This window comes from Serratia sp. CY47444 (assembly GCF_052168635.1).
In the GTDB taxonomy this organism is placed as follows: domain Bacteria; phylum Pseudomonadota; class Gammaproteobacteria; order Enterobacterales; family Enterobacteriaceae; genus Serratia; species Serratia bockelmannii.
Genome location: NZ_JBJNMH010000025.1, coordinates 1 through 49616, shown reverse-complemented (window position 1 = coordinate 49616; position 49616 = coordinate 1). Strand labels below are relative to the sequence as shown.

The 49616-nt window shown below is 58.1% G+C and carries 48 protein-coding genes and 1 pseudogene; 17 read left to right on the top strand and 32 right to left on the bottom strand.

From position 1 onward, the window contains the following. Positions 1-120: 120 nt before the first annotated feature. A pseudogene (locus ACJ8IL_RS22965) lies at positions 121-516 on the top strand (hypothetical protein); the annotation flags it as partial. Positions 517-589: 73 nt separating this feature from the next. Here the strand turns inward: ACJ8IL_RS22965 and ACJ8IL_RS22960 are convergent. Then, positions 590-811, bottom strand: coding sequence for a hypothetical protein (locus tag ACJ8IL_RS22960; protein WP_072070360.1), 222 nt, complete (start codon positions 809-811; stop codon positions 590-592). A gap of 134 nt (positions 812-945) precedes the next feature. Beyond that, positions 946-1392 (bottom strand): tautomerase family protein, encoded by a 447-nt coding sequence (locus ACJ8IL_RS22955; protein WP_197811067.1) that lies wholly within the window; start codon positions 1390-1392, stop codon positions 946-948. A gap of 166 nt (positions 1393-1558) precedes the next feature. On the opposite strand from ACJ8IL_RS22955, the gene ACJ8IL_RS22950 reads away from it, so the two are divergent. After that, positions 1559-2053: a winged helix-turn-helix transcriptional regulator gene (locus ACJ8IL_RS22950; RefSeq protein ID WP_197811068.1), complete on the top strand. Its 495-nt coding sequence runs from the start codon at positions 1559-1561 to the stop codon at positions 2051-2053. Positions 2054-2060: 7 nt separating this feature from the next. Here ACJ8IL_RS22950 and ACJ8IL_RS22945 read toward each other — a convergent pair whose 3' ends face one another. Continuing rightward, positions 2061-2741, bottom strand: a complete 681-nt coding sequence (locus tag ACJ8IL_RS22945; protein WP_238476097.1) for a helix-turn-helix domain-containing protein — start codon at positions 2739-2741, stop codon at positions 2061-2063. 375 nt (positions 2742-3116) lie between these two features. Between ACJ8IL_RS22945 and ACJ8IL_RS22940 the strand changes: the two genes are divergently transcribed. Genes ACJ8IL_RS22940 through ACJ8IL_RS22915 form a run of 6 tightly spaced genes read left to right on the top strand, consistent with a single transcriptional unit; the run spans position 3117 to position 10056 of the window. After that, positions 3117-3650, top strand: coding sequence for a fimbrial protein (locus ACJ8IL_RS22940; protein WP_049209198.1), 534 nt, complete (start codon positions 3117-3119; stop codon positions 3648-3650). A gap of 59 nt (positions 3651-3709) precedes the next feature. Continuing rightward, positions 3710-4462, top strand: coding sequence for a fimbrial biogenesis chaperone (locus tag ACJ8IL_RS22935; protein WP_230490452.1), 753 nt, complete (start codon positions 3710-3712; stop codon positions 4460-4462). Positions 4463-4482: 20 nt separating this feature from the next. Further along, complete coding sequence (locus ACJ8IL_RS22930; protein ID WP_442516870.1) at positions 4483-7017, top strand: fimbria/pilus outer membrane usher protein; 2535 nt, start codon at positions 4483-4485, stop codon at positions 7015-7017. A 28-nt stretch (positions 7018-7045) separates the two neighbouring features. After that, positions 7046-8386 (top strand): fimbrial protein, encoded by a 1341-nt coding sequence (locus tag ACJ8IL_RS22925; protein WP_197811070.1) that lies wholly within the window; start codon positions 7046-7048, stop codon positions 8384-8386. Continuing rightward, entirely contained in the window at positions 8386-9138 is a 753-nt protein-coding gene (locus ACJ8IL_RS22920; RefSeq protein WP_414104695.1) for a fimbrial biogenesis chaperone, read from the top strand. The genes ACJ8IL_RS22925 and ACJ8IL_RS22920 overlap by 1 nt, the downstream gene beginning before the upstream one ends. Positions 9139-9183: 45 nt before the next feature. Then, positions 9184-10056, top strand: a complete 873-nt coding sequence (locus tag ACJ8IL_RS22915; protein ID WP_442516869.1) for a hypothetical protein — start codon at positions 9184-9186, stop codon at positions 10054-10056. Between the two features lie 140 nt (positions 10057-10196). Here ACJ8IL_RS22915 and hutU read toward each other — a convergent pair whose 3' ends face one another. From hutU to ACJ8IL_RS22880, 7 genes are all read right to left on the bottom strand, one after another. After that, the gene (hutU, locus tag ACJ8IL_RS22910) at positions 10197-11891 is read right to left on the bottom strand and encodes a urocanate hydratase (protein WP_147823380.1); all 1695 of its coding nucleotides are present in this window, start codon (positions 11889-11891) and stop codon (positions 10197-10199) included. A gap of 79 nt (positions 11892-11970) precedes the next feature. Next, a complete protein-coding gene (locus ACJ8IL_RS22905; RefSeq protein WP_147823379.1) occupies positions 11971-13383 on the bottom strand; it encodes a UbiD family decarboxylase in 1413 nt (470 codons plus the stop codon). 12 nt (positions 13384-13395) lie between these two features. Beyond that, positions 13396-14628: an MFS transporter gene (locus ACJ8IL_RS22900; RefSeq protein ID WP_049204159.1), complete on the bottom strand. Its 1233-nt coding sequence runs from the start codon at positions 14626-14628 to the stop codon at positions 13396-13398. Between the two features lie 17 nt (positions 14629-14645). Continuing rightward, positions 14646-15866, bottom strand: a complete 1221-nt coding sequence (locus ACJ8IL_RS22895; protein WP_060432891.1) for a hypothetical protein — start codon at positions 15864-15866, stop codon at positions 14646-14648. Further along, positions 15826-16914, bottom strand: coding sequence for an anthranilate phosphoribosyltransferase (gene trpD, locus ACJ8IL_RS22890; protein WP_049209208.1), 1089 nt, complete (start codon positions 16912-16914; stop codon positions 15826-15828). Before trpD ends, ACJ8IL_RS22895 begins: the two co-directional genes overlap by 41 nt. Further along, positions 16911-17525 (bottom strand): cysteine hydrolase family protein, encoded by a 615-nt coding sequence (locus ACJ8IL_RS22885; protein WP_049209209.1) that lies wholly within the window; start codon positions 17523-17525, stop codon positions 16911-16913. Before ACJ8IL_RS22885 ends, trpD begins: the two co-directional genes overlap by 4 nt. A gap of 45 nt (positions 17526-17570) precedes the next feature. After that, positions 17571-18647, bottom strand: coding sequence for an LLM class flavin-dependent oxidoreductase (locus ACJ8IL_RS22880; RefSeq protein ID WP_197835515.1), 1077 nt, complete (start codon positions 18645-18647; stop codon positions 17571-17573). A 622-nt stretch (positions 18648-19269) separates the two neighbouring features. On the opposite strand from ACJ8IL_RS22880, the gene ACJ8IL_RS22875 reads away from it, so the two are divergent. Further along, positions 19270-19686 carry a hypothetical protein gene (locus tag ACJ8IL_RS22875; protein WP_060432890.1) on the top strand — a complete coding sequence of 139 codons (417 nt, stop codon included), beginning with the start codon at positions 19270-19272 and terminating at the stop codon, positions 19684-19686. 43 nt (positions 19687-19729) lie between these two features. On the opposite strand, the gene ACJ8IL_RS22870 is transcribed toward ACJ8IL_RS22875, so the two are convergent. From ACJ8IL_RS22870 to ebgR, 7 genes are all read right to left on the bottom strand, one after another. Continuing rightward, entirely contained in the window at positions 19730-20323 is a 594-nt protein-coding gene (locus tag ACJ8IL_RS22870) for an ATP-dependent Clp protease proteolytic subunit (protein ID WP_060432889.1), read from the bottom strand. Positions 20324-20368: 45 nt separating this feature from the next. Continuing rightward, positions 20369-20698 carry an SRPBCC family protein gene (locus ACJ8IL_RS22865; RefSeq protein WP_025302474.1) on the bottom strand — a complete coding sequence of 110 codons (330 nt, stop codon included), beginning with the start codon at positions 20696-20698 and terminating at the stop codon, positions 20369-20371. Next, positions 20695-21009, bottom strand: coding sequence for an ArsR/SmtB family transcription factor (locus tag ACJ8IL_RS22860; RefSeq protein WP_049295409.1), 315 nt, complete (start codon positions 21007-21009; stop codon positions 20695-20697). The genes ACJ8IL_RS22865 and ACJ8IL_RS22860 overlap by 4 nt, the downstream gene beginning before the upstream one ends. 104 nt (positions 21010-21113) lie before the next feature. Further along, positions 21114-22616 (bottom strand): amino acid permease, encoded by a 1503-nt coding sequence (locus ACJ8IL_RS22855; RefSeq protein WP_049204167.1) that lies wholly within the window; start codon positions 22614-22616, stop codon positions 21114-21116. 58 nt (positions 22617-22674) lie between these two features. Next, the gene (locus ACJ8IL_RS22850; RefSeq protein WP_197769324.1) at positions 22675-23127 is read right to left on the bottom strand and encodes a beta-galactosidase subunit beta; all 453 of its coding nucleotides are present in this window, start codon (positions 23125-23127) and stop codon (positions 22675-22677) included. Beyond that, a complete protein-coding gene (gene ebgA, locus ACJ8IL_RS22845) occupies positions 23124-26213 on the bottom strand; it encodes a beta-galactosidase subunit alpha (protein ID WP_442516868.1) in 3090 nt (1029 codons plus the stop codon). Before ebgA ends, ACJ8IL_RS22850 begins: the two co-directional genes overlap by 4 nt. Before the next feature lie 166 nt (positions 26214-26379). Then, positions 26380-27360 carry a transcriptional regulator EbgR gene (gene ebgR / locus ACJ8IL_RS22840; protein ID WP_442516867.1) on the bottom strand — a complete coding sequence of 327 codons (981 nt, stop codon included), beginning with the start codon at positions 27358-27360 and terminating at the stop codon, positions 26380-26382. A gap of 337 nt (positions 27361-27697) precedes the next feature. On the opposite strand from ebgR, the gene ygjJ reads away from it, so the two are divergent. Together ygjJ and ygjK are read left to right on the top strand one after the other, a co-directional pair. Then, the gene (gene ygjJ / locus ACJ8IL_RS22835; RefSeq protein ID WP_197769321.1) at positions 27698-28768 is read left to right on the top strand and encodes a protein YgjJ; all 1071 of its coding nucleotides are present in this window, start codon (positions 27698-27700) and stop codon (positions 28766-28768) included. Positions 28769-28785: 17 nt separating this feature from the next. Beyond that, positions 28786-31149 (top strand): alpha-glucosidase, encoded by a 2364-nt coding sequence (gene ygjK / locus ACJ8IL_RS22830; protein WP_442516866.1) that lies wholly within the window; start codon positions 28786-28788, stop codon positions 31147-31149. 44 nt (positions 31150-31193) lie between these two features. On the opposite strand, the gene ACJ8IL_RS22825 is transcribed toward ygjK, so the two are convergent. Both ACJ8IL_RS22825 and ACJ8IL_RS22820 read right to left on the bottom strand, forming a co-directional pair. Continuing rightward, complete coding sequence (locus ACJ8IL_RS22825; RefSeq protein ID WP_025302472.1) at positions 31194-31619, bottom strand: universal stress protein; 426 nt, start codon at positions 31617-31619, stop codon at positions 31194-31196. Between the two features lie 147 nt (positions 31620-31766). Beyond that, positions 31767-32276, bottom strand: coding sequence for a hypothetical protein (locus tag ACJ8IL_RS22820; protein WP_442516865.1), 510 nt, complete (start codon positions 32274-32276; stop codon positions 31767-31769). Between the two features lie 236 nt (positions 32277-32512). On the opposite strand from ACJ8IL_RS22820, the gene metQ reads away from it, so the two are divergent. Further along, complete coding sequence (metQ, locus tag ACJ8IL_RS22815) at positions 32513-33328, top strand: methionine ABC transporter substrate-binding lipoprotein MetQ (RefSeq protein WP_043141591.1); 816 nt, start codon at positions 32513-32515, stop codon at positions 33326-33328. Positions 33329-33374: 46 nt separating this feature from the next. On the opposite strand, the gene ACJ8IL_RS22810 is transcribed toward metQ, so the two are convergent. The 5 genes from ACJ8IL_RS22810 to ACJ8IL_RS22790 form a co-directional block, all read right to left on the bottom strand. Beyond that, positions 33375-34139 carry an SDR family oxidoreductase gene (locus ACJ8IL_RS22810; protein ID WP_442516864.1) on the bottom strand — a complete coding sequence of 255 codons (765 nt, stop codon included), beginning with the start codon at positions 34137-34139 and terminating at the stop codon, positions 33375-33377. Between the two features lie 139 nt (positions 34140-34278). Then, entirely contained in the window at positions 34279-35199 is a 921-nt protein-coding gene (locus tag ACJ8IL_RS22805) for a sugar ABC transporter substrate-binding protein (protein WP_043141597.1), read from the bottom strand. Positions 35200-35264: 65 nt separating this feature from the next. Further along, complete coding sequence (locus ACJ8IL_RS22800; RefSeq protein ID WP_049204184.1) at positions 35265-36305, bottom strand: ABC transporter permease; 1041 nt, start codon at positions 36303-36305, stop codon at positions 35265-35267. A 15-nt stretch (positions 36306-36320) separates the two neighbouring features. Beyond that, positions 36321-37805: a sugar ABC transporter ATP-binding protein gene (locus tag ACJ8IL_RS22795; RefSeq protein ID WP_442516863.1), complete on the bottom strand. Its 1485-nt coding sequence runs from the start codon at positions 37803-37805 to the stop codon at positions 36321-36323. Positions 37806-37880: 75 nt separating this feature from the next. Beyond that, entirely contained in the window at positions 37881-38810 is a 930-nt protein-coding gene (locus tag ACJ8IL_RS22790; protein ID WP_025302465.1) for a sugar ABC transporter substrate-binding protein, read from the bottom strand. A gap of 484 nt (positions 38811-39294) precedes the next feature. On the opposite strand from ACJ8IL_RS22790, the gene ACJ8IL_RS22785 reads away from it, so the two are divergent. The 3 genes from ACJ8IL_RS22785 (at position 39295) to dcuR (ending at position 42588) form a co-directional block, all read left to right on the top strand. After that, positions 39295-40137 (top strand): class I fructose-bisphosphate aldolase, encoded by an 843-nt coding sequence (locus ACJ8IL_RS22785; protein WP_173888617.1) that lies wholly within the window; start codon positions 39295-39297, stop codon positions 40135-40137. Positions 40138-40262: 125 nt separating this feature from the next. Next, entirely contained in the window at positions 40263-41876 is a 1614-nt protein-coding gene (locus tag ACJ8IL_RS22780) for a sensor histidine kinase (RefSeq protein WP_060432886.1), read from the top strand. After that, positions 41869-42588 (top strand): two-component system response regulator DcuR, encoded by a 720-nt coding sequence (gene dcuR / locus ACJ8IL_RS22775; protein WP_004940959.1) that lies wholly within the window; start codon positions 41869-41871, stop codon positions 42586-42588. The genes ACJ8IL_RS22780 and dcuR overlap by 8 nt, the downstream gene beginning before the upstream one ends. Positions 42589-42625: 37 nt before the next feature. Here the strand turns inward: dcuR and ACJ8IL_RS22770 are convergent, their stop codons facing one another. The 6 genes from ACJ8IL_RS22770 to fabV form a co-directional block, all read right to left on the bottom strand. Beyond that, on the bottom strand, positions 42626-42961 hold the full coding sequence (locus ACJ8IL_RS22770; RefSeq protein WP_060432885.1) for a hypothetical protein: 336 nt from the start codon (positions 42959-42961) through the stop codon (positions 42626-42628). 33 nt (positions 42962-42994) lie between these two features. Then, positions 42995-43420 (bottom strand): hypothetical protein, encoded by a 426-nt coding sequence (locus tag ACJ8IL_RS22765; protein ID WP_442516862.1) that lies wholly within the window; start codon positions 43418-43420, stop codon positions 42995-42997. A gap of 61 nt (positions 43421-43481) precedes the next feature. Then, the gene (locus ACJ8IL_RS22760; RefSeq protein ID WP_025302460.1) at positions 43482-43781 is read right to left on the bottom strand and encodes a hypothetical protein; all 300 of its coding nucleotides are present in this window, start codon (positions 43779-43781) and stop codon (positions 43482-43484) included. 637 nt (positions 43782-44418) lie between these two features. Beyond that, on the bottom strand, positions 44419-44634 hold the full coding sequence (locus tag ACJ8IL_RS22755) for a helix-turn-helix domain-containing protein (protein ID WP_025302459.1): 216 nt from the start codon (positions 44632-44634) through the stop codon (positions 44419-44421). Between the two features lie 7 nt (positions 44635-44641). Continuing rightward, positions 44642-45205: a DUF2975 domain-containing protein gene (locus tag ACJ8IL_RS22750; protein WP_025302458.1), complete on the bottom strand. Its 564-nt coding sequence runs from the start codon at positions 45203-45205 to the stop codon at positions 44642-44644. A gap of 157 nt (positions 45206-45362) precedes the next feature. Beyond that, a complete protein-coding gene (fabV, locus tag ACJ8IL_RS22745) occupies positions 45363-46562 on the bottom strand; it encodes an enoyl-ACP reductase FabV (RefSeq protein WP_025302456.1) in 1200 nt (399 codons plus the stop codon). A gap of 200 nt (positions 46563-46762) precedes the next feature. Between fabV and ACJ8IL_RS22740 the strand changes: the two genes are divergently transcribed. After that, entirely contained in the window at positions 46763-47599 is an 837-nt protein-coding gene (locus tag ACJ8IL_RS22740; protein ID WP_049209429.1) for an aminoglycoside phosphotransferase family protein, read from the top strand. Positions 47600-47637: 38 nt separating this feature from the next. Here ACJ8IL_RS22740 and ACJ8IL_RS22735 read toward each other — a convergent pair whose 3' ends face one another. Both ACJ8IL_RS22735 and ACJ8IL_RS22730 read right to left on the bottom strand, forming a co-directional pair. Beyond that, complete coding sequence (locus ACJ8IL_RS22735) at positions 47638-47988, bottom strand: DUF4377 domain-containing protein (protein WP_025302454.1); 351 nt, start codon at positions 47986-47988, stop codon at positions 47638-47640. A 135-nt stretch (positions 47989-48123) separates the two neighbouring features. Continuing rightward, positions 48124-48543, bottom strand: a complete 420-nt coding sequence (locus ACJ8IL_RS22730) for a hypothetical protein (protein ID WP_230201378.1) — start codon at positions 48541-48543, stop codon at positions 48124-48126. Positions 48544-49133: 590 nt separating this feature from the next. Between ACJ8IL_RS22730 and ACJ8IL_RS22725 the strand changes: the two genes are divergently transcribed. Further along, positions 49134-49616 (top strand): hypothetical protein (locus ACJ8IL_RS22725; RefSeq protein ID WP_442516861.1); only part of this gene is annotated, 483 nt, incomplete at its 3' end.

The window sequence follows — 49616 nt, the reverse complement described above, 5'->3', positions numbered from 1 at the left end:
TCATCACTGGATTACCAGACACCAGCTGAATTCGCAACGGACTGGCGAAACAGGAAATATGAAGAAAAACCAACCGACATTACTAACTGAAGGTTGTATCTAATCCTGGGGGCAGGTCAGAACAGCCAGGTTGCATGCCCCTATGCGTTTTCAGATTTCAGAGATTTCTCCTCCTGGACCAGTGCCAAGGAGTTCACCCGCATGGCTTTCAATCTGGAAAAATTCTATGTGGATTTTACCTGGGATGAATTGGTTCAAACACTTCGCTGTGTGTCTGATGCCAAAAGTAAGGAATCCGAACAAAATTTCGCTCTTGCACTGCTTGAGAAAAATTTTGATGGCAATCCATCAGACCTCATTTTTTGGCCGGATGAATGGTTCCAGGATCCTGATATGTTCCATGTTGACCTGACAACCGAAGAGATTGCCGGCTATTTAATGGCCCGCTCTGGCAGGCATTTAGCTGATGCGCCTGAAATAGAGTTAAAGTATCCCATACCCATGATTAATCCTTAATCACCGCGCCCTCCACTTCTTTTCAATTTGAACGCTGAATGTGGAGTCCGTATATCACCCACAGCGGCCTCAGCTAAAGGCTTTCCATATAGTTGAATGCGTTCATCAGCTCTTCTTCAGTTAACGGTGATTCCAGATTTGAGCCTGACTCTTTCTCAACTTTTATCAGAAGCTCACTGCGAGTCATTCCCAATCGGTTCGCCACATGGTTAGCACAACTGCGCGCGTGAGACGCTCTGTGTGCCAGCGACATTGCTGTATTCAACACTTTTTTCCTCGCTGATGAATGAGACATGGCTTCTCCCTGCAAGCGACATTTTTATCCATTCTAACACTTCCGAAAAACAGCCTCTTGGAGGCTGCCTTTCAATTTTTTTCGGCAGATACAGTACGCATTATTTCATAGTCCACAAGCATTACCGGTGCTCATTATGTCCATTTCTCGCGGTTATCCCACTCCCACACCGAAGGCCGGTTCTCGCTGCACCACTTCTCGCCTGCCGCCGTCCCCGGCGCCGGCGGTTTTAATCCGTCAATCGTCCACAGCGAGAACGGCGTTTCGTCGACGTGCAGTTCCCAGCGCAACCCGCGGGCGGCGATGTAGGGATGCAGGATGCGGGTGCAGGCCGCCAGGAATTGCTGCTGCTCTGCGTCGTTGTCCATGGCGCGCGCGATGTGGTCGATGGTCACCCGCACGAAATCATCGACCGGTTCGCCGCCGAGATAGGCCGAACCTGGCGGCAGCGCGTGGAAGAACACGTTGACGTAGAAGCGCGGCAAAAAATTCTGGTACAGGGCGGTGACCTTCTGCGCAATCGCGCGTTTATCGGCGGCGCTGAAGGCCGGCTCAGGGTGGTAAATCTGCCACAGTGGCATAACGTTTTCTCCTCGGTGAAGGCGCGGGTTTCGGGCCGGCGTTCAGGCCATCAGCCGCTGTTAATGACAAACTCCAATAATAAGAGTAATAACTCCAATTATTGAAGTTATCAAGCCGAGGCGATAAAATTATCCGCATTCGGGCGTCAAACGGAGGTAAGGCAACGTGAAAGCAAAAGGGTTTGAAGGCATGACGTGCTCGGTGGCGCACGTGCTGTCGGCATTGGGCGATCGCTGGGGTGCGATCCTCATGCGCGATCTGCTGCTGGGGCTCTCGCGCTATGACGATTTGCGCCAGTCGACCGGTATCACCAACAATACGCTGACCGATCGGCTCAAGGCCCTGGAAAGCCATGGCCTTATCGAAAAGCGGCAATACCAGACGCGCCCCGATCGTTACGAGTATCTGCCGACGGAGAAGGGAAAAGATCTCGGGCTGCTGGTGATGGCGATGATTCAGATTGGCGATAAATGGAATCTGTCCGAGCTGGCCGGGCCGCCGCTGCGCGTGGTTGACCGCGTGACCGGCCACCCCGCCACCCTGCGCGTAGTGGATGGCGTGACCGGCGAATCGTTGCCGCCGCAAAACCTGGCGCTGGCGGCCGGGCCCGGCGCCGATGAGAGCACGCGATGGCGGCTGGCCGTCGGCAAAACCCGCTAACGGTGCGCTACAACAGCGCTATCATCTTCAGTAGTTCGACCCGATTGCGGATGCCGAACTTTTTGCCGGCATTGTTGAGGTGCGAATAAACGGTTTTCGGGTGCAGGTTAAGCCGCCGAGCGGTCAGGCGGATATCTTCGGTGCGGGCGGTTTCACACAGCACCGCCGCTTCGCCAGGCGTGATCGCCGCCGCCCGCTGCCGGTTCACCACGTGCCGTTCGCTCGTCTCCTGGTGGGCCAGCGTTGCGCAGGTCTCTCGCACCACCTGTAGCGCTTCCCGTTTGTGCAAAATCGCATCCGGCTGCGCCGCCGCGATAAATGCCAGGATCAGCGGCGAAGTCTTATCGACGAAGAACAATATCCGGACATTTTTATATTCAGCGCGGCAAAGGTGAATAAACGTCAAATAGGCTTCGAACCGATAAATTTCATGGGGAAAATCCATGATAATTAAACCAGGCGCCGGGCTTATATTTTTAATAATATTAATATTGGGAGAGGATAAGGTTATCACCCCACCGCCTAATAATGTTTTCATGCCCAACCGGCACAGCGGTGAACCGTCGATATAAATCACTCTCACTTTAATTCTCCTTATCAGCATGGACGCATGCTTCCACACCTCAGGCGGCTTGTCGCTGCTCTTTTTTGGGGTAATTCGCCTGCAAAGCACACCGATATAAAACATCTTGATAACATGTCTTTCAAATAATCAGGCAACCGTCAGCACGTTGATTAATACGCAAAAAAGGCATGAATGTTTCAAATTATTTCAATCACAAAAACTGGTAATCCAATAAAATCGCAACGCAATGATATAGATCTATTTTCTATTTTGTATGATATAAGCGAAAATGAAAAAAAATGTAACAGCAGGCTTTCTCGTCTTATTGCCTTATTCAAAACACCTATAGGGAAAATTCTTAGTTTGTTAGGATGAAAATCCATGCTTGCCGAGGCGTTTAAAAAACAATTGCGCAACATGATTAACCCACAACCGCACGTCAGTAATTTATTACTGTCAGGAAAGCTTTTCTCTAAAATAAATTAAAGGGCATTTCACATGAATGTTAAATTAGTCGCATTATCCATGCTGGCTCTCTCCGGCACCTGTGCGGCCGCTTCGTCCAATACGGTGCAATTTAAAGGCGAAGTCAGCACGCAAACCTGCTCGGTAAATATTAACGGCAACCAATCCAACCCGGTCGTTCTGCTGCCGACCGTCGCCGCCAGCAAGCTCGCCGCCAAAGGCGCCACCGCCGGCGACACCACGTTTACCGTCAACGTGACCGGCTGTGCGGCCGCAACCAGCGATACGGCGATCAAAACCGTGCTGGCGGGCAATAATCCGACCACAAACGGCAACCTGGGCAACGCGGGCGATGCGGCCAAAGTGTCCATTCAACTGCTGGACAGCGACGCCACCACGCCGCTGTCGTTCGCCAGCGGTTCGACCGTCACTACCTCTGCGATGACGCTGGCGAAAGACGCCACCTCCACCTCGCAGAACCTGGTGGCCCGCTACTACGCGGAAGACACCGGCGTGGCGGCCGGTTCGGTGATCGCCACCGCACAGTTCGCCATTAGCTACAAATAAGCCGGCGTCAGGCGCCATACCTGTTGATGCCAGCGCCGTTCCTTAGCGAACGGCGCTGTATGACTCGCTCCCTTTATCGGTTCACGTTTATGCCGCAGATAACCCGCTCCGCCCGCCGATGGGCCGCCCTGTCGCTTTGCCTGATAAGTTTTGCCGCTACCCACGCGTCGGCCAGCGTGACGCTGCTCGGCAACCGCGTGATCTACCCCGCCGAGGCACGGGAAAAAACGTTGCAGTTCACCAACGACGACGGCACCCCGGCGCTGATGCAAATCTGGCTCGACATCAATAACCCCAAATCCACGCCGGAAAACGCCGATGCGCCCTTTGTCGCCTCGCCGCAAATCTTCCGCATGAATCCGCACAGCGGGCAGATGGTGCGGCTGTCGTTCGTCGGCCAGCCGCTGCCGCGCGATCGCGAATCGCTGTTCTACCTCAACTTCCTGCAGGTGCCCGCGGTGCGCCAGACGGACAGCGACAAAAACAAACTGCTGCTGGTGGTCACCAATCGGCTGAAGGTGTTCTATCGCCCCGCCGGGCTGGCCGGTGACGCCAACCACGTTATCGATCGGCTCAGCCTGCGCCAGGCCGGCAACGCGCTGCACGTCGACAACCCGACCGGCTACTACGCCAACGTCAGCCAGGCCGCGATCCTCAGCGGCGCGAAACGCACCGTGATCCCGCAGGCGGATCTGATCCCGCCGTTTTCGCAGGCCAGCTGGCCGGTGAACGGGGAGGTGCGGCAGGTCGCACTGCGCGTCATCAATGACTATGGGGTGGAAATCACACGCACCCTGAGCGTCGCGCGCTGACACCAGACAGGGAGGTTTTCATGTTCGATGCTCGCAAAGCGACGCCGCTGCCCGCACGCTGGTGTTGCGCGCTGCTGGCGCTGCCGCTGGGCTGCGCCGCCGCCGACGGCTATACCTTCGATCCCACGCTGCTGCGCGGCAGCGTGCTGAGCAACAGCGCCCTGAGCCAGTTCAACCAACAGGACGCCGTCGCCCCCGGCAGCTATCAGATCGATCTGTATCTCAACGGCCAGTTTCTCGAGCGCGATCAAATTCGCTTCGTGCGCGAAGGCAAGCAGGTGTTGCCCTGTTTCGATCGGCCGCAGCTGACGCGCTTCGGGCTGAAAAATCCGCCGGCGGCCGCCGAAGCAGAATGCCTGCTGCCTGGGCGGGATCTGAAGGACATCGCGGTGAGCGCGGACATTTCGCGGCTGCGGCTGGATCTCAGCATTCCGCAGGCGCTGTTGAACGGCCAGCCGCGCGGCAGCGTCAATCCCGCCAGCCTGGACAGCGGCGAATCGATGGCCTTCGTCAATTACAACCTCAACCAGTACCACGTCAGCTACCGACAGGGGCAAACCCGCGATCTCGACTCGACCTACGCCAACCTGAACGGCGGGTTCAACCTCGGGCTATGGCGCTACCGCCAGCAGTCCAGCTACCGCTACGATCGGGAGTTCGGCGGCCACCTGGACACCAGCCGCCGCTACGTGCAGCGCGCGATCTTGCCCTGGCGCAGCGAAATGCTGTTGGGCGAAGGGTTTACCGACGGGCACTTCTTCTCCGGCCTGGGCTTTCGCGGCATTCAGCTCAGTTCGGACGACCGCATGCTGCCGGATTCACAGCGCGGCTATGCGCCGGTGGTGCGCGGCGTGGCAAAAAGCAATGCGCGCGTGACGGTGCTGCAGGGCAAAAGCACGCTGTATGAAACCACCGTCGCGCCGGGGCCGTTCGCCATCAACGATCTGTACGCCACCAACTACGCCGGCGATCTCACCGTGGTGGTGACGGAAGCCGACGGCAGCGTCAGCACCTTCACCGTGCCGTTCGCCGCGGTGCCGGAATCCATCCGCCCCGGCCAGTCGCGCTACTCCGCGATCGTCGGCCGTTCCCGCTACGTCGGCGACAACGATCTGTTCAGCGAAGTGACCTGGCAGCACGGCCTGACCAACGCCCTGACCTTCAACCTCGGCAACCAGCTGGCGGACGGCTACCAGGCGATGATGCTGGGCGGCGTGTACAGCAGCTGGCTGGGCGCCTTCGGCATGGATACCACCTATTCCCACGCCAGCCTGCCGGACGGCGGCGCCTCCGGCTGGATGCTGCACCTCTCTTACAGCCGAACCTTCAGCCCGACGGACACCACCTTATCCATCGCCGGCTACCGCTACTCTACCGAAGGCTTTCGCGATCTCAGCGACGTGCTCGGCGTACGGCGCGCCGCCACTACCGGCCAAAACTGGCAGTCCGACTCCTACCGCCAGCGTTCGCGTTTCGAGGTCGCCGTCAATCAGGGGATGGGGGCATTCGGCAGCCTGACGATGTCCGGCTCGACCCAGGACTACCGCGATCAGCGCGGCCGCGACAATCAGCTCCAACTGGGCTGGGGAAAAACCTTCGGCAACGGCGTGGCGCTTAACCTCTCCGTCACGCGCACCCGCAGCCTGGGCGACAGCAACGGCGACTACCGCGGCTACGGGCCGCTGGACAACGTCTACAGTGCGCCGCTGGCGCAGAACACGCAGACCGTCACCGCCCTGTCGCTGAGCTTCCCGCTCGGACGTTCATCATCCGCCCCCAGCGTCTCGCTGTTGGCCAACCACAGCCAGGGTCAGGGCGGCAACTATCAGGCTGCGCTGTCGGGCAGCGTCGGCGACGAGCAGCCGGTCAGCTACGGCCTGAACTTCACCACCGACGACGATCGCCAACAAAGCATCTGGGGCGGCAACCTGCAAACCCGCCTGCCTTACGCCAACGTCACCGGCTCGTTCTCCACCGCGCGCCAGTACCGACAAGGCTCACTGTCGCTGCAGGGCGCCGTGGTGGCGCACCGCGGCGGCGTGACATTAGGGCCGTATGTCGGCGACACCTTCGCCCTGATCGAGGCGCCCGGCGCCAGCGGCGCACGGGTGATGGACGGCCAGGGTGCGCGCGTCGATCGCTTCGGCTACGCCCTGGCGCCGTCGCTGGTGCCCTATCACTACAACACCGTCGCGCTGAACCCCGAGGGCATGAACGACAAAGCGGAACTGGAAGACGGCCAGCGCCGCGTCGCCCCGTACGCCGGCGCCACGGTGCGCCTGCACTTCAACACCGTGCGCGGCCAGGCGCTGCTGATCACCGCGCAGCGGCCCGATAACGCACCGATCCCGATGGGCGCCAACGTCTTTGACGCGGCAGGCAACAGCGTGGGCATGGTCGGCCAGGCCAATCAGGTATATCTGCGCAGCGATAAGCGCGCCGGGGAACTGACACTGAACTGGGGCGACGCGCCCAGCCAGCAGTGCACGCTGCATTACCGCTTGCCCGCCGGGGAAGACAGCCCGATTCAGCGGCTCAGCGCCCCATGTCGCTAGCCCATTAAACGTATTCTCAGGAGAGACGATGAAACGTATTGCTTACCCGATCGCCGCCCTGGCGCTGCTTGCTCTGTCGCTGTTCGGCGCGCCCGCCGCGCTGGCCCAATGCACCCGAGTCGCCCCCTGGATCGATTCCGGTTGCGATCCCTGCGGGGTAGGCACGGCGCTGGGCCGGGTCAATCTGACCAGCACTTACCTGCAGCCCGTCGGTACGCCGCTCGGCACCAGCGTGTTCGATCTTACGTCCGGCACGCGCTATCCGGATCCCAACAAGGTGCTGTATGAGTGCGACGCCAGCGATGCGGGGCAGATCTATGAAGTCTTCGCTACCAACGGCGACGATCGCGTCGGCGGCTATTACGATCTGGGGACCCAGGACGGCAACCCCAACTACTACGCCACCTACTTCCCTTACGTCGGCATCCGCCTGACCCACCTGGATTCCGGCAAGGTTTTTACCCGCTACTGGCAGTCGGCGCCGATTACCCGCTACGCCACCGTCGGCAGCAAAATTCAGATCCGGGTGAAAGACTTCAGCGCCATCCGTGCCGACTTGATCCGCATCAGTTCGCTGCCGGGTGCGGGCGCCAGCAACTACTGTGGCTACAGCGCCGGCAACCCGCTAGTGGGCATGGCCTCGACCACCGGCAATTCGAACTATACCTGCACGCAGCCGAACGGCTATGTCACCTTTCAGGGGCCCGGCATCGCCTCGGATCCTATCGGCAGCGACTCCGCCACCAACTACGCCACCTGGGGCACCGGGCGCTGGAACGCGATGGGCATGGGCACCGCACCGATCTCCTCCTTGACCTATACCGCCACCTGCGTGGCGCGCAACGTCACGCCGCTGGTGATCCTGCCTACCCTCTCCGTCAGCCAGTTGACCGCCGGACAAACCTCACAGGCGCAGTTCACCATCAATATCGAATGTGACAACGCCGCCGTCTCCGGCGTCAGCAGCAACAATACCGCCCTCGGCCTGCAGGTGCCGTATGAAAGCTATGTCGCGGCGCAGCAACTCGGGCTGGTCAGTGCCAACGGCGGCGTGAGCTACCTGCTCTCCAGCGGCTACGGCACCGACAGCAGCGTCGCCACCGGCGTGGGTATCGCGCTCGCCAACGCCGGCAACGGCGCGCCGATGAACTTCGTCGGCTGGGCGCGCTGCAGCGCCGGGCAATGCCCGCAGGGCAACGACGCCGGCTGGTACCCGGTGCTCAACGGCGCCAGCGGCGGCGGCAGCACCGCGGCGGGATTCACCCACTACACCACTCAACTCACCGCCACGCTCGCCCGGCTGCCCGGGCAAACTGTCACCGCCGGCAAAGTGGACGCCAGGGCCTACGTCTGGGTTAAGGTGCAATAATGATGAGAAAGAAATATCTGACGATGGGATGCGCTCTGCTGCTGGCGCTGACGGCCATGGGCGCGCAGGCGGGCATCATCGCCTCGGCCACCCGGGTGATCTTCCGCGAGGGAGACACGGAAAAAACCCTGATGTTGCTCAACACCAACGGCTATCCGATCGTAGCGCAAACCTGGGTCGATAACGGCGATGTCAACGCCGCACCCGAACTGTCCCGTGCGCCGTTTGTCACCCTGCCCAGCGTATTCGCCCTGCCGCCTTCCGCGCTGAAAGGGCTGCGGATCCTGTTTACCGGCGCGAGCCTGCCCACCGACAGGGAGTCGGTGTTCTGGCTTAACCTGTATGAGATCCCGCCCAGCCGGCCGATCACGCCGCCGCAGGCGTCGCGCGTGACGATGGCGATGAACACGCAGATGAAAATCTTCTACCGCCCCAAAGCGCTGAAGGGTAACGCCGACAACGCGGCCGAGGCCGCTTCGTTCACGCTGCAAAAATCACCGCGTGGCTATCTGCTGCGCTGTCACAACCGGTCGGCGTTTTATCTCTCCTTCGCTCGCATCGCCGTGCAAACCGACAGGCGCGATGCCCCGGTGCGGCAAGAAAGCGACATGATGACCGCGCCATTCAGCACGCGGGATTATCACCTCGACGGCGTTGCGGCGTCGGGGCTCCCCTCTCAGATCACCGTTCAGGCCACCCTCATCAACGACCAAGGCCAACAGATCGTCAAGTCATACACAGCAAACCCATAACGATAAAAAGCAGCACATTTTTTTTAAGTACAGGAAATAGGGAAAATGAGTCTAAGCAGATTCCAGCTACAGTTTCACCTGGAGAAACAGGCCAACATCATCAGGCAGACACCGGCGTTTCACGCCGCCATCGTCAAACACGGGGAGTTATTAAAAGAGACCTACAAGAAACATCCGCTGTTTTATAAAATCATCTTCAGGAACAGCCGGTTCATCATTTGCTCCACTATCCTGTCCATTTATTACCACCAGCCCGCCGCCGGGCTGAAAGACATCAAAGCCTTTTTTAAAGGGAAGAATGTGATCAGCGAGAACTCCCTGGACTCCTTTCTGTTTTTTTTGCGGGTCGGCCGTAGACTGGAGGTCAAACCCTGCGAACATGACAAACGCCAGCTGCGCTATAAACCTACGCCGCACGCGCTGGCGGAAACCCAGGCGCTGATCGCCTCCATGGCGCGGCCCTATCAGGCGCTGGCGCCACAGATGCCCATCGCGACGCTGCTGGCGGCGCCCGACTTTCTGCCCACCTTTTTCGCCGCCTACGGGCAGCTGATGCTCAAGGAGATCTACCTGATCGATCTGGTGCCGCAATCCGGACTGTTTATCAGCAAGGACGCCGGCCACATGGTGCTGCTGATGCTGCATATCGAAAGCATCCGGCAGGACTCCCCTTTTCTGCTGCTCTCCTCGGCCAAAATCGCCAAGTCCTGCTCCGTCTCACGCGCGCACGTGAATCGCATTCTGCAGGCGGCGGAAAAATCCGGCCTGCTGACCACCACCAATAACGTGGTGATCGAACTCAACAGCTCGTTCTTTATCATGGCGGAGCGCTACTTCAGCCTCTATTTCGCGATGGTCGAATACGGGCTTGAATGGGTTTGGCAAAACTGGCAAGAAGGCCAGACAGCAAAACCGTAAGTTGACGCCAAGACTAAATCGTCACATGCCAAGAGGTGAAATACTCACAAGACAGGCAATACAGTGTAAAAATCATCCTATAGAGAAATAGCGGTTCTACCTTATAAGAACCGCTATAAAGCCTCAATATGCTCTTATTCTCAAAGCATCGGCAGTTTCAATCCAAACCTTTTCGCGGCAGCAACGGCTTGCTCATAGCCAGCATCGGCATGGCGCATCACGCCGGAACCGCAGTCGTTGACCAACACCCGAGCAAGCCGCCGGTCAGCCTCCTCACTGCCATCGCACACGATCACCATTCCCGAATGCTGCGAATATCCCATCCCCACACCGCCACCATGATGCAAACTCACCCAGGTAGCGCCGCCCGCAGTATTGAGCAATGCATTCAGCAACGGCCAATCGGAAACGGCATCGGTTCCATCCTTCATGCTTTCGGTTTCACGATTGGGGCTGGCGACGGAGCCAGTATCCAGATGATCTCGGCCGATAACAACCGGCGCGCTAAGCTCCCCTCTACGCACCATCTCGTTGAAAGCCAGGCCTGCCAGATGACGCTCGCCCAACCCCAACCAACAGATACGCGCCGGCAATCCCTGGAAAGCAATGCGCTCACGCGCCATATCCAGCCAACGATGGATATGCTGGTTTTCAGGAAACAGCGCTTTAACCTTGGCGTCCGTTTTGTAGATATCTTCCGGATCGCCAGATAACGCCACCCAGCGAAACGGCCCTTTGCCCTCGCAAAACAGGGGGCGAATATAAGCCGGTACGAAGCCAGGAAAATCGAAAGCATTTTCCACGCCCATATCGCGTGCGACCTGGCGAATATTGTTACCGTAATCAACAGCCGGCACACCCATGTCAACGAAATCAAGCATTGCCTGCACATGAATGGCGCAGCTAGCGGCTGCGGCGTCAGCCAACCTGGCATGCTGCCCCGGATCGCGTTGCGCTGCTTTCCACTGCGCCACGCTCCATCCCACCGGCAAATAACCGTGGATCAGGTCGTGCGCAGACGTCTGATCGGTAACCAGATCGGGTCGGATACCGCCTGCATGCGCGCGTTTGACCAGTTCAGGTAACACCTCTGCGGCATTGCCTAGCAGGCCTATAGAAACCGCCTGTCCGGCCGCCGTGTGCTCCTTGATCAAGGCGATAGCTTCATCCAGATCTTTTGCCTGTTTATCGAGATAGCGCGTACGCAAACGAAAATCCAGGCTACTCTGCTGACACTCTATATTCAACGAAACCGCGCCGGCCAATGTCGCTGCTAACGGTTGCGCCCCGCCCATCCCCCCCAGCCCGGCGGTGAGGATCCAGCGTCCGGTCAGATCCCCGCCATAGTGCTGGCGGCCCGCTTCGGCAAACGTTTCAAACGTACCCTGCACAATGCCCTGGCTACCGATGTAGATCCAACTACCGGCAGTCATTTGCCCGTACATGAACAATCCCTTGCGATCAAGCTCGCTGAAGTGTTCCCAATTGGCCCACTGTGGAACCAAATTAGAATTGGCGATTAACACTCGGGGAGCATCAGTATGGGTGCGGAATACTCCAACCGGCTTTCCGGATTGAACCAACAGAGTTTCGTCTTCATTGAGCTCTTTAAGTGAGGCCAAAATCTGATCGTAACATTGCCAATTGCGCGCAGCGCGACCGATACCGCCATACACAACCAGCCCTTGCGGGTTTTCGGCGACGTCGGGATCCAGATTATTTTGAATCATGCGATAGGCCGCCTCGGTCAGCCAATTTTTGCAGGTCAATTCGTTGCCCCTAGGGGCACAAATATTCCGGGTGGAATCGAAACGAGGATCGAGAGTATTCGTCATGGTTTGTCTCCTTCAACATGACAGACATCATGGTTCGCCAGCCTGGTCAGGCAGGCTACAGAAAGGCGTACCGCTCACATTAAAACGCCCGTTGAAAACGCCGCCGAGAGCTAAAAGGAACCGTACAATCAACGACGCATTTATTGACGAGCCCATTCGCATCACTCCCGCCATAAAGCGGCAATTGCGAGGGGTCAAGGGAAGTGCCGGGCAGCAAAGCGCTGACGTGAATATCGTGTTCAAGTCGGGCGCGCGTACTCATAGCCCAGAGGACATCACGCTCCGAATAAGGGTCAACATCCTCATCCACCAGTAACACATTTTTGAGTGATGGCACCTCGCCGAGCAATCTCTTAGCTGCGTCGATAACGCGCAGGTCATCACCGCAAGCGCGTTTAGCGACTTGCAATACGGTAAACAAGTGACCGCCGCCGGAAGGCAGAGCCGCGACGCGACAAAACAGCCTCTCAAGTCCCTCTGTTTTTAGTCGGGCGAGCAGCGAACACTCTTGGCCTAAACCAAGTAAAATGGATTGCTCCACACCAGGACCCGACAGCGTCTGATATATCGCCCCGGCGCGGTGACTTAACGCCTGAACCTCCAGTGTTGTGGCCATACCACATGGCGAGCGATAACCCAGATACTCAGGTAAGGTAAAACCGGCCACCTCCGCTGTCTCCGGTTCTTTTTCCGCACCCAACATCCCTTCTATAACGATCTCGGCATGGTCGATATATCGCCCCGTATTGGCGTAACATGGCGCAACCTCCACCGCATTGCTGCGCAGAGCCCCCGCAACGCCTAACTCGTCGCTACCGTAAGAAAGACAAGGCCGAGTCAATACCGAAGCCAGATAAATGGCAGGATCAAGCCCGATATTGACGGAAATAGGCAGTTGCTCTCCGCGCGCCAGATGTGTCGAAAGCATACGTTGCAAGTGACCACGAGAGTCAATCGCCACCACTACCGAATCCTCTTTGAAGGTAATTCGGTGGTAAGAACAATTCGCGGCTCCGGTTCGATTATCGCGTGCATAGATCAACCCCAACGTCACCGTCGGCCCAGGATCATCTTGCAGATAACGTAGGATCGGCAACAAAGCCAGGATTTCAGCAGGCTTACGCACGTTGTGAAAGTTGCGTTCCTCCCCGCCCAGTAATCTGGGCGCTATCGGCCTACTCGCCGCCTGCAGCAACAACTGAGCATTTGATATGTCTGCGGAATAACGTCCGAAGGGATCCAAAAACAACCTACAACGGCGACGATTGCCAAACATCCCCATCAAAACGGGAAACTCGCCCCGTGTTGGTCGTCGATAAAGCCGTAACGGTTGCTCATCGGCAAACCAGGAACCGCCAGGCTGGCGATAGGCATCGAGAAAATCTTCAATCATCTCCACCTCGGGAGAAATCGATCTCTCCACCGGGGTAATCTCATCCCCTGCTTGCCGCAACAACGCCAAGGCAGAGCGCAAGTCATTAGGCAATAGCATTTGACTCCTCCCTCATCCCATCCGGGAAGTACAGCGAGAAGCCAAGACGATCCCCAACGCAGACAGCAGCGCCGCCATGCCGGCCAACGCAATAGACAACGTGTAACTCTGATACAGGTCATACAGCCAACCGGCGGCGCTACCCCCGCCAACGGCGGCGATCCCCACGGCGATATACAATGCCCCCAGAATGGCGCCCAGATTGGCGGTGCCGAACCATGTACTGGCCACTGCCGGGTACAGCGCAATACAGCCGCCGTTGGCCGCGCCGAACAGCAGCGCGAAAATCGCCAGCGCGGTAAAGCTGTGCGCGACACTCCAAAAACCGCATAACAGGGCCAAACTCAACGTGACGATAACCAAAAAACGCCGCGCGCCCATACGGTCGCCTATCCGCCCCAAAACCAGACGGCCGCCGATATTGCCCACGCCGATCAAACCGATGAGCAGATTGGCCTGCGTTGCATTTAGCCCCTGTTGTTGTGCATAAGGATTAATATGAACCAACGCCAGGAACAGTCCGATAGAGCCGAAAAATATCGCGATAAAAAACCACCAAAACTGAGCCTGTCTCGCCGCTTCTCGCAACGTAACGCTACCGTTAAACGCGGAACCCGGTATTGATGCCACCTCTACGGGACGAAGCCCATCGGGATATTCTCCCACGTCCTCTGGCCTGCCTCGCAAGACGAAGGCGGCAGATAATCCCAGCGCAGCGATAGCGACGGCGTAAACTTGTAGGGTGCTTTGCCAGGACAAATGCTGCATCAACCCACCAGCCACCATCGGCCCCACCAGCGTTCCCAAACCGGTGCCAGCCAGCGCTAAGCCGGAAGCCGAACTTCGATGAACGACGAACCAGCGTTGAATGGTTGAAACCGCCGGCACGTAAACCAACCCGACTCCCCCGCCAACCAACAGGCAAAACGTGAACAAAAACGCCGTCAGTGTCGACGCCAGCAGGCTACTGCCCAAAAAGCCTAGGGAAAGCAGTAAAATACCGATGCCGGTTACCGTCCTTACTGAAGTACGATCGCTCCAGGCACCGGAAAATACGCCGACGACGTAGTAAATTAACGCCGTCAACGAGAATATTGAGGCGGTAGAGAAACGCCCCGCGTCAAAATTCGCCTGTAATGCAGTAAAAAATGCGCCAAATGAATAGGCCGCACCGAAAATAACCGCCAGCAAAAGATGAACGGCGCCTACCATGTACCAACCGCGGAATTTCCTTTCCTTGATCATCACAGCCTCCTTTTTATTTAATAATTGACGCCGACAACGACCGAATGCTCGCCGCTCACATCCACTTCAATAAGCGATTGCACCGAGATCCCCGTCGCCTCGAACACGCGCCTGGCTCCACCATAATTGCGTTTTTCCACCACGCATAAGATGCCTGATACATCAGCCCCTGCTTTCCGCACTGCACAAACCAACCCCACCAATGTTCCGCCAGTGCTGATGAGATCGTCCACGATATAAACGTTATCGCCGGGCTCCACGCCGTTCAAAAAGAGGCTGCCGCCGGTATATTCGCAATCGAAATCAACCTGAACCTGTCCTTCAAGACCGGATGGGTACCAGCGGGCAATGCCGTATGGCAGGCCTGAAAGCAGCGAAACGGCAGCCAATAAACCGCCTCCTTTGTCTTCTTCCCCCACCAACTTGGTACCAGGTGGAAATTGCGCCGCATAACAGACTCGCCTGGCTGCTTCACGCAAGAGTTCAGCCGGGGTTGCCGGGATCTGTTCCGTCAGAGCATTCAGCAGAAATCGCCGCCCTTGAATCTCCACCAAAGGCTGCCGATCAAAAGACGCCTTGAGGATGTCCTCTTGCCCACTCTCAGCCGGCACCTGCACGCGAAGGCGATCGGCATCGGCGACAGCGTCAAAAAAGGTTTGGAGTCGCACAGGGTCCTTACGGCGCGCGGACCGGGAGACGCCAGAACAGACATCAATGGCCGTGGGGAAGCAGTGCTGAATCAGATGGCTGACATTGCCGGTATGCAGTCCGCCCGCAACAATTACCGGCCGCACAAATGTTTTGTTTTTCAATAAAGCCCAGTCGAATGGCTTTCCAGAACCGCCGCTTATCCCCTCAACCTGCGTGTCCAATAGATATGCACTGACTTGATAACCGTTTATCCTCTCCAGCGCCAAAGTGCTGTCGAGATGGAAACTCTTAATGACCGGAACATCAAATGCCTGGCAATACTCATTCGTTTCGTCACCTTGAAGCTGAATCGCTGCCAGGCCGCAATAACATATAATGTTTTGCACCCATTCCCTGGGTTCATTGACAAACACGCCGACCACCTGAGTAAAAGGCGGCAATCGTTCAATGATCGAACGGGCTTCGTCGGGCGAAACCTGACGTGGACTTTGTGAAAAAATGAACCCCAATGCATTGGCCCCCGCGTTTAATGCCGCCAGAGCATCCTCAAGGTGCGTGATGCCGCAGACTTTCACTCTCGTTCTCATTCATCGTCTCCTTGAATCGTTTAAGAACCTGATACGCCCGCCCGTTATCCAATACTTGCCGCACGAGTTTCGCCGCCTCGCCAAAGGAGCGCGTCTTGCCGGCCAACACCAGCGCCGTCGCGGCGCTCACTATAGTCGCGTTGCGATAGGCCCCCCGCTCGCCGTTAAGCACTGCCAGGCAGATTTTCGCGTTACGCTCCGCAGCCCCCCCTCGCAACGCCCGTAATTCACAGGCAGGGACCTCAAAATCATCCGGCCGCACGGAAAACCGACCTATACAGCCATCACTTACACACAGGACCTGGGTTTCTCCCAAGCAACTGACTTCATCCAAATCTCCGGCACCATGTACGATAAAAGCCGTCACCTCGCCCAACCTCACCAGCGCCTCAGCCATGGGATACAAAAGCGAAGCATGCGCAACGCCTATCAGTTGGTGCGTCACGTTAGCAGGATGAACCAACGACCCACTCAGATTAAACAGGCTACGAACACCCAAAGCGCGCCGTACAGCAGTCAGCCGTTCAGGAAACGCATACCAAGACGAAGTAGAGAGAAACGCGAAGTTGCTCGTTGCCAACGATCGCCGCAGCCATGCTTCATCACCCTTGCGCGAAACATCAATGCCCAACGCCGACATCATGTCGCTGCTGCCGCTGACGCTGGTCACGCGACTATTGCCATGCTTGATCACTGGCACACCGGCCGCGGCCACAACCAAGGCTGCCGTGGTGGAAATATTGAAGGTCCCGCTCCGGTCTCCTCCAGTACCACCGATATTCAACGTAAGCGGCAAACCGCTTACCAATGGCCGGCAACGTGCCGCTATTGCGTCAACCGCACCGGCTATCTCGTCAGCGGACTCGCCCTTTTGTGCCATAGCGACGAGCAACGCGCCGATCTGCATATCATCCAATTGCTGTCCCAGCATGGCCTGGACCAGATCTCGGGTCTGTTCCCGGCTCAAGCTAAGCCGTTTTTCAACCAAGATTTGCAAGACGTTTCTGAATCTCTCTTCCAGCGGTTTTATCGACAGCGTTGCGCTCATGTCTCCTCCAATCCCGCCCGCAAGAGATTCATAACCTCAGTCAAACTCTGAATACGGCCAAATACATAACCGATGTTCTCAAGCGCCGCCTCATGTCGCACATGACGCGTCCCCGCGACGCACTCGCGCGGCACGATGACGCGATAATCTAATTGCATGGCGTCCTGAGCAGTTGCACGCACACAAACATCCGTGGCAACACCGGTCAGAACGACGGTATCTACTCCCATCCCGCGCAGCAAAAGATCCAGATCAGTGGCGAAGAACGCACTGTAACGGCGTTTGATTAATACCTGATCGCCAACCTGTGGGGACAAGTCTGCGATGATCTCAACGCCACGGCTTCCCTCGAGGCAATGAAGTATCTCGCCGTAGTCAAGCTCCCGGCCGAAGTCCACACGGTTGGCACGGTGACTTTCCTGGGTATAGATCACCGGGATGCCCGCGCCGCGCGCAAAGCTCAACAAAACTTGAAGCGACGCGATAATCGCCCTCCCTCCTTCGCAAGGAACAGGACCACCTTCATCCAGAAAGTCGTATTGCATGTCGATCACCAAAACGGCGAATCGACGTGTCCGATTGGGGGGCAGAGTTGTTTTTTGACGTTGCATCTTTCTCTCCATGAATGACCGCACGGTGCCGATATTCGGCCTGAGTCAGGCGAAATATTTCGTGGCGATCTCTTGCAATGCGCGATGGCTTTCGCGCACGGGTTCCAATTCATCCAAATGATCGAACCCCATGACATGCAACACACCGAATCCGCCAGACAGCGATTGCATTTCTTCTATGCGTTCACGAACCGTCTCCGGCGCTCCAAGGAGCCAGCAATGCTTGGCGCAATACTCGACGGTGACTTCACTGTCGGGGACATCCGGGTGATGTTTGAACAAACCAAGCGCCTTGTTACCGGCGATCATCGGCAAGTAATCCTCACGAAAGTAGCGTCCCATTTCGCCTTCGACAGCAAGCCGCCATGCTTGCGCATCTGTGTCGGCGATCAGAATAGGACGACTGACACGCCATGTATCCCTGGCCGGCGGAACCCTTCCATTCAATGCGGCGCCCTCTTCAACAACTTGCCAATGGGTATGGAGATACTGAGGCGTAAAACAAAAGCTGATAGGGATCCAGCCATTACGACCGGCAATCTTCAACGTCGAGGATGAAGGTGAAAGACCGGTCACGCCTACTGGCGGATGGGGTGATTGATAGGGCTTGAGGTGATAACCGGAGGTTTTATCCCACTGATCCGCCGGCCGACGCGCTGTCCAATACTTACCTTTAAATTCGAATGGCCCATCGCTATTCCAAAATCGCATCATGATCGCTATCGATTCTGCCGTCATCTCCCGATGCACACCCGACTTATGATCTATGTCGAACATGTCGAGATCCAAAGTGGTACCGCTGGCGCCAATTCCCACCATTAATCGCCCCTTAGATATATGATCCAGCCAACAAATGCGGTGAGCCAACTCGGCTGGATGATGAAACGGCAGCATAAAGGCGCCCGGCGCCAATTTTATGCGCTCAGTCTGCAAAAGGGCTTGAGCGATGAGCAAATCTGGAGAAGGGCACGGTTCAGCCGGCATCGTATAATGCTCGCCAATCCAGGCCTCATCGAAACCGATTTTGTCCAAAAACCTCAAGGTATCAAGATCGTGGTAATGCCCATCGTGCAACGAGCGATAACGCGGATGTGCCGGCATTAAAAATGCGCCAAGTTTCATGTTCGATTATCTCCTTGAAGCGTAAAATCCCGATTAGCACGTGATATACGGCAAATTGATATTCAACCCATCAATTTCATTCAAATTAAAAATGAATTAATGCTTAGATATTATTAAATCGTAAAATTAAACACCAAAAAAAGTTAACCACGAAAAGTTAAGATGATTATTGAACATTGCTTTTCCCTTAAGTATATAGTTGTATAGACAAGTCAGTGGCAACACGGAATTGCTTAATTTGTGATCAATAACAAATTCATAACAATTCGTCATGCAGAAAAAAAGACATTACTGGTTCAAAAAAAGAGGCAAAGTGAAGTGTGCAAAAGCGTGACAAAAAATGGCTAACCACACTGTTAAATAAAGAAAAAACAAACATCCCCGCGTGAATGATTGTGAGAAATATGAAACATTTTCCCCAACTTGGTTTATTAACAGAAGCAAACAACCAAATGAAATAATTAGAATGATACGTATTTTTAATTATATGGTATTCGAATGATTAAACAAAACTGCATTTGCAAATATTATGAATTATATTTTCATTTGCGCTTTACCCATTTAGTATGGGAAAGGCATTTTCACCAAACATCAATATAATAAATACCCATGGAGAAATATCTTGCAAAATAAACTCCCCATCCTCGCGGGCATAGCCACAATTATCGGCACCCTCTTCGCTGGTTATTCTGCCTTTTCATCTTCAACGGAAACACGCAGTCAGTTCGTTAATGGCAGCGCGAATACGACGATTGGTAGTAATAGCGGAAATATCACCATCACTAACACACCGGGTGAAAAGGCGCCTCAGCTAGTGCTGAAGCGGCCGATGCCTTTAATTGCTCAACCCAATATGGGTAACTTGTTGGAGCCCACCAAACATATTTGCCAGCTCATCGCCGGCACACAGGTCGCATTGACAGGTAAAAGCGCTGCAATGGACATCGGCAATGCGGAATGGAAAGAAATCTCCATCATTACCGGCGAATGTGCCGGTCAGCGTGGCTGGATCACCTCAACGGCGCTCACCTACCAATAATCGAGTGATATTGCCCCCTTCATTCCGCTATCGGAGCCGACACTCACCGCGCCCGCAATACCCGATCGATCAATCCCCAGGCCGCCGCTTCGTCGGCGGTCATAAAGCGATCGCGATCCAACACCCGCTCCACTTCCTCTTCGTTCAGGCCGCAATGTTGGGCATACAACCGGATCACCCGGTCTTTGGTGCGTTTCATTTCCTCTGCCTGGATCAGAATGTCGGACGCCTGCCCCTGAAAGCCGCCCAGCGGCTGGTGCACGTGCAGGCTGGCGTTGGGCAGAGCCATGCGGTGCCCCGGTTCGCCGGCCATCAGCAGGAATGAGCCCATCGAACGCGCGGTGCCCATGCACAGCGTATGCACCGGCGCGCGGATATACTGCATGGTGTCGTAAATCGCCAGCCCGCTGGTGATCGCCCCACCCGGCGAGTTGATGTACAGGTGGATCGGTTTTTCCGGGTTTTCCGCCTCCAGAAACAGCAACTGGGCACACAGCATTTCGGCCACGTCGTCATTGACCTCACCGTTAAGGAACACGATCCGGTCGCGCAGCAGGCGCGAATAAATATCAAAGGAACGTTCTCCCCGGCTGGTCTGCTCCACCACCATCGGGACGAGCATCATCTTCTCACGCATCGGTGAACTCCTGGGTTGGCAACAAAGAGAAATGTGTTTAACGCGTCAGGCGGCGCGCATCATCATCGTCGGGCCGTCGTTGACGGCGTCGAGCCGGTGGATCACCCGCAACAGGCTGCCGCCGCCGGCATCCGGCACGATCTGCAGGGTGACGACGCTTTCGAGAAACGGCGGCTGGTCGTCGCGCAGGCGATAGCTCACGGCTTCGCCCGGCGTGGTGGCCAACGGCTCGGCCTGCGCCAGATCCCCCGGCGGCAGCCACTGCTCGCGCAGTTCGGGAATACTGAGCGCCCGCCACACTTTTTCCGGCGGCGCCTCGAGCGCATACTCCAATACCAGCCGATCGCGCGGCGGCGGCTCAACCCGTTTATTCATTGATCCATATCCTTCAGCAAGATTTGCAGCGCGTCGATGCGCGCCGGCCAATAGGCGCGGTACTTCGCCAGCCACTGGGCGATCTGCGCCAGCCCGTCCGGGTCGACCTGGTAATTAACGCAGCGCCCCTGCTTCGCCTCACGTATCAGCCCGGCATTGCGCAGCACCGCCAGGTGTTGCGACATCGCCGACTGGCTGATGGTCAGCCCTTCGCGCAGCGCGCTGGCGTTCATGCTGCCGGCGGCAAGTTTGTCGAAGATGCCGCGGCGGGTCGGATCGGCCAACGCCTTGAAGATGTCATTTTCGTTCATACAAACACATTAGTATTCACTTATGTATTATGCAAGCGCCGGGGCAGGAATTTTTTCCGTGAAACGAGACTCCGCGCCGGAACGCGGAGCCGATAGAGGAGAGATTACAGCGGCTTATTGCAAGCGGGCGTGGTCAACGTGGGTTGCCCGGCCGGCGCCCCTTCCTGCGCTTCCAGCGCGAGGCGCGCCAGCGGCATGTCTTCGTGGTAGCGCGCCTCGGCGTTCAGGGTCTTCGAGTAGCGATTGTACTTCCACCAGGCGTAGCCCAGAAACACCACCAACCCGCCGACGTTATAGAACACGATGGTCATGATGCTGGCGCCGGTCGGGAACGTCGAGGCGAAGAAACCGACGGTGAAGATGGCGATCAGCACGCTGACGATGGCGATGCCCTGCAGCCGCGAGCCCATTTTGAAATCGCGCGCCACCCGGTCGTACTTCAGCCGCAGATTCAGGTAGGCCAGCATGATGAACAGCGGCGGCAACATCGAGGCGGCGGCGGTCATGTTAATCAGCGTGTTCATCAAATCCTGCACGCTGCTGGAACCCAACGTCGGGATCAGCATCAGCGGGATAACGATGAAGAACTGGATCCAGGCCGCGCGCGTCGGCACGCCGTGCCGGTTCAGGCGAATGGTTTTCTCGCCGAAAATGCCCTTCGGGATTTCGGTGAAGAAAATCTTCACCGGCGCCGCCGTCCACATCAACAGCGAACCGAACATGGCGGTGAAGGAAACAATGCCGACAAAGCGGTTCATCAGCACCGTCGGCAGGCCGAAGTGCGCCGACAGGCCTTCGAACACCTGTACCGTACCGCCGGTAAAGTGCAGGTCGGTGCGGTGCACGAACACGTTGATCAGCAGCGAAGACACCGAGTACAGCACGCCGATGAACAGCCCGGAAACGATGATCACCTTAACAAAAGCGCGGCTGCCGCCTTTCACATCGTTCACGTACACCGCCACGGATTCCGCCCCGCCCGCCGCCTGGAAGATCCAGGCGGTAATGCCGAGGAACGCCCAGTTGAAGTTCGGGGTCATCGCCTGCACGTTGATCGGGTCGGCCGGCTCGATGCCGCCCAACACCGCCGCGCCCGCCAAGATGATGTAGGAAAACGTCAACAGCAGCATCAGCGACGAGGTCACCGAGGTCATCGGCCCCAGCAGTTTTGCGCCGCTGTTAGAGATGTAGGTCGAGAAGGCGAACAGGAAGATGCTGATGATCGCCGTGGTCAGCGGCGTAAATACGTAGTCATAGCCTAAAAACGCGTAAGAGGCGTAGGCGATGACGCGCGGCAGCAGCGCGGTGAAAAAGAACAGGTTCACGAACCAATAGGTGTAGGCGGTGATAAACGCCCAGCGCCCGCCGAGCGCGCTTTTCACCCAGGCATAGACGCCGGCCTCGGAATTGCGGTTGAGCGAGACGAATTCGGCGATGATCAGGCAAAAGGGAATGAAGTAAATGATCGTCGCCACCAGGAACACCGGCGACGAGGCGACCCCGAGCTGAATATTGTTGTTAATCACGTTGTTGAAACTGAACACTGCCGCAAACGTCATCGACAGCAAGCCAAACTTGCCGATGGTGTTTCTGTTCGACGCAGCCATAGAGATTCTCCGAATGGTGTAGGGGACTTCGGTTTGTTGTTATTGTTCGGCGGGCGCGCTATTTATTGACGAAATAGCTGTCTTCCACCGTCACTTTTAAAATGACTTTTTTTATCTTGCCGCTTTCTGTGAAGCGGTGAGCCTGGTGGTTTTCGAAAATCACCACGTTGCCTTTACCGACCCGGCGCCTCTCGCCTTCGCCGCTGAAAAACTCGCGGTCGGTTTCGTCCTGATAGGGCGCCACCGTCACCAGAGCCCGTTTGTCGGCAACCTCGACGGTCTCTTCCCCGTCGAGGTAATAGTGCACGTCGAAGTAACGGCGGTTGCCCTCCAGCCAGCCGTGCTGCCGGCCGGCGCCGACGCTGAGCCGATACGTCAGCGAGTCGCCGATCGAATGGCATACGTTCGGACTGATGCGATCGACATTGGCGATCGCCTCCATGCAGCGCAGCCACTTCTTGCCGCTGTGATAAATGCGCTGAAATTCCGCCAGGGATTCGAGAATGATCATGCGTTTTCCTCCGCAGACTGCGGGTGGTGATGAGCGGGCGTGAAGTCATAACCAGCGAGCGTGGCGCCCTGCGTTTGCCGACCGTCGAACGGCACCAGCGTGAAGCCGTAGCTGAACGGCGCCAGATAAACCCGGTGGGTATCCAGCACTTCGGAGCCCCAGGAGTTGGAGCCAAGGCCGAGGATCTGGTCGTCCAGGTTCAGCGTCAGGCAGTCGCTCGGTTCCAGCTCGTTGATGTGTTGGGCCTGGTGCAGCCTCTCGGCGCTGTAAGGCCACAGGCTGAAATTGATCGGCCGCCGCGGCTGGATGAAGAGCCCCTTACCCGCCGCGTCCTGCAGGCTCAGCCAGCGCACGTCCTGCCGATTGCCGTTGTCCTGCGGGAACGGATAGTGTTCGAACAGCGCGTCGGCGCGCTGCCGGTAGTGACCGATAAGGTTGGTCCGGCAGCTGTCGCGGTAGTTCTCGCCCGGTCCACGGCCGTAGTATTCCACCTGCTCGAAGCGGCGGCTGATGCCGAAATCGAGACCGATTTTCGGGATAATCTGCCGGAAATCGCCGTAAGGCTCACCGGCCAGATCCAGGCTGACGTAGCCCCGCGGGGAGATGCGCCAGCGGTAGGTGCAGCGCATGCCGAAGTCGAATACCGGCGGCGCAATCAGGCTGTGCACCTCGAGCAGCAGATCTTCGCCCTGCCATTGCCGGCTAAGGCGGCGGAAGTGCTGCTGCATGATGGGGAAATGATGCGGTAGCCAAATTCCCTCATATTCCTGTTTATGGTTATCGATCACCGGTTTGAAGAAGGTGATGCGCGGCGCGCGCCCCACCACGTCTTCACCGTCTACCCGCCACGAAAGCAGTTCGCCGCTCAGCAGCGAGAACGCCAGCTGGAACCGGCCGCCGCTGACGATCAGCTGATGATTCTCCTCGCGGCATTGCAGCGCCGGCGCATCGACCAACGGTGGAGCCGGCAGCCGCGTCGCCGTCTGGCGCAGATGCTGATAATGCCCCAGCCGCTGGCCGCTCTCGCTGTAACGGGTGGCGCTGTCCTTATGCACCGCCACGTCGATCAGCGTTTCCCCTTGCCCCAGCGCCAACACCGGCAGGTGCATGTCTTCGCTCTCGCCCGGCTGCAGATGCGGCAGCTTGAATTCGTAACTTGCCACCTGGCGGCCGTCGGTCTTGACGCTGACCTTCAGCGTGATGTCCGCCAGCGAGCTGAACCAATAGCGGTTTCTCACCCGCAGCACGTCACCTGCCCCCTCTTCCGCCGTCACCTCCACCGGGCACAGCACCTGCTGGTATTCACGCAGGCCGGGGCCGGGGCGCTGATCCGGGTAGAGCAGGCCGTCCATGCAGAAGTTGTAGTTGTTCGGGTAGTCGCCGTAATCGCCGCCGTACTGGTAGCGCTCGCGCCCCTGATCGTCGTGGCTCAGCAGGCCATGATCGCACCACTCCCAGATGTAGTGCCCCTGCAAACTGGCGTGGCGGTTGAACACCGACTGGTATTCGAACAACCCGCCGGGGCCATTGCCCATGGCATGGGCGTATTCGCACAGGATGCGTGGTTTGGGGTGCGGGTATTCGCCGAAGGCGTTCATCATCGCCACGCGGGAATACATGGTGCTGATCACATCGGTCACTTCGGCGTCGCGATCTTCTTCATAGTGGACCAGACGGGTCGGATCGAGCGCCTTGCAGCGCCGGGCCATGGCGCGAATGTTGCAGCCGTAGCCGGACTCGTTGCCCAATGACCAGATGATGATCGACGGGTGGTTTTTCTGCGCCGCCACGTGGCGCTCGATGCGCTCGACGTAGGCATGTTCCCAACGCGGATCGTCGGTGATGCGGCTGAGATCGCCGACGTTGGCGAAGCCATGGCTCTCCAGATCGGTCTCCGCCATCACGAACAGGCCATAGAGATCGCACAGCTCGTAAAAGCGCGGATCGTTGGGGTAATGGGCGGTGCGCACCGAGTTGATGTTGTGCTGCTTCATCAGCACGATATCGCGCTCCACTCGCGCCATATCGACGGCGCGCCCTTTAAGGTGATCGTGATCGTGGCGGTTGACGCCGTGCAGTTTGAAGTAGCGGCCGTTGACGTACATCAGCCCGTCGCGCACCGCGATCTCGCGGAAGCCCACCCGCTGCGGCACCACGCCCAGCAGGTTGCCGACGCCGTCATACAGGCTGAGCAGCAGTTGATACAGATAGGGATTCTCCGCATTCCACTGCTGCGGGCGGCTGACCGGCAGCTCGAAACGGCAGTTCAACGCCTGCTCGATGCGCAGATCGTCGCGCCACTGCTCCGCCACGCAGCGATCGCCGTCGAACAGCTGCGCCTGCAGGCGGCAGCCCTCGGCGACCTGCGATCCGAGATGATGCAGTTCGGCGTCGATCGCCAACAGCGCATCGCAGTAGCGTTCATCGAAGGTGGTGACCAGCGTCAGGTCGTGAATGTGGGTGGCGCTCTGGCCAATCAGATAGACGTCGCGGAAGATGCCGGCCATCCACCACATGTCCTGATCTTCGATATAGGTGGAGTCGGCCCATTGCATCACCCGCACCGACAGCAGGTTCTCGCCCTGCCGCACATAGGGGCTGATATCGAACTCGGCGCACAGCCGGCTGCCCTTGCTGAAGCCGACATAGTTGCCGTTGACGTACACCTCGAAGTAGGTTTCCACGCCGTCGAATTTGATCAGCACTTGCTGATCTTGCCAGCCGGCGTCGAGCGTAAAGTGGCGCTGATAGGCACCGGTGGGGTTATTGGTCGGCACGTAAGGCACGTCGATCGGGAACGGGAAACCCTCGTCGGTGTACTGCAGGTGGCCATGCCCTTCCAACTGCCACATGCCCGGCACCGCCATATCGCCCCAGTCGCTCATCGGCTCACGGTAAAACGCCGCCGGCACCTGCGCCGGGTGCTCGAAGAAGCGAAAGCGCCAGCGGCCACTCAGCAGCTGGAAGCGTCGGCTGGCGTTGCGATCGAAGCTCAGCGCCTGCCCGGCGTCCGCATAGCTGAAGAAGCTCGCGCGCGGCGGCAACCGGTGCTCAGACTGTTTTTCAATGTTTTCCCAATTATTCACGTCACGTCTCCCGACACCTGTGCAATGCGGAAACGATAGTAAATATTTAGTAAAAACTACAGTTGATATTTACCAAATGACGACAGGATCACAATAAATCTCAAATGCCTTTTTTTATCATGACGTTAATTTTGAGCGCCAACGCCCCCGCCAAGGCGGGGGCCAATCAGGCGACGGTGGTGTCGCGCAGCTGGAGCGAGCTGGGAACAAAGATCGACAGCGGGACGGTGCGCTCATCGCGCAGCCGCTCCGCCAGCAGGTTGACGGCCTGTGCGCCCATGGTTTCCGAAGGGATGCGCACCGTGGACAAGGCGGGGAAAATAAAGCGGGCGGTGGGAATATCATTGACGCTGATCAGCGCGATCTGCCCCGGCACCTGAATGCCGTGTTCGTGCAGCGCGCGCAGCACGCCGATCGCGATCGAATCGGTCGCCACCAGCAGCGCCGGCGGATAGCCATTCTTGCTCTGCAACATCGCTTTCGCGCACTGATAGCCCGACTGGCTGCTGAAATCGCCGTGGTAGATATCCTGCGCCCGTACCACATTTTGCTGCCGGCCATACTCGACGAACGCCTGCTCGCGCTGGTCGATGCCGGCCGGAGCGTCGCGCCCGCCGATAAAGCCGATGCGCTGATAGCCGCGGCCGATGAAGTAGTCGATCACCTTGCGGCTGATCTTGTACAGGTCGACATTGACGCAGTCGAAACGCTCGTCGTCCACCACGCCGTCGATGAACACCACCGGCGTTTCCTGCTGCCTGAGCTGCTCATACAGCGCGGGCTGCGGCCGGCCGATCACCAGCAGGCCGTCGGCCGCCGGCAGCGCCTTGTCGCCGTTGAAGTCGTAACCGGCGCTCAGCGCCACGCCCAGCTTTTCGCACTGCGTTTCGATGCCGTAACGCATCGCCAGGTAATAGGGATCGTTGATCTCCACGCCCTGCGTATAGGTGAACAGCGCGGCGAATTGCAGGCGTTGCCCGCTCTGCCGCTTGGAAGGCGCAATCTTGTATTCGAGGCGCTCCGCCGCTTCCAGGATCTTCTGGCGGGTTTGCGCCTTCACGCTCAGGGTGGGGTCGTCATTCAACACGCGCGAGACGGTGGCGACGGACACATTAGCGGCTTCAGCAATTTCCTTCAGTGTGGCCATAGAGTCCCAATGCACAGACGAAAAACGGTAGCTTAATCGGATAGCGCCGCGGCGTACAGCGCCGCCCGCGCCCTCTCCTTCCCAAATCGGGCCAGAGCACGCTCATGCCAGCCGTTGCCGGGCGCCTGCAGCGAAAGATACCCATTTCGTCCGCTGTGATCAAGTTAACGCTTTACTGATTAAAGCGTATTTTTTACTAAATATTTTACTAATATACCTGCCGTTTACCGCTCTCTACGGGCGGACGTTTTCTCTTCTCCCAGGGATCCGGGAGCGACCTCGCGTGAGCCGCCGCTCGGCTGACGTTCCGTTCCATCCAACACCAGGCCTATGCCCCATGAAATCACTAAATCATCACGCCCTGTTGCCCTGGTTGCTGCTCGTTAGCGCGCCCGTCTGGGCGGAGCAGGAACCTGTCACCCCGGCGGAGCGCAATCAGCTGCCGCCGCCGCCGTTGTCCGAAACCGCCGCGACCGCCCTGCGCTTTTACGGCGAGCTCGGCATCGGCGGCAGCGTCTATTTGAACGGCGAACATCAGCATCAATACAGCGACGGCACCTATATCGAAGGCGGCCTGGAGATCAAACGGGGCCACTGGTTCGGCCTGATTTACGGTGAAGGCTGGACCGTGCAGGCGGACAGCCAGGGCCATGCCTGGACGCCAGGCCACGGCTGGGGTGGCTTCGAGGGTGGGTTAAACCGCTTTTACGGCGGTTACCGCACTGACGACGGCACCGAGATGATGCTTAGCGTACGCAACGATTCGTCGCTCGACGATCTGCAATGGTGGGGCGACTTCACGCCGGAGTACGGCTACGTGATCCCCAACACCCGCGATCTCAGCTACGCCGCCAAGCTGCAAAACCTGACCGGACGCTTTCGCTACAGCGTGACGGCGGCGCCGGAAAGCCGCATCGACGAGAGCAAGGCGCTGCTGCACTTCGGCAAATACGACCGCTATTCCGACAAATATACCTACCGGGCGATGGTCAACGGCTACACCCAATACGATCTGCAGGACAATCTGACGCTGCTGAACGGCCTAGAAGTGACCGACGGCCTGGGGCAGCTGTTTTTGCTGGGGCTGCGTGGCAAGCATCTGGCCGGCCGCATCTGGCACCACACCGGCAAAGGCGACAGCGGCGGCCACCCCGGCAGCGAGTCGGGCCTGATGCTCAGCGCGATGACGGAAACCGCCAAAGGGCTGTATCTCTCCACCGCCTACAGCTACGCCCGCCACCGGTTTGATAACGCGGCGGATACCGCCACCTCCTACGCCCAGTTTGGCGTCTGGTACGAATACGCCGGCGGCAAACTGGCCACCGCACTGGACAGCAAATTCTTTATGCGCAATGACAGCACCGGCGCCAGCAACTCGGTGTTTCTGATGCAATATTTCTATTGGTAACCGTTGAGGCTCCTACGATGAACATGACTCCCCTGACCCCGCTGGCCACTGCCCTCGTGCTGATGCTGGCGGGCTGCGCGCCGAAAACGCCCGACGCCCCGCTCGCCGAGCGCTACCCAAACGTGATCGATCGCCACGGTGCGCCGCATTTTATGCTCGACTACGACTTCGACGATCACCAGCGCTTCAATCCGTTCTTCGATCTCGGCGCCTGGCACGGCCACCTGTTGCCGAGCGGGCCGGAAGGCATGGGCGGCTTCCCCGGCCCGGCGCTGCTGACCGAAGAGTACATCAACTTTATGGCCAACAATTTCGATCGGCTCACCGTCTATCGAAACGGTAAACCGGTGCATTTCACCATGACGGCCTACAGCCTGCCCGGCGCCCTGGTGCAGCGGCTCAGCGCGCCGGGCGTGACCGTCAACCTGACGCTGCGCTTCGCTGCCGCGCGCACCTCGCTGCTGGAAACCCAGATCCTGACCGACGCGCCGCTGGAGCTGGTGTGGGACGGCGAATTGCTGGAGCGCTACGCCGCCAAAGAGCAAAAACCGCTGCCGCCGGCGACCCTCGAGCAGGCATTCCCGAACTACACGCGCCGCATTGTGCCGACGGCGGACGGCCTGCGCGTCACCTTCGGCAAGGTGCGCGCGCAGTCGCAGCTGATGACCTCCGGGCAGTCCGAGTATCAGATCCACAAATCGCTGCCGCAGCGCACCACGGTCGACGGCCACCGCTTCCGCGCCACGGCGCGCATCGCTGGCGCCACCACGCTGTATACCACCTACTCGCACCTGCTCACCGCCGAAGAAACGCAGCGCGAACAGCGCACTATCGCCGACATCCTCGCTCACCCGCAGCGCTATATGGCCGCGTCGGCCCAGCGCTGGGAACGCTATCTTACCGATGGGCTCAGCAACCCGCACGCCACGGCGGAACAAACGCGCGTGGCGGTCAAAGCGATAGAAACGCTGAACGGTAACTGGCGCGGCGCAGCCGGGGCGATGAAGTTCGACTCGGTCACCCCGTCGGTTACCGGGCGCTGGTTCTCCGGCAACCAAACCTGGCCGTGGGACACCTGGAAACAGGCCTACGCCATGGCGCACTTCAACCCGGACGTGGCCAAGGACAACATTCGCGCGGTGTTCGCCTACCAGATCCGGCCGGGCGACGCCCTGCGCCCGTGGGATACCGGTTTTCTGCCCGACCTTATCGCCTACAACCCCAGCCCGGAGCGCGGCGGCGACGGCGGCAACTGGAACGAACGCAACACCAAACCGAGCCTGGCGGCCTGGGCGGTGATGGAGGTGTATCGCGTCACCGGCGATAAGGGCTGGCTGGCGGAGATGTACCCGAGGCTGGTGGCCTACCATGACTGGTGGCTGCGCAACCGTGACCACAACGGCAACGGCGTGCCGGAGTACGGCGCCACTCGCGACAAAGCGCACAATACCCCCGACGGGCGCATGTTGTTCACCGTCAAGCGTGGGCAGCGCGAGCAAACGTTGGCCGGCCTCGACAATTACGATCGCATCGTGCGCGAGGGGCGGTACGACAGCATCGAGATCCCGGCGCAGACCGCCGCCTCCTGGGAGTCGGGCCGCGACGACGCGGCGGTATTCGGCTTTATCGATCCGGATCAATTGGCGCGCTACGTGGCACAAGGCGGTAAACGCGAAGACTGGCAGGTAAAATTCGCCGAAAACCGCGCGCCGGACGGCACGCTGCTCGGTTACTCACTGCTGCAGGAATCGGTGGATCAGGCCAGCTACATGTACAGCGACAACCGCTACCTGGCGGAGATGGCCGATATTCTGGGCCGCGGCGCCGAGGCCGCTGCCTTCCGCGCCAAAGCCGACCGGCTGGCGACCTACATCAACACCTGCATGTTCGACAAGCAGAGCGGTTTCTTCTATGACATCCGCATCGAAAGCCGGCCGTTGGCCAACGGCTGCGCCGGCAAACCGATCGTCGAACGCGGCAAAGGGCCGGAAGGCTGGTCGCCGCTGTTCAACGGCGCCGCCAGCCAACCGCACGCCGATGCGGTGGTCAAGGTGATGAAGGATCCGCGCGAGTTCAATACCTACGTGCCGCTCGGCACCGCGGCGCTGACCAACCCGGCGTTCGGCGCGGATATCTACTGGCGCGGCCGCGTGTGGGTCGATCAGGTGTATTTCGGTCTCAAGGGCATGGAACGCTACGGCTATCGCGATGACGCGGTGGCGATGGCGCAGGCCTTCTTTCGCCACGCCGACGGTCTGATCGCCGACGGGCCGATCCGCGAGAACTACAACCCGCTCACCGGCAAGCAGCAAGGCGCGCCGAACTTTTCCTGGAGCGCGGCGCACCTGTACATGCTGTATAACGACTTCTTCACGCAATAAGCCGCAGCGGCCACCGCCATCGTTTGCCCGGCGGTGGCCCGCGTTTATGAGCGGATCGGGATCACCAGCACGTCGATATTCAGCTGGTTGATGGCATTGCGGGTGGAAGAAAACAGGTTGCTCCACAGATCGTGGTGATGGCCGAACACCAGCAGATCGATGTTCTTATCCACGACTGCCGTGCGCAGTTCGTCAACGAAGCCGCCGCGCCCGATAATCACTTCCGCGATCGGGTAATTGACGTTTTGCGTAGTGGGTTCCAGCTCTTTGCGGATCTTCTCTTCGAACGGCACGCCGTTATCGCTGCGCTCCGAAAAGCCGATCGCCGCATGGTAGGTGTCGTAGTGGACGTCCACATAGATCAGCGAGAGTTTGGCCTGCAGCGCCTCCGCCAGCCGCGCCCCCTTTTCGACCAGCCGTTTGCCGTCATCGCTCAGATCGGTGGCGATGACAATATGGTGGTAACACATAGCGCCTCCTGTCATGGACTCGGTAGAGCCGAGGCTCCGATATCACGTCAGGGTCATATCGTTATGGTTAATTTTAGTTCAGAAATGGCCCGTATGACGGGTGGCGACGCGGTGGGAAAGCCCCGTTGCCGGGGCTGAAGGCAAAAATTACTTCTCGCGCTGCGCCTCAAACCAGACGTTGCACAGCGACAGGATCAGCGTGTTGGCGTCTTTCACCAGCACGTTATCGCCGGGCACCCCATCGGTGCCCTGATCGGTAATGCCTTTGATGGTGGTATCCGCATGCTGAATGGTCACGCGTTCGACCGACGGCGTGCTGATGCCCAGCATCGGGAAATCGATGTAGGAGCTGCTGCCGGAATTGTCTTCGACAAACTCCTGCGCTTCTACGGTGCTAACGGTGGCCCCTTCGCTTTTCAGCGCCGTGCCGTTCCAGCTGAATGCATCCGCTTTGTAGCTGATTTTGCCGCCGATCAGGCTCTGCGCCTGCTGTTGATCCCAGCAACCGGTGGTCTGGGTCGGCACAATTTTACTGACGCGCCAGTTGCCCAGCAGCTGTTTGGGGATCGGCCCGGTATCGCTCTCCGCCGCCCGAACCTGAGTCGCCGAGACGCAGGCCAACACCACCAGCGCCTTGCTCCAAGTGTTCAATCGCATTGTCTTTTCCTTCGTTTCAGTACCCAGTCTGCCCTTGCGGGCCAACGGCTATCATAATAAGCCCGTCGATTCGCCGTCAAAGCAATCCGCACCGCGCCGGGCAGCGGCCGCTCATAGCTAATCGCTATGAGTCATAGTGAATCAGTATTTTGTTTTAGCCCAGCGATTACCTACAGTCACTGCCACTATTATGCCCGCCAAAATTAGCAGGCAATGTTGACAAGGACCCTGGGAAAATGACATTTACGCTGAAAAACCTCACCCTGGCGCTGGCCGCCGCCGGCACGCTGCTGCTAACCGCCTGCGGCCCGACCGCACAGGACGATCACCACATCAAGGTCGGCATCAGCGCCGGCATCGATCAGTCGCTGTGGGCGGTGGTGCAGAAAGTGGCCAAGCAGAAATACGATCTGGACGTGGAGGTGGTGACCTTCAACGATTACGTGCTGCCGAACGAAGCGCTGAACAACGGCGATCTGGACGTCAACGCCTTTCAACACAAACCGTATCTGGACAAACAGATGCAGGAGCGCGGCTACAAGCTGGCGGCGGTAGGCAACACCTTCGTCTACCCGATCGCCGGCTATTCGAAGAAGATAACCGCACTCAGCCAACTGCCGGACGGCGCGCAGGTGGCGGTGCCGAACGATCCGACCAACCTGGGCCGCTCGCTGCTGCTGTTGCAAAAACAGGGGCTGATTACTCTGAAAGACGGCGTCGGCCTGCTGCCGACCGCGCTGGACATCGTCAGCAACCCGAAAAAGCTGAAGATCGTCGAGATTGAAGCGCCGCAGCTGCCGCGCGCGCTGGACGACCAACAGGTGACGCTGGCGATCATCAACACCAACTATTCCAGCCAGATCGGTCTGTCGCCGGCGAAGGACGGGCTGTTTGTCGAGGACAAAAACTCGCCTTATGTCAACATCTTCGCCAGCCGCATCGACAACAAAGACAGCGAGAAAGTGAAGGATCTGGTCAAGGCCTATCAGACCGATGAAGTGGCGGCCAGCGCCACCGAAATCTACAAGGGCGACGCCGTCAAAGGCTGGTAATGCCTCGCGTAGGGCCCGTGGCGCCCGGCCACGGGCCCTGCCAACCTCAGCCGCGCTGGATGGATACGCCGCCGTCCACCAGCATCGCGGTGCCGGTGACGAATGAGGAGGCGTCAGACGCCAGATACAGCGCCGCCTGCGCGATCTCCTCCGGCATCGCCAGCCGCTTCAGCGCGTGCAGTGCGGCCACCTGCGCCAGCGCCTCCGGGGTATTGCTCATCTGCCGGCCCATCGCCGTATCGGTGCCGCCCGGCAGCAGCGCGTTCACCCGAATGCCGCGCCCGCCGAACTCCACCGCCAGCGCCTGCGTCAGGCCGATCAGCCCCGACTTGCCGGCCGCATAGGCCGCCGTGCCGGGAAACGCCGCGGTGTGGCCAACGAAGGTGGAGGTGAAGATCACCGAGCCTGCGCCGCGCGCCAGCATGGCGGGGATTTGATATTTGGCGCTGTAGTAAGCGCTGGACAGATTGGTTTCCAGCACGTCGCGCCATTCTGACGCGCTGTGCGCCAGCGACGGCCCCAGCGGCCCCAACGTGCCGGCGTTGTTGAAGGCGATATCCAGCCCGCCGAACTCATCGACGGCCGTCGTCGTCAACCGTTCGGCGAAGGCTTCGTCGCGCACGTCACCGGCTACCGCCAACGCCCGGCCGCCCTCGCGTCGAATGTCCTCTATCAGCTCGGCCAACAGCGGCTCGCGCCGCGCGCCCAACACCAGCGCTGCGCCCTGCCGGGCAAACAGCAGCGCCGCCGCTTTGCCGATCCCCGAACTGGCGCCGCCGATCACCGCCACCTTGCCGTTTAATGCGTTCATCGCCCATCCTCTCGCGGTTTAAAGATCCTCAGTGTGAGGCAAGATTCGGCGCCGCGCTGGCCGCAAGCGGACATGTAACTGGCGCCAATAAGAAAGGCGCTGCAAGCAGCGCCCCGGCAACGCGAACCTGGCGGTTAACTTACGGCCTGGCCGCATATTTCCCCTGATTGGCCGGCGTCACCAGCTCGAACGGGATCCAGTAATACGGCTCGAGTTTTTCACCGTTAATCATGCGCTGCGCCACATCGACCGAGGCCTTGCCCTGGCCGACCGCGTCCTGGAACACCGTGACCTGCATCTTGCCGGAGGCCAGCGCCTTGAGGCCGTCCGGCGTGGCGTCGATGCCGCCGATCAGCACTTTCTTATCCGCCTTGCCCGCCTGCTGCAGCGCCATGATCGCACCAATCGCCATCTCGTCGTTGTTAGCGGCGACGATGTCGATCGCTTCGCCGTTGGTAAGCCAGTTCATCATCAGATCCATGCCTTCACTGCGTGAATAGTTGGCGCTTTGCTTCTGCACCACCTTCATTTTCGGGTACTTGGCCACCACCTGCTCCACGTCTTTGGTGCGCTGCAGCGCGCCGGCGTCGGTCAGGTTGCCGATCATCACCGCCACGTTGCCCTGATAGTTAGCCAACCGCGCCAGCTCTTCCATCTGCAGCGTGCCGGACTCCCGCTCGTCGGAGCCGACGAACACCACGCCCTGCGGCAGTTTGGCGTCGCCCGGCGTGCGGTTCACGTACACCAGCGGCACGCCGGCGGCCTGGACCATTTTGGTCATCACCGGGGTGCTGGCCGAGTTGACCGGATCGACGATAATCGCGTCCACCCCGGCGCTGATAAAGCTCTGCACCTGATCGGTCTGGCGGCCGACGTCGCCGCGCGCGTCTTCGAACTGTACGGTAATGCCGCGCGCCTTGGCCTCCTTGTCGATCGCCTGGCGGATAATGGTGAGGAAGTTCTGGTCAAAATAGGCCATCGATACGCCGATGGTTTGCGCCCATGCCGAAGTGGACGCACACAGCGCCACCGCCAGCCACAGCCCTTTCAGGTAATTCATCATGTGTTCCCCCGGGTAAAAAAACGCCGCCGGCCCACCTTGGCGCCGGCGGCAATTCACGGCAATCAGTGTTTTTTGCGGTTGCGCCGCATGTCGATAGACACGGCGGCGACGATAATCACGCCTTTGATAATGTCCTGAATGTAAGAGTCGACGCCGATAAAGGTGAAGCCGCTTTTGATAAGGCCGAGGATCACCGCGCCGATCAGCGTGCCGGTAATGCGCCCGACGCCGCCCATCAAGCTGCTGCCGCCGATCACCGCCGCGGCGATGGCGTCCAGCTCGTACGACATCCCCATGCTCGACTGGCCGCTGCTGACGCGCGCCGCCAGCACCACGCCCGCCAACCCCGCCAGGCCGCCGGCGATGGTGTAAACCGTCACCAGGTACTTATTGACGTTGATGCCGGAGACCCGCGCCGAGGTCATGTTGCCGCCGATGGCGTAGATGTATTTGCCGTAGCGGGTGTGTTTGAGCGCGATATGGAAGATCACCGCAATCACCAGGAAGATGATCACCGGCATTGCGCCCTGGCCGATTGACGTGAAGCCGTCCGACAGGAAGCTGACCGGGTTCCCCTTGGTGTAGTACTGCGCCAGGCCGCGCGCCGATACCATCATCCCCAGCGTGGCGATGAACGGCGGAATGCCGGTGCGGGTGATCAGGAAGCCGTTGATAAAGCCGCAGACGATGCCCACCCCAATCCCGGCGCCGATCGGGATCGCCGCCGGCAGATCGAGCAGCCCCGGATACATCGGCGAGATGCTGTCCGAGGTCTGCGCCAGGCTGGCCGCCACCACCGCGGTCAGCGCAATCAGCGAGCCGGAGGAGAGATCGATGCCGGTGGTGATGATCACCTGGGTGACGCCCACCGCGATGATGCCGATGATCGCCACCTGCAGCACGATCAGCAGCAGGCGGTTCGGGTTCAGCAGGAACGACTGATCGCGCATGTACCAGCCGAGGATTTCGAAGATCAGCGCGATGCCGATCATCACGATGAAGATACCGGTGTCTTTCGGCATTTTGCCGCTCAGCCCGGAGAACAGCCCTCCCTTGCCCGTTGAATCGGCGGAGAGCGGCTTCTCAATCTTTACGTTACTCATGATGTTCACCCTTCGTTATTCTGAGGCCAGCGCCAGGATCTTCTCCTGGTCCGCGTCGTCTTTGTCCAAAATGCCGGTGATGCGGCCGCCGTGCATCACCATCACCCGGTCGCTCATGCCGAGGATCTCCGGCAGCTCGGAGGAGACCAGAATGATGGCGACGCCGCGGTTGGCCAGCTCGCTGATCAGGCGGTAGATTTCCGCTTTCGCCCCCACGTCGATGCCGCGCGTCGGTTCGTCGAGGATCAGGATTTTCGGCTGCGCCAACAGCCAACGCGCGATCAGCACCTTCTGCTGGTTGCCGCCGCTGAGGTTATTGATGATCTGATCCATGGTCGGCGTTTTGATGTTGAGCTTTTTGATCTGATCCATGCAGTCTTTGGCCATCTGCACATGGCTGACGAAACCGTTCTTGCCGATGTATTCCGACAGGTTGACGATGCTCATGTTCTCGACCACCGACAGCACCAGAAACAGGCCGGATTTCTTGCGGTCTTCGGTGAGAAACGCCAGCCCGCTCTCGATCGCCTTCGCCGGGGAATCCACCTTCACCGCCTGGCCTTCGATAAAGATCTCGCCGCCGTCCGCCGGGTGCATGCCGAACAGGCTTTCCATCACTTCGCTGCGCCCGGCGCCCACCAGCCCGGCGACGCCGAGGATCTCGCCGCGTTTGACGCTGAACGACACGTCATGAAACCAGCCGCTGCGGCGCAGCCCCACCACCCGCAGCACTTCCTCGCCGATATTGTTGTTGAATTTGGGGAACATCTGCGTCAGTTCGCGCCCCACCATCATGGTGATCAGCGACTGTTTGGTCAGGTTTTCGGTTTTGTCGCAGGCGATGAAGGTGCCGTCGCGGAAAATGCTCACTTCGTCGGTGATGGCGAAGATCTCGTCCATCTTGTGGCTGATATAGATGATGCCTTTGCCCTGCTCGCGCAGTTCACGGATGATGGCGAACAGGTGCACCACTTCGCCTTCGGTCAGCGCCGAGGTCGGTTCATCCATGATCAAGACGTCGGCGTTGTAGGACACCGCCTTGGCGATCTCCACCATCTGCTGATTGGCGATGCTCAGCTCACCCACCAGCGTATCCGGCTGCAGTTTGATGTTCAGCCGCGCCAGCAGCTCGCGGGTCTGTTCGTTCAGCTGCTCGTGGTTGACGAACCCCAGCCGCGCCGGCTCGCGCCCCAACCAGATGTTTTCCGCGACCGTCATGTCAGGCACCAGGTTCAGCTCCTGGTGGATCATGGAAATGCCCGAATGCAGCGCCTGCAGCGTGTCGCTGAAGGTGACCGGCCGGCCTTTGATTTTGATCGAGCCTTCGTCCGGGTGGTAGATGCCGATCAGGCATTTCATCAGCGTCGATTTGCCCGCGCCGTTTTCCCCCATCAGCGCGTGCACGCTGCCGGGTTTGATTTTAATCGAGACCTTATCCAGCGCTTTGACGCCGGGGAACTGCTTGCTGATGCCTTCGGCCTCAAGAACATAAGGGTACATACCGCTTACCTCCGCACTGACCCACGTTTTCCGCCGCGATCGCCCCACACCGGCGCCCGCGGCGGGCTTCAAGGCTTATTTCTTGTTTTTATCGGCGAATTGCTGGTAATTGGCCTGGGTGATCAGCTGGTAAGGGATCAGCACGTTGCTCTCCACTTTCTCGCCTTTCACCAGCTGAACGGCGGTCTGCACCGCGCCCTCACCCTGGCCTTTGGCGTCCTGGAATACGCTCAACGCCAGATCGCCCTTCTTGATGAACTCCAGCGCGTCCGGCGTGCCGTCAACGCCGGCCACCAACACGCCGGATTTTTTGGCTTGCTTCAGCGCCAAAATAGCGCCGATGGCCATTTCGTCGTTGTTGGAGGCGATGGCGTCAATCTGCTGGCCGGACAAAATCCAGTCGGTGGTGACGTCCACGGCCTCTTTACGGAAGAACTTGGCGGTTTGTTTGTCGACTATTTTGATGCCGGGGTAGTTGGCCGCCACCTCTTCCACGCCGCGAGTGCGGTCGCGCGTGGCTTCGCTCGACAGCTCGCCCATCAGGATCATCACGTTGCCCTTGCCGTTCATCAGCTTGGCCAGCTCTTCCATCTGGAGCTTGCCGGCCAGCTTGGAATCGGAGCCGACGTAGGCCATGCCGGCCGGCAGCGCCACTTCCGGCTTGCGGTTGACGAACACCAGCGGGATCTTGGCCTTCTCGGCCAGCTTGATCATCGGCTTAACGCCCTGGGTATCCACCGGGTTGAGGATGATGGCGTCGACGCCCTGGCTGACGAAGTTTTCGATTTGTTGAATTTGCTGCGCGATGTCGCCCTTGGCGTCTTCGAACTGGCCGCTGACGTTGCCGTCGGCCTTCATTTTGCTTTGCATCGACTGGCGCAGAATGGTGAGGAAGTTGTCATCGAAGTAAGCCATGGAAACGCCGATCTTGATGTCTTTCGCCAACACGCTGGCCGGCAGCATGCACATCAATACCGAGGCGGCGATCAGTTTCTTCAGCTTCATGTTCGTTACCCTTTAATCGTTAGAATGAAGAGGTCTGTTGGTTGACAGCTAATGAAAAATATTTTTTACATTCAAACAACATTACGGTCGGTGTTATCCCTTTGATACGGCGAATTTACCGTGTTATCGCCGTATTAAGGCCGTAGACAAAATGGTGATCGATATCTCAAAATAGATTAAAAACAATCAATTGAAATAAACCCCTGGCATAACAAACGGCGTCTTTAGCGCGCTTTTAAATGTTTATTTCATAATTGAGATTATTGAAACTTTTTAACCCAAACAAGCGAAACATGCATTTTGGAATGGCTTATTAACAAAAACATGACACGGATCTAACAAATGAAATGAAAGCCGCCGGCGAGCGTTCCCCTTTCGTGCGCCGGCAAAAACTGCGAGCGGCCACGCAGTTTGCGGTTTCCGCGTTTCCTGACCATCCTTACTCGGCAATAATGGACATATCCCTATCTCAGGAGGACCTGACATGCAGCTCAGCAGTAAGGTGCGGATGAACCGCCTGTTCAATAACGGCAAATGCCTGGATGTGGCGATCGATCACGGCATCGCCAACGAACCGGATTTCTTGATCGGTCTGGAAGATATCGAACGAGTGATGGGCAACCTGATCGCCGCGCGCCCCGACGCCATTCAGGTCAACTACGGTCAGGCGGATCTGCTGCAGCGCGCGCCGCAGCGCGAAAAACCGGCGCTGGTGATGCGCACCGACGTCGGCAACGCCTATAACGCCGCGCGCCACCGCGAAATGTGGGCGGTGCTGCACAACCCGGAGGCGCCGATCCTGGCGGCGCTGCAAATGGACGCCGCCGCGGTGGTGGTCAATCTGTATATGATCCCGGATGAACCCGGCATTTTCCGCCAATGCGTGGAGAACATCGGCCGCCTGCGCCACGCCTGCGATCGCTACGCCATGCCGCTGATGATCGAACCGCTGGTAATGGCGCCAGCCGGCCAGGGCGCCGCCTACGGATCGCTGGGTGACGTGGAGAAGATCGTGCCGCTGGTGCGGCTGGCGCGCGAGCTGGGTGCCGACATCATCAAGGCCGATCCGACCGATCGGGTGGAGGATTTTCACCGCGTGGTGGAAGCGGCGCGCTGCCCGACGCTGGTGCGTGGCGGCGGCAAGGGGGAGCTGGGGCCGGTGCTGGAAAAATCCGCCGCGCTGATGGCCCAGGGCGCTTCCGGCATGGTCTATGGCCGCAACGTTTACCAACACAGCAATCCGTCGCAGGTGGTGCGCGCCCTGATGGCGATCATCCATCAAGGTGCCAGCGGCCAACAGGCGCTGGAGCTCTACCACCAGCAATGACCCGCTTTTGTAACTAAAATAACCCCTCCGCACCCCGGCAGCATGCTATAACCTGCTGCCGGTAACTGCAGCTTGCCTCATTCCTCGCTAGAATACGCCGTGATATCGCCATTCGGAGAACCGCCATGCCAAAACAACGGGTGCCGCTCAAGCTGAGCACCGCCATCACGCTGATGGTGTCCGCCATCATCGCTTCGGTGCTGCTGGTGGTGTTCGCGCTGTTTTTCGTGCAGATGAGCCGCGAGGGGCAAGATCAGCTGCAGCAGAAAGCCATCGCCGTCGCCAATACGCTGGCGCTCTCCAGCACGGTGGTTGACGGCCTGCAGCGGCGCGACCAAAGCGGCGCCATTCAGCGCTTCGCCGAGCAGGTGCGCCATCAAAACGAGCTGCTGTTCGTGGTGGTGGTGGATATGCAGGGCATCCGCTATTCGCACCCCAAACCCTGGCTGATCGGCAAGCATTTTATCGGCGAAGATCTGGCGCCCGCGCTGCAGGGCAACGTCAACAGCGCCATCAACCGCGGCACGCTGGCCCCGGCGCTGCGGGTGTTCGTGCCGGTGTATGACGATCAGAAAAAACAAATCGGCGTGGTGGCGCTCGGCATCGCGCTGGACACCGTGCAGCGGGTGGTGGCGGAGAGCCGTTGGATCATCTATTGGACCATCGCCTTCGCCGCGCTGGTCGGCAGCCTGGGCACCTTTTTCCTGGTCTCTGCGCTCAAACGCATCATGCTGGGTTTCGAGCCTTACGAAATCTCCAACCTGTTCGAACAGCGCAACGCCATGCTGCAGTCGATTAAAGAAGGCGTGATCGCGGTCGATAATGAATCCCGCATCACCATCGTCAATGACGAAGCCAAGCGCCTGCTGCGCCAGAGCGGGCCGGTGGAAAACCTGCTGCTGGAAGCCGCCAGCAAGCATTGGCCGGCGCAGCTGCATCTGGCGGAGGTGCTGGCCAGCGGCGAACCGCTGCGCGATCGGCAGATCAGCTTCAACGGCAGCGAACTGCTGACCAATACCGTGCCGGTGATCGTCAACGGCCAGGTGACCGGCGCCATCGCCACCTTCCGCGACAAAACCGAGGTCAGCCGCTTGCTGCAGCGCCTGAGCGGCATGGCTCACTACGCCGACGCCCTGCGGGTGCAGTCGCACGAATTTATGAACAAGCTGCATGTGATACTCGGCATGCTGCACATGAAGGCCTATCAGCAGTTGGAAAACTACATCATCAACACCGCCAGCAACTACCAGGAAGAGATCGGCGCGTTGCTGCGCAAGATCCATTCGCCGGAAGTGGCGGGCTTCTTCATCGGCAAGATCAGCCGCGCCCATGAGGCCGGCATCGAACTGACCATCGAGGAAACCAGCCTGCTGCCAGAAACCGACGATGCGGAGACCACCCATGTGCTGATCAGCGTGCTCGGCAACCTGATCGAAAACGCCATCGACGCCATCGACGGCGTTGAGGGACACGAGATCGGCCTGAGCTTCCATCACCACGACGATCAATTACACTGTATCGTCAGCGACGACGGCCCCGGCATCGATCCGGCGATCGCCGCGCGCATCTTCGAACACGGATTTTCCACCAAGGGAACGGGACGCGGCATCGGCCTAGCGCTGATCCGCAGCCATCTGGAGAAACTGGGCGGCAGCATCGATTTCGAATCCGAACCGGGCGAGCTGACCCAATTTTTCGTGCACCTTCCCTATCAGGCCAAGAGCAGAGCCCATGATTAACGTACTGATTGTCGACGACGACCCGATGGTGGCGGAGCTGAACAAATACTACCTGAGCCAGGTCGGCGGTTTTCACTGCCAAGCGACGGTCGCCACTCTGAGCCAGGCGCGCGCCCTGCTGGCCGATGCCAGCGTCAGCATCGATCTGGTGTTGTTGGATATCTACATGCAGCAGGAGAACGGGCTGGATCTGCTGCCCGGCCTGCGCGAACTGGGTGAGAAGACCGATGTGATCATCATCTCCTCCGCCAGCGACGTGAACACGGTGCAAAAAGCGCTGCACTACGGCGTGGTGGATTATCTGATCAAACCGTTCCAGTTCAGCCGCTTTAAGGAGGCGCTGAGCCACTACCGGCAACAGTCGCAGCTCTTGGCGCAGCGCGAGTTTTCGCAGGCCGACGTCGACAGCCTGCTACGCCGCCAGCCCGGCGGCCAGGAGAGCAAGAAGCTGCCGAAAGGGCTGACCAGCATCACCCTGAGCACGGTGTGCGAGTGGATCGAACAGCAGCACGACAGCGAATTTTCCACCGACAACCTGGCCAACGCCATCGGCATTTCGCGGGTGTCCTGCCGCAAGTACCTCATCTATCTGGCGGAGAGCGGCATTCTCGGCACCCGTATTCTGTACGGCGCCACCGGCCGACCGGTCTATCTGTATCAGTTGAAACCGGATGCGATCGCCATGCTGAAAGAGCATTGCCGCCCGGCCTAAACGACGCCGGGCGCAGAAAGCGCCCGGCCGTTGAAGGCTAGAAGTTGTGCATGTAACACTTCGCCTCAGGGTGAGGATCTTTCGAGTGTCTGCGCAGGCAACGCTGCTTTTTCTCCTGCTGTTCCAGGTTCCGCTGCTGCCGCTCGGCGGCCTCTGCTGCCTCGCGCTGCTGTTCCCGTGCAATCGCCTGCTCGTTGACCTGCGTCAGGTTATCGACATTCCACACCTTGTGACGCAATGCGTCGCGCTTTTTCTGGTACTCCTCGGTGATCTTACTGTCCTTCGGCGCCGCCGCATGGTATTCCAGATCCACCCGCGCCTGCGCGAAGCTGGCGCAACACAAGGCCATGCCGGCCAACACTATCATTTTCATCGATAAACTCCTGACAAATCCCTGTTCTCATCTTTAGCAATTCAGCGGTCGACCATTCAGCCAGGCCCGGCAATATGCGCCGACAAACGGCCGATGCGGCCCCATCAGGGACGTCCGCCGCAGACGCAGCGACAGGCAGCGGACAATATCGGCTCCCTGTTCACAGGCCGATCGGGCGCTCTGGTGCCCCTGCGCAGAACGTCTCGCCGTTTTCTGCGTTTGCAACCGCATTTCCAACGCTTCCCGCTCCGCACGCAGCCGCGCCAGCTGCATGCGCTCCGCCTGAATCTGTTCAGCCAACCAAATATGCTGCAACAAGCCATCCAGCCGCGCCGGGCATCCCGCCGCCGAAGAACTTTCCGTCGAGGCGCCGGGCGAGGAATGGCGATCGATGAACGCCTGACTGCAAAATGAGGCCAGCAGCGCCAGCGCCGCAGTGATTAACGAGGGTATTTTCAATACACAAGCTCCATGAATAAGCCGACTGGGGCGCGCCACGAAAAATGACGCAGAGAACCGTTCAACAGCCATTGAGTGAAGACATATGAGGCTCTGCGGGATCGGGCGCATGTTGCCCTCCCGTCGCCGGCGTTTTCGCGTTTTCGGCATCGCATTCCGCCAGACGCGCCAAGGTTTCAGCCTCGTTCTCCGTGGGTGGTGTCGGCACCGCCATCTCTTGTCGCAGGCCATGCGCCAGCTCTTTCAATTTCTTCTGAAACAGCACGGGAGAAACTCCCTCGCATTGCCGATCGTAACGGGCCGCATTTGCTTGCAGACTCAACAACGACATTATCAACATGGCGACAATACGCTTTGCCATTGAAAACTCCTGTAATGATGTCTAGGTATGTCGATATAAATTCAACAAGCAGAGATTCATCGTTTAAAGATAAATAACGCATCGGAAAAACAGAGTAGCGAATTAATAATAAACCGCTCCATAATATCTCTGAGATAACGTCTGGCGCCACGCTGAATAAAGAGTGGCGATTAGCGCCCCCCTATTTTCGACCAGTCCAGCGTACCGCCGATACCGACCCGGCCTTCATTCAGCACGGAAGCGGCGGATTCACCGGCGATAATACGCTGTTTTTGTTCTCGCGTTGCGGGCTGCGGTGCTCCCCAATTCCCCCGATGAGTGGAGGAGGATGAGGATGAAACAGTGGGGTAAATGGCACTGCATCCGTTTAATACCAGACACAATGCCAGAAGATAATTACGCCATGTCATACTATTCCCCTTAAAATAACGCCATTGGTAGTGACGGTAAATGAAAAATGAGTTTATTTAGTTTAATAACGTTCGCCGCATGCCATCGCCAGCGACAAAAAGAATACGCAAGTGTTAATCACCCGTTATTTTAATTAACCTGAATAAAACAAATATCGCTCAATAAGATAACGCTAATCGCAGAAATGGGCCAGCAGGTTCAGCGCACTTCCGAGTGCGCTGGGATCTTACTCTTCGCCGTCCGGCTGCCAGGCCAACAGATCGCCAGGCTGGCAGTCGAGAATGCGGCAGATCTTGTCCAGCGTTTCCAGCCTGACTCCCTTGACCTTGCCGTTTTTCAACAGAGACAGGTTTTGCTCGGTGATCCCCACCTGCTCCGCCAGCTCCTTTGAACGCATCTTCCTTTTGGCCAACATGACATCAAGACTTACGATTATTGCCACTCTATTCTCACACGAAAGAAAGCTGTTCTTCATTCAGCCGCAACGCTTCCAGAAATACCCGGCTAAATACCAGGATTGCGCAGCCTACGATCAGCGAGCGCACCGACTCGCTATTGACGCCATAATAAAGGATAAACAGCATTTTTTCATCGGCGGTCAATACCATCACCTGCAGCAGACCGGCTAACGACGGGAACAACACATCGACGATCAGCAAGATGCCGATGATCTGCAACAGCACCATATTGTTGCGATGCCACACGTTGCCGCGGAAAAATTGATAAAACAGCCCGGCGCCGCACAGCAGCGCGCTGTAATAGGGCAAATAACCGAGCATGTCGATAAGCAGCGTGGCGAACAGCGCCCAGCGTTGCTGCGGGATCGCGTAGGCAAGCAGCTCCGGGTAATATTCCCGGTAAGAGGCGACGATATCGCGATAGGCTACGCCCTGCAGCCAATCCCGCACAATGATGAACATCTCAACGCCGGTGCTGACGATCAGCATCGCCATAATGAGCAAACACAGACAACGCACGTACAGCGGCAGATGGATCCTTGGCGCAGCGCCCATAATTTTCTATCCCTTAATCAACAGCAATAAATTATCGTAAAACGATAATTTATTGCTGTCAATGATCAAGTGGACTGATGAGTCAGACGGCGGGCGCCAATGCGCGGGCAATAAAAAAGGCCGGGCTAACCCGACCTTGTTTGACTGCTCGACGCGCTTAGACCAGTTCGATCACGTCGAAGTTGGCTTCGCCGCTCAGATCGGCATCGTAATCAACGCCCTGCAGACCGAAGCCGAACAGGCGCAGGAATTCCGCCTTGTAGCCCTGGTAATCGGTCAGTTCGTTGATGTTATTGTCGTTCAGCTGCTGCCAGATTTCACGGCAGGTTTCCTGCACGGCATCGCGCAGTTCCCAGTCATCCAGGCGCAGACGGTGTTTCTCGTCGGTGTCCGGCGCCGCACCGCTGTACAGCTTGGTCGCGAACAGACGCTGGATCTGCTCGATGCAGCCTTCGTGAATGCCCTGCTCCTTCATGATTTTGAACACGATGGAGATATACAGCGGCATCACCGGAATGGCGGAGGAGGCCTGAGTTACCACCGACTTGAGCACCGCAACGTAAGCCGCGCCGCCTTTGGCCTGCAGCTTCTGGTTGATGGCCTGCGCCGCGCGATCCAGATCTTCTTTCGCCTTGCCCAGCGTACCGTGCCAGTAGATTGGCCAGGTCAGATCGGTACCAATGTAGGAGTAAGCGACAGACTGCGCGTTATCCGCCAGCACGCCCGCTTCGTCCAGCGCGTCCATCCACAGCTGCCAGTCCTGGCCGCCCATCACCTTCACGGTGTCGGCGATTTCTTGCTCGTTGGCCGGTTCGACCACAGCTTCAACCAGCACGTCTTTGTTGGTGTCCAGCGCAACGGATTTGTACGGCTCGCCGATCGGCTTCAGTGCGGAACGCACCACTTCGCCGGTTTCCGGCATTTTACGCACCGGCGAAGCCAGCGAGTAAACCACCAGGTCAACCTGACCCAGGTCTTTTTTGATCAGATCGATCACGGTTTGACGGCACTCGTTGGAGAATGCGTCGCCGTTGATGCTTTTCGCGTACAGGCCTTCTTCTTTAGCTGCCTTGTCGAAACCGGCGGAGTTGTACCAACCGGCGGAACCGGTTTTGCCTTCGCTGCCAGGCTTCTCGAAAAATACGCCGATGGTGGCCGCACCGCTGCCGAAAGCGGCATTGATGCGCGAGGCCAGACCGTAACCGGTGGATGCACCAATGACCAGCACCTTTTTAGGCCCGTTTTTCAGTTCGCCGCGCGACTTAACGTAGGCGATTTGCTCACGGACGTTGGCTTCACAGCCTGCCGGGTGAGCGGTGGTGCAGATAAAACCACGAATTTTAGGTTTGATAATCATAGTAATTTTTTCTTGGTAGCTAAAAACCGAAGGACAATATACCTGATTTTCTCGATATACTTAAGAAAGTGCGAAAACAAGCGCAGTGAACAGACCAGTCGGGGCCGCTCCCTGCGCCAGTGAAGGAGCCGTACCGGGTGAATGCCATTCCCAAAATACATGCCGATGAGGCCGAAATCTCTCTCCCCCATGTCCGAGCTATGCTCGCCGAACAGTTCCCGGCCTGGGCGGCGTTACCCATCGAACTCGTCACCACCGGCGGTACCGACAACGTGATGCTGCGGCTCGGCGACGCGCTGTTCATTCGCCTGCCGCGTACCGCCTCGGCGGCCGAAGCGCTGGCGCGCGAGAACCGCTACCCCGCGTTGCTGGCCCCTCATCTGCCGGCACCGATTTCAGCGCCGTTAGCCCAGGGCAAGCCGGATGACGCCTATCCTTTCGCCTGGAGCATCGGCCGTTGGATCAGCGGTCGCACGCCCGCCTGCGGCGAATGCAGCCCGGCGCTGGCGACGCAGTTGGGCGAATTCGTACGCACGCTCCATACCATCCCGACCGCAGACTATGAGATCACCGCCTATCGCGGCGGCCCGATCAGCGCCAGAGATGCCCTCACGCGCGAGTCTATCGCCCAGTGCGCCCCTCACCTCGATGCCGCCGTCCTGCTGCGGACGTGGGACAATGTGAGCCAGGTGCGTGAAAACACCGCCGGCGCATGCTGGCTACATACGGACATTCAACCCGGCAATTTGCTGGTCGACAACGGTGAACTGGCGGCGGTGATCGACTGGGGCGGCATCGCCATCGGCGATCCGGCGGTCGATCTGATCGTCGCCTGGAACCTGATGGGGCCGGAAGCCCGCGAACATTTCCGCCGAGCGGTGAAGGTGGACGATGAGACCTGGCGTCGCGGTCGCGCCTGGGCGCTGTCGATTGGCGTTATCGCTTACGCCTACTATGTCGATAAGGAACCTTTGCTGACGCGCACGTCACGCTACCAGCTGAAGCAGGTCGCGGCGGAGATGGGATTGACGCTATAAAACAGCAGACCGGACGCACTTCGCCCGGTCTGCAATCATTACGCCTTGTTCTTTTCCAGCTGCTCAATCAGCGTATAACGCAGCGACGAGGCATCGGCCGGCACGTTCTCCACCGGGGTAACAAGCACTTTCAGCCGATACTGATAACCCGGTTCGAAGGTGAAACCCTCGATGCCGGTATAGAACAACTCCCACGGCTGCTGCGCGGAGCGACGCACCTGCATGCACTTCATCGGGCCGACGCCCACGCAGTCCACCAGCGCGCTGTTCACCAGCAACACTTCCGTTTGGCCGCCTTTCTCATTTGCGGGCTGATTCATCGAGGTTCCCTCCTGGCTGCAGCCGGCCAATGCGGCCAACGCAACAAATAACAACGCTTTGATTTTCAATGTACTGCACCAATAGTCATGTAGGTCAGACGATCCTAACAAATTGACTGGATGAATTGAACCTTGCTCCGTATCACAGAGGCGACATTATTCGCTCGCGCTTATTCTCCAAACTCATGCGTTACAGGACAGAGGTCATGACGGTACGCTGTCGTTTTTATCATCGGTATCAATGAGAAAACCGGCATCACGAATCGCCGCCCTCACCTGCCTGGCGTCCATCACCGCCGTTTTCACATAGCCAAAGAATGCCACCCGCGCGCCGGGCAAACGGACTGGCGTCGCCAGTTGGGCACTGAGTTCGCGATTGCGCTGCGCCATCTGCTCGGCACGCGCCTGCCAAAATGCAGCCGGTTCGGAGGGAGTTTCAGTGGCGGTTTCGAACCGAGACGCCAATTCGCTTAGCGCCTCCCACTCCGCCAACAGGGCGGCAACCACTTCAGGATTAGCCACCTGCCCCCAGTCAGAGGGTAAAATCCCCTCACGCCACGCCTCAAGGTAGCCGGGCAACGCCCTCTTCAACCGACTCAGCCGATCGTTCAACGCAGGTTTCATTTTACAACGCCTAATGTCTTGATATTCCCCATAATGTCACTCTCGCTTAACCGGTGATGGGAGCAATGACCGGAGCTTATCAGCGCCATAGATGACGTAATGACTTTTAGTGCGGCTAAATTAGCGATATGTGCGGGTGGGGATGGGGATTTTTGCAGATGATTTCCCGAAGATGAAGAACGCCAACACTAGTAGTACGACTGGCAAAATCAACGCCGTCCATTAGTCTCGGAAACATCATTCAAAACATAAGCCTCGCTATGAAGCAGTCTTGGTTTTCGAACTTTCAAATTTGATTAAAAATAATTCAAAAAACAGTCAACAATACGATCTTTCTCAATAACCCATTCGAATCTTAAGAACTAGCACCTATATTATCCCATCGACAAACACAAGGTTAATCGATTAATTTTAAACATAACGATTACTAACTTCATGGCTTTTTCACATAAACAATCTGTACTTTAGCTGAAGCTTCTGTTATAAAAACACTGCGCTGCAACTTTTTAATATATAAATCCAGCTTCAAAAAACACCCCCTTATAATCAACAGCATAAGTCAAATCTAAATATGGACATTTCAAATACCAATGAACATAGAAACAGTTAAAACCGCTTCGAGATTTTCAATACCGATAAAAATAATTCTAGCCGGAATAGTTAGCGCGCTTGGTGGTTCGGGGTACATTGGTTTTCTAAGCGAATATGCAACTTACTTTTATGCGTTATCGAATGGATTTAGAATCCCAGCCGAGGGGTCACCATACTTAAAGGTCACAATAGCATCAATAAGTTTCTCGGTAATGCTATTATGTGCCATCATATATATGATTTTTTATTTTATAGTAAAAATAAACCTATCATCAAATAAGTGGGCAAACAAGGTTCAAAGAAAAATTGTTGATTCATTTCAATTGAAAAGCCAAACTCCAAAGGCTATCCATTGGTTATATAACACCTCACAAAAACCAATGAGCATTACAGGAGCTATTGTAGCCTCATTTATTTCATCTATTGCCGTTGCAATGATGCCTTATTTTGGGGTGAGCAAGGTAATACCAATCCCAATTTAT

What these genes read in the sequence shown, in the direction of transcription:
- ACJ8IL_RS22935 (WP_230490452.1), top strand. Translation starts at nt 3,710, where the DNA reads ATGACTCGCTCCCTTTATCGGTTCACGTTTATGCCGCAGATAACCCGC.
- ACJ8IL_RS22955 (WP_197811067.1), bottom strand. Translation starts at nt 1,392, where the DNA reads ATGCCACTGTGGCAGATTTACCACCCTGAGCCGGCCTTCAGCGCCGCC.
- ACJ8IL_RS22740 (WP_049209429.1), top strand. Translation starts at nt 46,763, where the DNA reads ATGCTCGCCGAACAGTTCCCGGCCTGGGCGGCGTTACCCATCGAACTC.
- ebgR (WP_442516867.1), bottom strand. Translation starts at nt 27,360, where the DNA reads ATGGCCACACTGAAGGAAATTGCTGAAGCCGCTAATGTGTCCGTCGCC.
- ACJ8IL_RS22915 (WP_442516869.1), top strand. Translation starts at nt 9,184, where the DNA reads ATGAGTCTAAGCAGATTCCAGCTACAGTTTCACCTGGAGAAACAGGCC.
- ACJ8IL_RS22780 (WP_060432886.1), top strand. Translation starts at nt 40,263, where the DNA reads ATGCCAAAACAACGGGTGCCGCTCAAGCTGAGCACCGCCATCACGCTG.
- ACJ8IL_RS22930 (WP_442516870.1), top strand. Translation starts at nt 4,483, where the DNA reads ATGTTCGATGCTCGCAAAGCGACGCCGCTGCCCGCACGCTGGTGTTGC.
- ACJ8IL_RS22960 (WP_072070360.1), bottom strand. Translation starts at nt 811, where the DNA reads ATGTCTCATTCATCAGCGAGGAAAAAAGTGTTGAATACAGCAATGTCG.
- ACJ8IL_RS22750 (WP_025302458.1), bottom strand. Translation starts at nt 45,205, where the DNA reads ATGGGCGCTGCGCCAAGGATCCATCTGCCGCTGTACGTGCGTTGTCTG.
- ACJ8IL_RS22865 (WP_025302474.1), bottom strand. Translation starts at nt 20,698, where the DNA reads ATGAATAAACGGGTTGAGCCGCCGCCGCGCGATCGGCTGGTATTGGAG.
- ACJ8IL_RS22795 (WP_442516863.1), bottom strand. Translation starts at nt 37,805, where the DNA reads ATGTACCCTTATGTTCTTGAGGCCGAAGGCATCAGCAAGCAGTTCCCC.
- metQ (WP_043141591.1), top strand. Translation starts at nt 32,513, where the DNA reads ATGACATTTACGCTGAAAAACCTCACCCTGGCGCTGGCCGCCGCCGGC.
- ACJ8IL_RS22810 (WP_442516864.1), bottom strand. Translation starts at nt 34,139, where the DNA reads ATGAACGCATTAAACGGCAAGGTGGCGGTGATCGGCGGCGCCAGTTCG.
- ACJ8IL_RS22825 (WP_025302472.1), bottom strand. Translation starts at nt 31,619, where the DNA reads ATGTGTTACCACCATATTGTCATCGCCACCGATCTGAGCGATGACGGC.
- hutU (WP_147823380.1), bottom strand. Translation starts at nt 11,891, where the DNA reads ATGACGAATACTCTCGATCCTCGTTTCGATTCCACCCGGAATATTTGT.
- fabV (WP_025302456.1), bottom strand. Translation starts at nt 46,562, where the DNA reads ATGATTATCAAACCTAAAATTCGTGGTTTTATCTGCACCACCGCTCAC.
- ACJ8IL_RS22940 (WP_049209198.1), top strand. Translation starts at nt 3,117, where the DNA reads ATGAATGTTAAATTAGTCGCATTATCCATGCTGGCTCTCTCCGGCACC.
- ACJ8IL_RS22800 (WP_049204184.1), bottom strand. Translation starts at nt 36,305, where the DNA reads ATGAGTAACGTAAAGATTGAGAAGCCGCTCTCCGCCGATTCAACGGGC.
- trpD (WP_049209208.1), bottom strand. Translation starts at nt 16,914, where the DNA reads ATGAGCGCAACGCTGTCGATAAAACCGCTGGAAGAGAGATTCAGAAAC.
- ACJ8IL_RS22905 (WP_147823379.1), bottom strand. Translation starts at nt 13,383, where the DNA reads ATGCTATTGCCTAATGACTTGCGCTCTGCCTTGGCGTTGTTGCGGCAA.
- ACJ8IL_RS22900 (WP_049204159.1), bottom strand. Translation starts at nt 14,628, where the DNA reads ATGATCAAGGAAAGGAAATTCCGCGGTTGGTACATGGTAGGCGCCGTT.
- dcuR (WP_004940959.1), top strand. Translation starts at nt 41,869, where the DNA reads ATGATTAACGTACTGATTGTCGACGACGACCCGATGGTGGCGGAGCTG.
- ACJ8IL_RS22925 (WP_197811070.1), top strand. Translation starts at nt 7,046, where the DNA reads ATGAAACGTATTGCTTACCCGATCGCCGCCCTGGCGCTGCTTGCTCTG.
- ACJ8IL_RS22760 (WP_025302460.1), bottom strand. Translation starts at nt 43,781, where the DNA reads ATGGCAAAGCGTATTGTCGCCATGTTGATAATGTCGTTGTTGAGTCTG.
- ygjK (WP_442516866.1), top strand. Translation starts at nt 28,786, where the DNA reads ATGAACATGACTCCCCTGACCCCGCTGGCCACTGCCCTCGTGCTGATG.
- ACJ8IL_RS22785 (WP_173888617.1), top strand. Translation starts at nt 39,295, where the DNA reads ATGCAGCTCAGCAGTAAGGTGCGGATGAACCGCCTGTTCAATAACGGC.
- ACJ8IL_RS22855 (WP_049204167.1), bottom strand. Translation starts at nt 22,616, where the DNA reads ATGGCTGCGTCGAACAGAAACACCATCGGCAAGTTTGGCTTGCTGTCG.
- ACJ8IL_RS22860 (WP_049295409.1), bottom strand. Translation starts at nt 21,009, where the DNA reads ATGAACGAAAATGACATCTTCAAGGCGTTGGCCGATCCGACCCGCCGC.
- ACJ8IL_RS22880 (WP_197835515.1), bottom strand. Translation starts at nt 18,647, where the DNA reads ATGAAACTTGGCGCATTTTTAATGCCGGCACATCCGCGTTATCGCTCG.
- ygjJ (WP_197769321.1), top strand. Translation starts at nt 27,698, where the DNA reads ATGAAATCACTAAATCATCACGCCCTGTTGCCCTGGTTGCTGCTCGTT.
- ACJ8IL_RS22805 (WP_043141597.1), bottom strand. Translation starts at nt 35,199, where the DNA reads ATGAATTACCTGAAAGGGCTGTGGCTGGCGGTGGCGCTGTGTGCGTCC.
- ACJ8IL_RS22895 (WP_060432891.1), bottom strand. Translation starts at nt 15,866, where the DNA reads ATGAGAACGAGAGTGAAAGTCTGCGGCATCACGCACCTTGAGGATGCT.
- ACJ8IL_RS22730 (WP_230201378.1), bottom strand. Translation starts at nt 48,543, where the DNA reads ATGAAACCTGCGTTGAACGATCGGCTGAGTCGGTTGAAGAGGGCGTTG.
- ACJ8IL_RS22790 (WP_025302465.1), bottom strand. Translation starts at nt 38,810, where the DNA reads ATGAAGCTGAAGAAACTGATCGCCGCCTCGGTATTGATGTGCATGCTG.
- ACJ8IL_RS22945 (WP_238476097.1), bottom strand. Translation starts at nt 2,741, where the DNA reads ATGTTTTATATCGGTGTGCTTTGCAGGCGAATTACCCCAAAAAAGAGC.
- ACJ8IL_RS22885 (WP_049209209.1), bottom strand. Translation starts at nt 17,525, where the DNA reads ATGCAACGTCAAAAAACAACTCTGCCCCCCAATCGGACACGTCGATTC.
- ACJ8IL_RS22820 (WP_442516865.1), bottom strand. Translation starts at nt 32,276, where the DNA reads ATGCGATTGAACACTTGGAGCAAGGCGCTGGTGGTGTTGGCCTGCGTC.
- ACJ8IL_RS22770 (WP_060432885.1), bottom strand. Translation starts at nt 42,961, where the DNA reads ATGAAAATGATAGTGTTGGCCGGCATGGCCTTGTGTTGCGCCAGCTTC.
- ACJ8IL_RS22920 (WP_414104695.1), top strand. Translation starts at nt 8,386, where the DNA reads ATGATGAGAAAGAAATATCTGACGATGGGATGCGCTCTGCTGCTGGCG.
- ACJ8IL_RS22870 (WP_060432889.1), bottom strand. Translation starts at nt 20,323, where the DNA reads ATGCGTGAGAAGATGATGCTCGTCCCGATGGTGGTGGAGCAGACCAGC.
- ACJ8IL_RS22850 (WP_197769324.1), bottom strand. Translation starts at nt 23,127, where the DNA reads ATGATCATTCTCGAATCCCTGGCGGAATTTCAGCGCATTTATCACAGC.